This window comes from Kitasatospora albolonga (assembly GCF_039535905.1).
Taxonomy (GTDB): domain Bacteria; phylum Actinomycetota; class Actinomycetes; order Streptomycetales; family Streptomycetaceae; genus Kitasatospora; species Kitasatospora albolonga.
In genome coordinates this window covers 1-57671 of sequence record NZ_BAAAYB010000052.1, presented here as the reverse complement: position 1 = coordinate 57671, position 57671 = coordinate 1, and the positions used below count along the sequence as shown (strand labels likewise).

The 57671-nt window shown below is 72.8% G+C and carries 47 protein-coding genes and 5 pseudogenes (1 of these 52 running past the window's edge); 19 read left to right on the top strand and 33 right to left on the bottom strand.

Annotated elements, in window-relative coordinates; all coding sequences use genetic code 11:
* Both ABD946_RS12900 and ABD946_RS12895 read right to left on the bottom strand, forming a co-directional pair.
* On the bottom strand, positions 1 to 340 hold the 5' portion of the coding sequence (locus tag ABD946_RS12900; RefSeq protein WP_345283125.1) for a hypothetical protein. 179 nt of this gene lie to the left of the window's left edge; only the first 340 of its 519 coding nucleotides appear in the window; it begins with the start codon at positions 338 to 340; its stop codon lies off the left edge, out of view.
* Positions 334 to 747 (bottom strand): arsenate reductase ArsC, encoded by a 414-nt coding sequence (locus tag ABD946_RS12895; RefSeq protein WP_345283123.1) that lies wholly within the window; start codon positions 745 to 747, stop codon positions 334 to 336. The genes ABD946_RS12900 and ABD946_RS12895 overlap by 7 nt, the downstream gene beginning before the upstream one ends.
* A gap of 51 nt (positions 748 to 798) precedes the next feature.
* Between ABD946_RS12895 and ABD946_RS12890 the strand changes: the two genes are divergently transcribed.
* From ABD946_RS12890 to ABD946_RS12880, 3 genes are read left to right on the top strand one after another with little or no spacing between them, the layout of a single operon-like run.
* Positions 799 to 1110: an ArsR/SmtB family transcription factor gene (locus ABD946_RS12890; RefSeq protein ID WP_345283121.1), complete on the top strand. Its 312-nt coding sequence runs from the start codon at positions 799 to 801 to the stop codon at positions 1108 to 1110.
* Between the two features lie 26 nt (positions 1111 to 1136).
* Positions 1137 to 1898, top strand: coding sequence for an aquaporin (locus tag ABD946_RS12885; protein WP_345283120.1), 762 nt, complete (start codon positions 1137 to 1139; stop codon positions 1896 to 1898).
* Entirely contained in the window at positions 1895 to 2926 is a 1032-nt protein-coding gene (locus tag ABD946_RS12880) for an ArsO family NAD(P)H-dependent flavin-containing monooxygenase (protein ID WP_345283118.1), read from the top strand. The genes ABD946_RS12885 and ABD946_RS12880 overlap by 4 nt, the downstream gene beginning before the upstream one ends.
* An 85-nt stretch (positions 2927 to 3011) precedes the next feature.
* Here the strand turns inward: ABD946_RS12880 and ABD946_RS12875 are convergent, their stop codons facing one another.
* Positions 3012 to 3500 (bottom strand): GNAT family N-acetyltransferase, encoded by a 489-nt coding sequence (locus tag ABD946_RS12875; protein ID WP_345283117.1) that lies wholly within the window; start codon positions 3498 to 3500, stop codon positions 3012 to 3014.
* A 26-nt stretch (positions 3501 to 3526) separates the two neighbouring features.
* Positions 3527 to 3880, bottom strand: a complete 354-nt coding sequence (locus ABD946_RS12870; protein ID WP_345283115.1) for an ArsR/SmtB family transcription factor — start codon at positions 3878 to 3880, stop codon at positions 3527 to 3529.
* Between the two features lie 108 nt (positions 3881 to 3988).
* Between ABD946_RS12870 and ABD946_RS12865 the strand changes: the two genes are divergently transcribed.
* From ABD946_RS12865 to ABD946_RS12850, 4 genes are all read left to right on the top strand, one after another.
* Positions 3989 to 5344 carry an FAD-dependent oxidoreductase gene (locus ABD946_RS12865; RefSeq protein ID WP_345283113.1) on the top strand — a complete coding sequence of 452 codons (1356 nt, stop codon included), beginning with the start codon at positions 3989 to 3991 and terminating at the stop codon, positions 5342 to 5344.
* 181 nt (positions 5345 to 5525) lie between these two features.
* A complete protein-coding gene (locus ABD946_RS12860; RefSeq protein WP_345283110.1) occupies positions 5526 to 6200 on the top strand; it encodes a pyridoxine/pyridoxamine 5'-phosphate oxidase in 675 nt (224 codons plus the stop codon).
* Complete coding sequence (locus ABD946_RS12855; protein ID WP_345283108.1) at positions 6197 to 6943, top strand: methyltransferase domain-containing protein; 747 nt, start codon at positions 6197 to 6199, stop codon at positions 6941 to 6943. Before ABD946_RS12860 ends, ABD946_RS12855 begins: the two co-directional genes overlap by 4 nt.
* A gap of 38 nt (positions 6944 to 6981) precedes the next feature.
* Positions 6982 to 7668 carry a M24 family metallopeptidase gene (locus tag ABD946_RS12850; RefSeq protein ID WP_345283106.1) on the top strand — a complete coding sequence of 229 codons (687 nt, stop codon included), beginning with the start codon at positions 6982 to 6984 and terminating at the stop codon, positions 7666 to 7668.
* A gap of 94 nt (positions 7669 to 7762) precedes the next feature.
* Here ABD946_RS12850 and ABD946_RS12845 read toward each other — a convergent pair whose 3' ends face one another.
* Positions 7763 to 8179 (bottom strand): TOBE domain-containing protein, encoded by a 417-nt coding sequence (locus ABD946_RS12845; RefSeq protein ID WP_345283104.1) that lies wholly within the window; start codon positions 8177 to 8179, stop codon positions 7763 to 7765.
* Positions 8180 to 8449: 270 nt separating this feature from the next.
* On the opposite strand from ABD946_RS12845, the pseudogene ABD946_RS42655 reads away from it, so the two are divergent.
* Both ABD946_RS42655 and ABD946_RS42650 read left to right on the top strand, forming a co-directional pair.
* Positions 8450 to 8524, top strand: a pseudogene (locus ABD946_RS42655) (MerR family transcriptional regulator); the annotation flags it as partial.
* A gap of 68 nt (positions 8525 to 8592) precedes the next feature.
* Positions 8593 to 8789: pseudogene (locus ABD946_RS42650) on the top strand (TOBE domain-containing protein); the annotation flags it as partial.
* A gap of 122 nt (positions 8790 to 8911) precedes the next feature.
* Here ABD946_RS42650 and ABD946_RS12835 read toward each other — a convergent pair.
* From ABD946_RS12835 to ABD946_RS12820, 4 genes are all read right to left on the bottom strand, one after another.
* Positions 8912 to 10258: an MFS transporter gene (locus tag ABD946_RS12835; protein WP_345283102.1), complete on the bottom strand. Its 1347-nt coding sequence runs from the start codon at positions 10256 to 10258 to the stop codon at positions 8912 to 8914.
* A 106-nt stretch (positions 10259 to 10364) separates the two neighbouring features.
* A complete protein-coding gene (locus tag ABD946_RS12830; protein WP_345283100.1) occupies positions 10365 to 10721 on the bottom strand; it encodes an ArsR/SmtB family transcription factor in 357 nt (118 codons plus the stop codon).
* 75 nt (positions 10722 to 10796) lie between these two features.
* Positions 10797 to 12032: an FAD-dependent oxidoreductase gene (locus tag ABD946_RS12825; protein ID WP_345283098.1), complete on the bottom strand. Its 1236-nt coding sequence runs from the start codon at positions 12030 to 12032 to the stop codon at positions 10797 to 10799.
* Between the two features lie 418 nt (positions 12033 to 12450).
* Entirely contained in the window at positions 12451 to 13578 is a 1128-nt protein-coding gene (locus ABD946_RS12820; protein ID WP_345283096.1) for a DUF6236 family protein, read from the bottom strand.
* On the opposite strand from ABD946_RS12820, the gene ABD946_RS12815 reads away from it, so the two are divergent.
* Positions 13570 to 14208 (top strand): IS3 family transposase, encoded by a 639-nt coding sequence (locus ABD946_RS12815; RefSeq protein WP_345283094.1) that lies wholly within the window; start codon positions 13570 to 13572, stop codon positions 14206 to 14208. The genes ABD946_RS12820 and ABD946_RS12815 overlap by 9 nt on opposite strands.
* An 87-nt stretch (positions 14209 to 14295) precedes the next feature.
* Here ABD946_RS12815 and ABD946_RS12810 read toward each other — a convergent pair whose 3' ends face one another.
* Both ABD946_RS12810 and ABD946_RS12805 read right to left on the bottom strand, forming a co-directional pair.
* The gene (locus ABD946_RS12810; RefSeq protein ID WP_345283092.1) at positions 14296 to 14859 is read right to left on the bottom strand and encodes a peptide deformylase; all 564 of its coding nucleotides are present in this window, start codon (positions 14857 to 14859) and stop codon (positions 14296 to 14298) included.
* Positions 14856 to 15821, bottom strand: a complete 966-nt coding sequence (locus tag ABD946_RS12805) for a helix-turn-helix domain-containing protein (protein WP_345283090.1) — start codon at positions 15819 to 15821, stop codon at positions 14856 to 14858. The genes ABD946_RS12810 and ABD946_RS12805 overlap by 4 nt, the downstream gene beginning before the upstream one ends.
* A 452-nt stretch (positions 15822 to 16273) precedes the next feature.
* Here ABD946_RS12805 and murC point away from each other — a divergent pair, with 452 nt between their 5' ends.
* On the top strand, positions 16274 to 17698 hold the full coding sequence (gene murC / locus ABD946_RS12800) for a UDP-N-acetylmuramate--L-alanine ligase (RefSeq protein WP_345283088.1): 1425 nt from the start codon (positions 16274 to 16276) through the stop codon (positions 17696 to 17698).
* A gap of 1 nt (position 17699) precedes the next feature.
* Here murC and ABD946_RS12795 read toward each other — a convergent pair whose 3' ends face one another.
* A complete protein-coding gene (locus ABD946_RS12795) occupies positions 17700 to 19097 on the bottom strand; it encodes a UDP-N-acetylmuramoyl-tripeptide--D-alanyl-D-alanine ligase (RefSeq protein WP_345283086.1) in 1398 nt (465 codons plus the stop codon).
* A 123-nt stretch (positions 19098 to 19220) separates the two neighbouring features.
* Between ABD946_RS12795 and ABD946_RS12790 the strand changes: the two genes are divergently transcribed.
* Genes ABD946_RS12790 through ABD946_RS12780 form a run of 3 tightly spaced genes read left to right on the top strand, consistent with a single transcriptional unit; the run spans position 19221 to position 21770 of the window.
* Complete coding sequence (locus ABD946_RS12790) at positions 19221 to 20165, top strand: D-alanine--D-alanine ligase family protein (protein ID WP_345283084.1); 945 nt, start codon at positions 19221 to 19223, stop codon at positions 20163 to 20165.
* Complete coding sequence (locus ABD946_RS12785) at positions 20162 to 21157, top strand: threonine ammonia-lyase (protein ID WP_345283082.1); 996 nt, start codon at positions 20162 to 20164, stop codon at positions 21155 to 21157. The genes ABD946_RS12790 and ABD946_RS12785 overlap by 4 nt, the downstream gene beginning before the upstream one ends.
* On the top strand, positions 21150 to 21770 hold the full coding sequence (locus ABD946_RS12780) for a C39 family peptidase (protein WP_345283080.1): 621 nt from the start codon (positions 21150 to 21152) through the stop codon (positions 21768 to 21770). The genes ABD946_RS12785 and ABD946_RS12780 overlap by 8 nt, the downstream gene beginning before the upstream one ends.
* A gap of 225 nt (positions 21771 to 21995) precedes the next feature.
* On the opposite strand, the gene ABD946_RS12775 is transcribed toward ABD946_RS12780, so the two are convergent.
* From ABD946_RS12775 to ABD946_RS12750, 6 genes are all read right to left on the bottom strand, one after another.
* Positions 21996 to 22643, bottom strand: coding sequence for a DedA family protein (locus ABD946_RS12775; protein WP_345283078.1), 648 nt, complete (start codon positions 22641 to 22643; stop codon positions 21996 to 21998).
* 128 nt (positions 22644 to 22771) lie between these two features.
* Positions 22772 to 23617 carry an undecaprenyl-diphosphate phosphatase gene (locus ABD946_RS12770; protein ID WP_345283076.1) on the bottom strand — a complete coding sequence of 282 codons (846 nt, stop codon included), beginning with the start codon at positions 23615 to 23617 and terminating at the stop codon, positions 22772 to 22774.
* 262 nt (positions 23618 to 23879) lie between these two features.
* The gene (locus ABD946_RS12765) at positions 23880 to 24683 is read right to left on the bottom strand and encodes a COG4705 family protein (RefSeq protein ID WP_345283074.1); all 804 of its coding nucleotides are present in this window, start codon (positions 24681 to 24683) and stop codon (positions 23880 to 23882) included.
* 56 nt (positions 24684 to 24739) lie between these two features.
* Positions 24740 to 25219 (bottom strand): hypothetical protein, encoded by a 480-nt coding sequence (locus ABD946_RS12760; RefSeq protein WP_345283072.1) that lies wholly within the window; start codon positions 25217 to 25219, stop codon positions 24740 to 24742.
* 297 nt (positions 25220 to 25516) lie between these two features.
* Positions 25517 to 26005 carry a GNAT family N-acetyltransferase gene (locus tag ABD946_RS12755; RefSeq protein ID WP_345283070.1) on the bottom strand — a complete coding sequence of 163 codons (489 nt, stop codon included), beginning with the start codon at positions 26003 to 26005 and terminating at the stop codon, positions 25517 to 25519.
* A 25-nt stretch (positions 26006 to 26030) separates the two neighbouring features.
* Positions 26031 to 26384 carry an ArsR/SmtB family transcription factor gene (locus ABD946_RS12750; protein WP_345283068.1) on the bottom strand — a complete coding sequence of 118 codons (354 nt, stop codon included), beginning with the start codon at positions 26382 to 26384 and terminating at the stop codon, positions 26031 to 26033.
* Positions 26385 to 26494: 110 nt separating this feature from the next.
* Between ABD946_RS12750 and ABD946_RS12745 the strand changes: the two genes are divergently transcribed.
* Positions 26495 to 27790, top strand: coding sequence for an NAD(P)-binding domain-containing protein (locus tag ABD946_RS12745; protein ID WP_345283066.1), 1296 nt, complete (start codon positions 26495 to 26497; stop codon positions 27788 to 27790).
* Positions 27791 to 27878: 88 nt separating this feature from the next.
* Here ABD946_RS12745 and ABD946_RS12740 read toward each other — a convergent pair whose 3' ends face one another.
* Together ABD946_RS12740 and ABD946_RS12735 are read right to left on the bottom strand one after the other, a co-directional pair.
* Positions 27879 to 28259, bottom strand: a complete 381-nt coding sequence (locus ABD946_RS12740; RefSeq protein WP_345283161.1) for a helix-turn-helix domain-containing protein — start codon at positions 28257 to 28259, stop codon at positions 27879 to 27881.
* Positions 28260 to 28386: 127 nt separating this feature from the next.
* Positions 28387 to 28848, bottom strand: a pseudogene (locus tag ABD946_RS12735) (AraC family transcriptional regulator); the annotation flags it as partial.
* A gap of 123 nt (positions 28849 to 28971) precedes the next feature.
* Here ABD946_RS12735 and ABD946_RS12730 point away from each other — a divergent pair.
* Positions 28972 to 29571 (top strand): HD domain-containing protein, encoded by a 600-nt coding sequence (locus tag ABD946_RS12730; RefSeq protein ID WP_345283064.1) that lies wholly within the window; start codon positions 28972 to 28974, stop codon positions 29569 to 29571.
* Positions 29572 to 29583: 12 nt separating this feature from the next.
* Here ABD946_RS12730 and ABD946_RS12725 read toward each other — a convergent pair whose 3' ends face one another.
* From ABD946_RS12725 to ABD946_RS12685, 10 genes and pseudogenes are all read right to left on the bottom strand, one after another.
* Positions 29584 to 32484, bottom strand: a complete 2901-nt coding sequence (locus tag ABD946_RS12725; RefSeq protein WP_345283062.1) for an ATP-binding protein — start codon at positions 32482 to 32484, stop codon at positions 29584 to 29586.
* A gap of 215 nt (positions 32485 to 32699) precedes the next feature.
* Positions 32700 to 33116 (bottom strand): annotated as a pseudogene (locus tag ABD946_RS42645) (NPCBM/NEW2 domain-containing protein); the annotation flags it as partial.
* 39 nt (positions 33117 to 33155) lie between these two features.
* Positions 33156 to 34811 (bottom strand): annotated as a pseudogene (locus ABD946_RS12720) (NPCBM/NEW2 domain-containing protein); the annotation flags it as partial.
* A 271-nt stretch (positions 34812 to 35082) separates the two neighbouring features.
* A complete protein-coding gene (locus ABD946_RS12715; RefSeq protein ID WP_345283058.1) occupies positions 35083 to 39213 on the bottom strand; it encodes a beta-galactosidase in 4131 nt (1376 codons plus the stop codon).
* A gap of 93 nt (positions 39214 to 39306) precedes the next feature.
* Positions 39307 to 42273: a helix-turn-helix transcriptional regulator gene (locus ABD946_RS12710; RefSeq protein WP_345283159.1), complete on the bottom strand. Its 2967-nt coding sequence runs from the start codon at positions 42271 to 42273 to the stop codon at positions 39307 to 39309.
* Positions 42274 to 42352: 79 nt separating this feature from the next.
* Positions 42353 to 43384 carry an ABC transporter permease gene (locus ABD946_RS12705; protein ID WP_345283057.1) on the bottom strand — a complete coding sequence of 344 codons (1032 nt, stop codon included), beginning with the start codon at positions 43382 to 43384 and terminating at the stop codon, positions 42353 to 42355.
* Positions 43381 to 44958, bottom strand: a complete 1578-nt coding sequence (locus ABD946_RS12700; protein ID WP_345283055.1) for a sugar ABC transporter ATP-binding protein — start codon at positions 44956 to 44958, stop codon at positions 43381 to 43383. Before ABD946_RS12700 ends, ABD946_RS12705 begins: the two co-directional genes overlap by 4 nt.
* Before the next feature lie 77 nt (positions 44959 to 45035).
* A complete protein-coding gene (locus ABD946_RS12695; RefSeq protein WP_345283053.1) occupies positions 45036 to 46085 on the bottom strand; it encodes a substrate-binding domain-containing protein in 1050 nt (349 codons plus the stop codon).
* Between the two features lie 284 nt (positions 46086 to 46369).
* The gene (locus ABD946_RS12690) at positions 46370 to 47521 is read right to left on the bottom strand and encodes an ROK family transcriptional regulator (protein ID WP_345283051.1); all 1152 of its coding nucleotides are present in this window, start codon (positions 47519 to 47521) and stop codon (positions 46370 to 46372) included.
* Positions 47518 to 48030, bottom strand: a complete 513-nt coding sequence (locus ABD946_RS12685) for an ATP-binding protein (RefSeq protein ID WP_345283049.1) — start codon at positions 48028 to 48030, stop codon at positions 47518 to 47520. Before ABD946_RS12685 ends, ABD946_RS12690 begins: the two co-directional genes overlap by 4 nt.
* Before the next feature lie 439 nt (positions 48031 to 48469).
* Between ABD946_RS12685 and ABD946_RS12680 the strand changes: the two genes are divergently transcribed.
* From ABD946_RS12680 to ABD946_RS12670, 3 genes are all read left to right on the top strand, one after another.
* Complete coding sequence (locus tag ABD946_RS12680; protein WP_345283047.1) at positions 48470 to 50971, top strand: ricin-type beta-trefoil lectin domain protein; 2502 nt, start codon at positions 48470 to 48472, stop codon at positions 50969 to 50971.
* Between the two features lie 273 nt (positions 50972 to 51244).
* Complete coding sequence (locus ABD946_RS12675) at positions 51245 to 53080, top strand: alpha-galactosidase (protein ID WP_345283045.1); 1836 nt, start codon at positions 51245 to 51247, stop codon at positions 53078 to 53080.
* A 144-nt stretch (positions 53081 to 53224) separates the two neighbouring features.
* Entirely contained in the window at positions 53225 to 54841 is a 1617-nt protein-coding gene (locus ABD946_RS12670) for a peptide ABC transporter substrate-binding protein (protein WP_345283043.1), read from the top strand.
* A 21-nt stretch (positions 54842 to 54862) separates the two neighbouring features.
* Here ABD946_RS12670 and ABD946_RS12665 read toward each other — a convergent pair whose 3' ends face one another.
* From ABD946_RS12665 to ABD946_RS12655, 3 genes are all read right to left on the bottom strand, one after another.
* A complete protein-coding gene (locus ABD946_RS12665; protein WP_345283041.1) occupies positions 54863 to 55255 on the bottom strand; it encodes a response regulator transcription factor in 393 nt (130 codons plus the stop codon).
* A gap of 487 nt (positions 55256 to 55742) precedes the next feature.
* Positions 55743 to 56135 (bottom strand): hypothetical protein, encoded by a 393-nt coding sequence (locus tag ABD946_RS12660; RefSeq protein WP_345283039.1) that lies wholly within the window; start codon positions 56133 to 56135, stop codon positions 55743 to 55745.
* The gene (locus ABD946_RS12655; RefSeq protein ID WP_345283037.1) at positions 56125 to 57462 is read right to left on the bottom strand and encodes an ATP-binding protein; all 1338 of its coding nucleotides are present in this window, start codon (positions 57460 to 57462) and stop codon (positions 56125 to 56127) included. Before ABD946_RS12655 ends, ABD946_RS12660 begins: the two co-directional genes overlap by 11 nt.
* Positions 57463 to 57671: the final 209 nt, after the last annotated feature.

Below are 57671 nucleotides of genomic sequence, written 5' to 3'. Positions count from 1 at the left end.
GGAACGCGAACGCCGTCACCTGGTCGGTGCACTCGCCCCACTCCAGGAACCCGCACCTCGCGAGCACGGCCCCGCCGTCATCCGCGCCGTCCTGCCCGTCCATCCGGCGCTCGGCCGCCAGGAACGCCTCGACCGGCTCGGTGAACCCCTCCGGCAGCTCCGCCGGCTCGCGGAAGCGCCGCAGCTCGTCCCCCAACTTCTTGACCAGCAACGGCGGGTAGAACGCGTTGTCCCAGGCGTTCACGTGCGCCCCGCCCACGAACACGTCCACGCACAGCAGTTGTGCGTCCCGCTCCACGTGGAACTCCAGCGCGAAGCCGTCCCGCGCGCCGATCAGCACGCGGCGTCGATCTCGGCGACCAGGCCCTCGATCAGGGCCTTGATCTCGTCGCGGATCGGGCGGACGGCCTCGACGCCCTGGCCGGCCGGGTCCTCCAACTGCCAGTCCAGGTAGGTCTTTCCGGGGAAGTACGGGCAGGCGTCGCCGCAGCCCATGGTGATCACGTAGTCGGAGGCCTGGACGGCCTCGGTGGTCAGCACCTTCGGCCGCTGGTCGGAGATGTCGATGCCGAGCTCGGCCATCGCCGCGACCGCGGCGGGGTTGACCTGGTCTCCGGGGACCGATCCGGCGGAGCGGACCTCGACGCGGTCACCGGCGAGGTGGCGCAGGAACCCGGCGGCCATCTGGGAGCGGCCCGCGTTGTGGATGCAGACGAACAGCACGGAGGCGGCGGGGGCGGTGGTCATGGCGGTCCTTGGGCTTGGGTTCCTCCCGGGCGTCGGCTAACGTATCAGCCCATGGTGACGTCAGTCGACAGTGATGTGTTGAAGGCCCTGGCCGACCCGCTGCGGATGCGGATCGTCGAGCTGCTGGCCAGAGAGGCGCTGTGCACCACCCACCTCGTCGAGGAGACGGGTGCCAAGCAGACCAATCTGTCGAACCATCTGAAGATCCTGCGTGAGGCGGGGCTGGTGGACACCGAGCCCTGCGGTCGCTTCACGTACTACTCGCTCCGCCCCGCCGCCCTCACGGCCCTGGTGGCCGAGTTCGCCGCACTGGCCTCCACCGCACGACTCACCGCCGAAGCCGGATTCAAGCGGTCCTGCTGAGCCACCCGCACGAGGAGCACCATCCGTTGAACGCCATAGACGAGGCCAGACCGGAGACCACCGAGGCCGAGCCGCTCACCGCCGAGCCTCCGGCCGTCCCGCTGCTGAACCGGGTGGCGGCCGAACTGGTCGGCACCGCCGCCCTGGTGGCCGTCGTGGTCGGCTCCGGCATCCAGGCCACCGAGCTCACCCATGACGTCGGCCTCCAGTTGCTCGCCAACTCGCTGGCCACCGTCTTCGGCCTCGGCGTGCTGATCCTGCTCCTCGGCCCGGTCTCCGGCGCCCACTTCAACCCGGTGGTCACCCTCGCCGAGTGGTGGACCGGCCGCCGCGACCCCGAGGCCCTGCGCCCGGCGGAGGTCGCCGCGTACTGCGCCGCCCAGACGGTCGGCGCGATCGCCGGAGCGGTCCTCGCGGACGCGATGTTCGGCCGGGCCCTGGTGACGTGGTCGACCCACGACCGCTCGGCCGGGCACCTGCTGCTCGGCGAGGTCGTCGCCACCGCCGGCCTGGTCCTGCTGATCTTCGGCCTCGGCAGGACCGGCAACCTGCGCTTCGCCCCCGCCGCCGTCGCCTCCTACATCGGCGCCGCCTACTGGTTCACCTCCTCCACCTCCTTCGCCAACCCCGCCGTCACCCTCGGCCGCGCCTTCACCGACACCTTCGCCGGCATCGCCCCGTCGTCCGTCCCCGGCTTCATCGGCATGCAGTTGATCGGCGGTGCGCTGGGCCTGGCCCTGGTCGCGCTGGTCTTCGACCACCGACGCCGCACGGCCGGGCAGAAGTGACCGCCGCCCGGCACGCCCAGGTCCTGGTGGTCGGCGCGGGCCAGGCCGGCCTCGCCGCGGGGTACCACCTGCGGCGCGCCGGGCTGGACTTCGCGATCCTCGACGCCAACCCGGCGCCCGGCGGCGCGTGGCAGCACTACTGGGACACCCTGCGGCTGTTCTCGCCCGCCGGATACTCCTCCCTCCCCGGCCGCCCCATGCCGCAGCAGCCCGGCCAGGAGTACCCCGACGCCGCCCACGTCGTCGCCTACCTCACCGACTACGAGAAGCGCTACGACCTCCCGATCCACCGCCCCGTCCGGGTCGAGGCCGTCACCCGTGACGCCGACGGCATCACCGTGACCACCGACGACGGCACCTGGCGCGGCGGGGCCCTGGTCCTGGCCACCGGGAACTGGGAGCGTCCCTTCATCCCGGCCGTACCCGGCCGAGCCGACTTCACGGGCCGTCAGCTCCACACCCACGCGTACCGCAGCGCCGCCGACTTCACCGGACAGCGCGTCGTCGTGGTCGGCGGCGCCAACTCCGGTGCCCAGATCGCCGCCGACCTGCACGCCACCGCCGAGGTCCACTGGGTCACCCGGCGCCCGGCCCGCCACCTCCCGGACGAGATCGACGGCCGCGCCCTCTTCGACCTCGCCACCCGCCGCGTCCAGTCCGGCGGGCCCCGCATCTCCGACCTCGGCGACATCGTCGCCGTGCCGCCCGTCCGCGCCGCCCGCGCCGCCGGACTGACGGACCGTCCGATGTTCGACCGCCTCACCCCCACCGGCGTGGCCTGGGCCGACGGCACCACCTGGGACTGCGACACCGTCATCTGGTGCACCGGCTTCCGCCCCGACCTCCCCCCGATCGACCTCCCCCGCACCGACGGCCGCATCACCACAGACGGCACCCGCTCCACCGAGGACCCGCGCATCCACCTCCTCGGCTACGGCGACTGGGCCGGCCCCGCCTCCGCCACCCTCATCGGTGTCGGCCGCACCGCCCGCACCGCGGTCGAGCAGCTGCGCGCCCAGCTCGGCTGACCGGCGCCCCGGGCGCCGCCACGGAGGACCACCGGCCTGCCGAAGGGCCGCACCACGCACGGGGGTCCGCCGTTCGGGCCCTTGTTCAGCCGACCACCGGACTACGGCGCTCGACCAACAGGACGTCCCGCCAGACGCCGTTGAGCCGGCCGATCCGTTCGCGGGTGCCGATGACCCGGAAGCCGGCCTTGGCGTGGACCGCGAGACTGGCGGCGTTCTCCGGGAAGATGCCGGACTGGACGGTCCAGATCCCGGCGGCCTCGGTGGACTCGGCCAACGCCCGCAGCAGCACCCCGCCCACGCCCCGGCCGCGCGCCTCGGGGTGGACGTAGACGGAGTGCTCGACCACGCCGGCGTACGCGCAGCGGTCGGACACCCGGCTCACCGCCACCCAGCCGAGGACCCTGCCGTCCTCGTCGAGGGCGACGAAGCGGTGCTCGGGGAGCTTGGCGGCGTCGAAGCGGGCCCAGTCGGGAGCGGTGGTCTCGAAGGAGGAGTTCCCCTCGTCGAGACCGGCCTGGTAGACGGCGAGGACCTGCTCGGCGTGCTCGGCACGCAGCGGGGCGACGTGCAAGGCGGCTCCTTCGGGGTGACGGCGGATCAGCTGTGCCGGTCGAGCATGGCCGACATGGCGGCCAGCACGGAAGGCTCGACGCGGTAGTAGACCCAGGTGCCGCGCCGCTCGCTGCTGAGCAGTCCGGCCTCGCGCAGCTTCTTGAGGTGGTGCGAGACGGTCGGCTGGGAGACTCCGACGTCCTGGATGTCGCAGACGCACGCCTCACCGCCCTCGTGGGAGGCGATCTTCGAGAACAGTCGCAGTCGCACCGGGTCGGACAGGGCCTTGAACATGGCGGCCATCCGCTCGGAGTCCGCCACCGACAGCTCCCCCGAGGTGATCGGCGGGCAGCAGGCACCGCTCTCGGGCTCCAGTACGGTCAGCTCCAGATTCGACATGTGTCTATGTTGACATCCGTCGATACCCGGTGCCAAGGTCGAGGACGTCACACATCGACGTTTGTCGAATCAACGAGCGGCAGCTGCCGCCCCATCAGGGAGACCGTCATGTCGTCCGAGAACACCGGCCTGCCCGTCCTCGTCATCGGCGCGGGCCCCGCCGGCCTGGCCGCCGCCGCCCACCTCACCGAGCGCGGCCTGGACGTGGTCGTCGCCGAGGCCGGCCCCACCGCGGCCACCGCGGTCCGCGCCTGGGGCCACGTCCGCCTCTTCTCCACCTGGTCCGAGCTCGTCGACCGGGCCGCGGCGCGGCTCCTCGCCCCGACCGGCTGGACCACTCCCGATCCCGCCGCCTACCCCACCGGCGCGGACTGGGCCGAGCGCTACCTCCAGCCCCTCGCCGACGCCCTCGGCGACCGCGTCCGCTACGGCACCACCGTCACCGGGGTCGCCCGCGCCGGGCGTGACCGCGTCGTCGACTCCGGTCGCGCCGAACAGCCGTTCACCGTCCACCTCCAGCTCGCCGACGGCCGCCAGGAACGCCTCACCGCCCGGGCCGTCGTCGACGCCTCCGGCACCTGGTCCACCCCGAGCCCGGCCGGCGCCGACGGCCTGCCCGCCCTCGGCGAGCACGCCCACACCGCCCGGATCTCCTACCGCGTCCCCGACCTCGACGACCCGGCCCAGCAAGCCCGTTACGCCGGCAAGCGCACCGCCGTCATCGGCTCCGGCGCCTCCGCCTTCACCGCCCTCGCCCTGCTCGCCGACCTGGCCGTGGAAGCCCCCGGCACCCACGCGACCTGGATCCTGCGCCGCGGCATCGGCGCCGACACCTACGGCGGCGGCGAGGCCGACGGGCTGCCCGCCCGCGGCGCGCTCGGCCTGCGCGCCAAGGCCGCCGTCGACCACGGCCACGCCACCGCCCTCACCGGCTTCCGCACCGCCGCGATCGAACCGGACGGCGACCGACTGACGCTGGTCTCCGAGGACGGCCGCCGCAGCGAGCCCGTCGACGAGGTCGTCGTCCTCACCGGCCTGCGCCCCGACCTCTCCTTCCTCTCCGAGCTCCGCCTCGGACTGGACGACCGCCTCCAGGCCCCGACCGCCCTGGCCCCTCTCATCGACCCCAACCAGCACTCCTGCGGCACCGTCTACCCGCACGGCGCGGCCGAGCTCACCCACCCCGAGGAGGGCGTCTTCCTGGTCGGCCAGAAGTCCTACGGCCGCGCTCCCACCTTCCTCGCCCTCACCGGCTACGAGCAGGTCCGCTCCGTCGCCGCCCACCTCGCCGGCGACCACGAGGCCGCCGCCCGCGTCGAGTTGACCCTCCCCGAGACCGGAGTCTGCGGCGGCGCCGGCGTCTTCGACCAGCCCGAAGCGGAACAGGCCGCCACCGGGGGCTGCTGCTCCGCCCCGGCCGCACCCCGGCTCGTCACCTTCGGCACCGCCCCCACCCACCCCTGACCGGACATCCGCCCGCAGGGTCGCGGCGCACCGGGCCGCCTTGGAGGCACCCACAAGCCCTCGACATCGCACCTTCCAGACGATCAGCGGAAATGACAAGCATTTGCCAGGTGTTTTACGAACCAGCCCTCGCGGCTGCAAGACGTCTGGAACATGCTCGCCGAGATCTGAGGAGCCGGAGATGGCAGCGGGTTCGGAGGAGGCGCAGAGGACCCGGGAGTGGCTGCGCCGCCTGGAGGTCTTCGCGGGGCCGCTGCCGGCGTTCGACCCGGCGCTCGCGCCGGCCGATCCGGTGCGGCTGTTCCTGGCCTGGCTGGAGGAGGCGGTGGCGGAGGGCGTGCGCGAGCCGCACGCGATGACGGTGTCCACCGTCGACGGGGCGGGTACCCCGGACGCGCGGGTGCTGATCCTGAAGGGCGTGGACGCGGGCGGCTGGCAGTTCGCCGGGCACGCCTTCAGCCCGAAGGGCGAGCAGCTGGACTGGCATCCGCGCGCGGCCCTGACCTTCTACTGGCCCGAGCAGGGCCGCCAGGTCCGGATCCGCGGCACCGTGACGCCCGGCACCGCGGCGGAGAACTCGGCCGACTTCCTGCGGCGTTCGCCCTCCGCCCGCGCGGAGGTCCTGATCGGCCGTCAGAGCCAGTACCTGCGCGACCCCGCCGAACGTGACGTGGAGGCGGAGAAGGCGGCCGCCCTGATCGCCCGGGATCCCTCCCTGGTCGATCCGGCCTGGACGCTCTACACCCTGGCCGCCGACCGGGTGGAGTTCTGGCAGGCCGCGCAGGACCGCGCGCACACCCGATTGCGCTACGAGCGGGGCGGCGAGGGCTGGGACCGGCTGCGGATCTGGTCGTGACGGGAGTCGACCGCGCCGCCACGTCCGTGCTCCCCGGCCCGGCCGCCCCGAACCGCTCCGCAGGCGCCGCCCACCGGCCGGACCCCCGGCCGGCGCGGTTCGTCGCCGAGGCGCTCGGCACCGCTCGGACAGTGCTCAACGTCGGTGCGGCCGCACGCGGCACCGGCCCGTCGGCTCCCGCCGCCCCCTCGCGACCGTCCCGAACAGTACCGTCCGTCGATACCGTGGCCGGAGAACTCCCCTTCCACGACGGCGAGTTCGACGCCGCCATGACGCTGCTCAACATCCACCTGTGGGACGACGTCCGGCTCGGCCTGCGCGAGATGCGCCGGGTCACCCGCGGCCCGATCCTCGTCCTGACCCGTGACCCCGCCCGGGTCGGGGACTTCTGGCTGCACGAGTACGCGCCCGAGGTGGTCGCAGCCGAAGCCCGGCGGTACCCGCCGCTCGACGAGCTGACGGCCGCCCTGGGCGGCCGGTCCACAGTGCGGCCGGTGCCGATCCCGTTCGACTGCACGGACGGTCTGGACGAGGCCTGCTACGGCCGCCCGGATCTCCTGCTGGACCCCAACGCCCGCCGGGTCGACTGGACTTGGAGTTCCGTCGGCGACTCGGTCCGCGAGCGGTTCAACCGGACCCTCCGCGCCGACCTGGCCTCCGGGGCCTGGGACCGACGCTTCGGCCATCTGCGCACCCGACCCCAGTACGAAGGGGCGCTCGTCCTCGTGCGCGCGACCCCGTGACCAGAACGGAAGACGGCACCGTGGGAACACCCGACCGGATGGACGAACAACTGCGGGCCCTCGGGCTCGTCGAGGCCCAGGCCAAGGCGGAACGGCTCTTCGCCGAGGTCGAGGCCCGCGGCCTGGTGACCCCCGGCCGGGGCGAGCGCGAAGTCAGCGACCTGATCCGGGACTTGGCGAACGAGATGTTCGGCACCACCAAGCACTGGCACAAGCGGATCGTCCGCTCCGGCCCGCACACCGTGTTCCCCTACCGGGAGAACCCGCCGGACCGGGTCATCGGCGAGGACGACATCGCCTTCGCCGACTTCGGCCCGGTCTTCGAGGAGTACGAGGCCGACTTCGGCCGCACCTTCGTCTTCGGCGACGACCCCGACAAGCACCGCCTGCGCGACGACCTCTCCATCGTCTTCGCCGCCGGGCGGGCCGCCTTCCACGCCGACCCCGACATCACCGGCGCGCAACTCCACGCCAGGGTGAGCCGGTTGGCCGCCGATCGCGGCTGGCTCCTCGGCGGCTGGCACGCCGGGCACCTGGTGGGCGAGTTCCCGCACGAGACCATCGACGGCGCCAAGGCCGAGTCCTACGTCACCCCCGACAACGACACCCCGCTCCGCCGCACCGACCGGTCCGGCTGGCGCTGCCACTGGATCCTGGAGGTCCACCTCGTCGACCCGTCCCACGGCTTCGGCGGCTTCCACGAGCAACTCCTCGACCTCGCCTGACACCGGCGCCCCGACGGCACGCCGAGGGCCCCGCTCCTGCTCGGGAGCGGGGCCCTCGGCCGCACGGGCGCGTACGTGTGCCGTACGGGTTTGGTCAGAGCGAGAGCGAGATCTCGGTCGACTTGATCAGCGCGACCACGGAGGTCCCGGCCGCCAGCCCGAGCGCCTCGACGGCGTCCTTGGTGATGGCAGCGGTCAGCGCGCCGCCCTGCACGTCCACCTTCACCGAGCCCATGGCGCCACCGGTGGCCACGTCGGTGACGGTGCCCGCGATCTGGTTGCGGATCGAGATGCCCGCGACCGGGGCGGTGGCCAGCGAGACCTCGGTGGACTTCACCAGGGCCTTCACGGCGGTGCCCTCGGCGATGCCGAGGTCCTTCACGGCGTCGGTGGTGATCGCCGCGGTGATGTCCTGACCGCCCGTCAGCCGGACCTTCACCGTGGACATGGCCTCGCCGGCCGTGACGGAGGTGACGGTGCCGGGGATCTGGTTGCGGATGCTCAGGCTCATGGAAGTACGCCTCACTCGGGTCGGATGCGGATTCCGCGGCTTTCGGGCCGCCACCGGCCACGCTAATCGCGCCGCCCGGCGGCCGCAGCGAGCCCCTCGCATCCGCCAGGCAGGACAGCGGTTGTGCATCGCAAGTTCACCTGGGCGGAACATCACAACAATTCGGATCGATCCCCACACCATTTCGGAGATTCGGACAGCCACCTCGTTTCGGGCGTCTGGTAAGCCGACGGGCCACACAATTGCACATTCCCGGTTTTTCTCCCCTATGTGTCGCACCCGCAGCACTACACCGTGGGCCGGGCCGCACGCCTGCTCGGCGTCAGCCCCGAAACGGCCCACCGCTGAGCCGACGGCGGCCGGCTCGCCACCCGGCGCACCGCGTACCGGCGGGCGACGCACAGGTCCGCAGTTCGGTCCGCAACTCGTTCCCGGGCATCATCACCGCCGTCAAACTCGGCGACGTGACGGCCAGGTGGAATTCCATGCCGGCCCCACCGGCTGGTTCGCGCAGCCGACCCGCGAAGCGGTGGAGGAAATGGGGCTGGACGTGGGAATGCGGGCGACCGGCCGGGTGAAGTCCACCAGCGCCCACGTCGACCTCCCCTGAACACCGCGCCCACCGTCACGTCCCGTTCCGCTGCACCACCCCCGAGGTGCTGACCTCCGCTCAGACGCCTGACCTGATCGACGAGATCACCCTGGTCGAACTCCGAGCTTCCACCGGGCCGGTCACGCGGCGCGGCGCAGGTGGCGGTGCCGGTGGTCCAGGACGTACGGGTGACTGTGGCCGAGGCCGCCCGCTGTGACGCGGGCGTCGGCGAGGTGCGGGTGGTCTGCGGGGAGTTCGGGGTGGAGGTGCTCGACCACGGCCAGGTCGCGGGCGGGCCAGAGGCGCGCGGCGGTGCTGGCCGCCGCCAGAGCGATCACCGCGAGGGTGGCGGCGGTGACCGGGAGCCCGGCCGCCGCGGCCAGCCAGCCCGCGAGGGGGTAGGTGAGGAGCCAGCAGCCGTGCGAGAGGGAGAACTGGGCGGCGAAGGCGGCGGGCAGGTCCTCGTCGCTGACGGAGCGTCGGATGATCCGCCCGCCCGGCGTGAGGACGGCGGAGGTGGCCGCCCCGATGGCGGCCCAGACGAGGAGGAGTCCGAGCCAGCTCGGCGTGCCCGCCGGGGCGGCCGTGACCACGACTACGCCCACCAGCACCGGGGCCAGAGCCAAGGCGGCGGGCAGCATCACGGCGCGGTCGGGGACGCGGCGGAGCAGGGCGGGCAGCGCGAGGGCGGTGAGGATGGAGCCGACACCGAAGGCGGCCAGGGCGACCGAGACGGCTGCGGCCGGGCGTTGGAAGTGGTCGCGGACGATGACCACGGTGTTGACGTAGACGACGGCACCGGCGGCGGCGACCGCCAGGTCGAGCGCGATCAGGGCCCGCAGGCGCGGGGTGCGCCAGAACAGGCGGGTGCCGTGGGTGGCCTTGGCGTAGACGCCGCCCTCGCGCTCGACGGGCACCGCCTTCGGCAGCACGGCCGAGACGACCAGCGCGGCGGAGGCGGCGAAGCCCAGGGCGGTGCCGGTGAACAGCCAGTTGTACGAGACGACGGTCAGTAGGAGCGCGGCGAGGGCGGGGCTGGCCAGGGACTCCAGGTCGTAGGCAAGGCGGGACATCGACAGGGCCTGGGTGTAGTCGCGTTCCTCCGGCAGCACCTGCGGGATGGTGGCCTGGAAGGTGGGGGTGAAGGCGGCGGAGGCGGTCTGCAGCACGAAGACCATCAGGTAGACCTGCCAGACCTGGGTGACGAACGGCAGGGTCAGTGCGACGCCGGCCCGGACGAGGTCCGTCGCCACCATCAGGGTCCGCCGGGGAATCCGGTCCGCGAGCGCGCCGATCAGGGGGGCGACGGAGACGTAGGCGACCATCTTGATCGCCAGCGCCGTGCCCAGCACGGCCGACGCGTTGGAGCCCGCCAGGTCGTAGGCGAGCAGGCTCAGAGCGACGGTCGCCAGCCCCGTCCCCGCCAGAGCGACGACCTGGGCGGTGAACAGGCGGCGGTAGGTGCGGTTGCGCAGGACGGCGAGCATGCGGGCGGGCCCCTTCTGACGGCGGCACACCCTCAGAGTAGTGCACATGTGCGCATCCAGGCACGTATCAGATGGAGGGCACCCCCTCCGACCCCCGGCCCGGCCGTCAGTCGTGCGAGGGCAGGGCGCCGATCTGGTGGTCGGCCGCGCTCAGCGCTTCGTCCACCAGGCGGCGCAGGTGGCCGTGGCGCAGCGAGTAGACCACCCGGCGGCCGTCCTTGCGGGTGGTGACCAGACCGGCCAGACGCAGCTTGGCCAGGTGCTGGCTGACGGCGGGTCTGGCCGCGCCGCAGGCCTCGGTGAGGGTGGTGACGTCGGCCTCGCCGAGGCCGAGCTGACGGAGCAGGGCAAGGCGGGTGCGGTCGGCGAGCAGGGAGAGGATCGTCGCGGCGACGTCGAGGCGCTCGCCGTCGTCCCGCTGGTGCGACTCGTGCGCAGCTGCTGCTGAGGTGCCCGTGCTCATGCCGCTCATAGTAGGGCCGGGCACTCTCCCGGCGGTCCGGCCGACCGGGGCGGGCCCACGCCTCCCGGCCACGCTTCAGACCCGCGCCCGCAGGGCCCTCGCGGTGCGCCGGGCGGCGAAGCCGGTGCCGGCGACGAACCGCATCAGCGGGCCGAAGGTGCCGGCCGCGGCCAGGCCGGAGAAGTGGAGCCCGTCGACCGAGGACCCGAAGTCCGGGCCGAGCCGGGGCGAACCGGTGGGCAGCCGCTCGATGTCGCCGCGCAACGCCGGTTCCAGGAAGTCCAGGCGGCTCAGGTCCACCCGGTACCCGGTGGCGACCAGTACGTGGTCCGCCTCCAGCCGGGACTCGCAGGCGGTGAAGCCGAGCACCGCCTTCCCGTCGACGGCGCGGGCCTCGCTGACGGTGTGTCCGGTGACGACCGGGAACGCGTCCAGGACGCGTTCGAGCAGCCACCAGGCGCCGGCCGGGCCGAGCACGGTGCGGACCTTGGCGGCCCGCACCGCGTCCGGCAGCAGCCGGAACGGGCCCGGGTTGGCGCAGTACGCCCGGAGGCGCCAGCCGGGCCCCAGCGCGGAGGCGGGCCTGAGCAGCCGCACGCCGACCGCGCGCGAGCCGGGCCGGTTCGCCTCGGGCATCGTGCCGAAGACCAGTTCTCGGGTACGGGCGACCAGCACCGGGCGGGCTCCGCACTCGTGCAGCAGTGCCGCGCTCTCCAACGCCGACTGGCCGGCGCCGATCACGGCGACCGTCCGGCCCGCGAACACCCGCAGGTCACGGTGGTGGGCCGGATGGGAGGCGAGCCCCTGCTCGACCAGCGGCCGGAAGAGGTCCGGGGTGTTGGCGAAGCACTGGACCCCGTTGGCCAGGACGACCTGACGGGCGGTCAACTCCGTCCCGCCGGACAGCACGAGGCGGAAGGCGCCGCCCTCGCGGTGGACCGCGATCACGTCCTCGGGCTCGACGCCGGCCACCAACTCCCGTTGGAACCACTCCCCGTACGCGACGAACTCCTCCAGCGGGATCGGATACAGGTCACCGACCGCCGCGCGTCCGTGCCGCATCCGGAAGTCGTTGAAGCCGTAGCCGCGGACCGACCCGATGTCCGAGGCCCGCGGGGTGGACTTCAGCCGCATCCCGGCCGGCATGTGCGAGCGCCAGCCGTCCATCGGCCGGCCGAACACCCGTGGTTCGATCCCCAGCAGGCGCAGGTGCGCCGCGAGGGCCAGACCGTACGGCCCAGCACCGATCACCACGATCGGCTCCGCCCTGCGGACCGTCACGGGACGTCGGGTGGCAAGAGCGCGGGACATCGCCGCACCTCCTCGGTGGAGACCCCCACATCGGCCCCGCCACAGCGACCGGCACCCGGCTGAGCCTCGACCCCCTGCTACCCCCGCTTCCCCGCACGCGCGTGCCGCACCCGGCCCGTCGGCAGCGCCGCATCCCCTCGAACATCCCCCAGAGGCAAGCTTTGCACCATTTGCCCGATCCGTAAATCTCGGCCGCCCCGCACCCTTCCTCCGGTCAGTCCACGCACGGGGGCGGTGCACCGCAGCGCCGGTGGCGTTCGGGACGCTCCGGCACGACGGTACGACCACGGGTGCCCCCGTCCCCACCGGGAATCGGCGGGGACGAGGGCACCGGCACGGGTTGACGACCGGTCAGCCGAGGCGGAGCTGAAGGAGCTGACGTGGCGGGTGACGCCCTTGGCGTTCGGGTCGCCGCGCATCAGATGCCGGTCCCGAACGCCCGGTGCGCCGTACGACCGATGCGACGTACCAGAGTGGCCGGCTTGAGGTGACGCTCAGCGCGGAGGAGGAAGCCGGTTGCAGATCCGGCCATCCGCTCCGAGCGGAGTTCGGATGCCGCCTGGCGAACGGTGACGCCGAGTACCGCCATGCCGGTGACCGCGACGGGAGTGACACCGCCCCAAAGTCCGCCCACCACACTGGTGAGGGCGGGGGCCTGGAACCCGAGCGCGCTGGTGAAGACCTTCAGGTCGAGACCTACCATCGCGGCGCGCAGCGCCGCCAGCGGCTGGGCAATGTTCTTGTCGAAGGCCAGCTGGAGGTGCCGTTCGAAGGCACTGCGGTCAGTGACGGAAGCCGTGGCCTCCCCCAGGTCGCTGACGGTCCGGTCGACAGCTTCGGCGAAGGCGGTGAACTCCGCCTCGTAGCGGATCCGCAGGTCGATGATCTTTTGGATGGGGACGTGGCGCAGTCCGGCAGGCAGGATGATCTGGACGGCCATCTGCCCGACCTTCACCGCGATATCCGTCTCCTGGGTGGCGACGGGATGACCAAGCAGCGCAGCGGCAATGTTCTCCGTCGTCCAGTCGCCCGCCGCAGTGTGCGCACTGACCTGGTCGGTGGTGGGAATGTAGCCCGTCTGACGGGCCAACTCCTCGGTGAGGGCGCACTTGTAGACCCAGGCCAGAGCCGGATCGACTCCCAGCCACTCCTGGGTCCGGTCCCCTGCCAGGTCCCTGGCTGCGACCTGGGCCAGGTCGGCGTCCTCCAGTATCTGGGTCAACGCCGGGTCGACCTCGGCTCGGTAGAGACCGGCCAGCGGTTGGTCCCGCAGCGGTTCTCCGGGCGCGGTGGGCTGGGTGTTGATCCGCAGACGGGTGAACGGCCGGCCCGCTGCTGCTCGGTAGTGGTGGGGAAGGACATGCTGGTAGTCACGGATGGCCTGGATGAAAGCCGGAGCGATGGCGGCTGCGGCCCGGTGTGGCTTCTGGTCGACGATGAAGTCGAGCTCGCTGCGCAGGGCCTTGACACTGTCGGGGTCAGCGATCGGGAAATCCTCCGGAACGACCCGGGCCAGCTTCGGCGTGTGGGATGCGTGGTGAACCACAAGCGAGTGGAACGCCTGATGCGCGAACGCGGCATCGCCGGGATCACCCGCCGCCGGCGCCGCTCGCTGACCCGCCCCGACCACCAGGCCCGCCCCGCACCCGACCTGATCGGTCGTGACTTCGCCGCCACCCGGCCCGGAACCCGCCTGGTCGGCGACATCACCTACCTGCCCACCGGCCAGGGCTGGCTCTACCTCGCCTGCTGGCTCGACCTCGCCACCCGCGAGGTCGTCGGCTACGCGATGGCCGAGCACCACCGCGCCGACCTGGTCGTCGACGCCCTGCACATGGCCCACGCACGAGGCCGCCTGGAGTCCGGCCGCGTGGCGCACAACGACCGCGGCAGCGAATACACTTCCACCCAATTCCGCACGGCAGTAACCCAGTTGGGCATTCTGGCAAGCACAGGGCGCACCGGCTCGTGCTACGACAACGCCCCCGCCGAGAGCTTCTGGGCACTCCTGGAAGCCGAGATCGGCACCCACGAATGGCCCGATCGGGCCACCGCACGCGCCGACGTCTTCGCCTACATCGAGACCTTCTACAACCGCCGACGACTACGCAGACACCCCGCCTGGGGATACCTCACCCCACACGAGACCCGACAACGACACACCCTCGCAGCATAAGAACGAGTGTCCAGGATCACGGGGGAACTTCACTCGCCCGCCCAGTACCGCCATCAGCTCTGATCGCACCCTCGGCAGCAACTGGGTTCAGTAGTTCCAGGTGGAGCCGGTGCCGCGATACTCCTCGACCGGGATCGGATGGATCCCGTCGTGCATCCGGTCGGTGTAGAGCAGGCCGTCCAAGTGGTCGATCTCGTGGGCGATGAGACGTGCGAGGCCGAACTCGTACTGCGTCGTGGTGACCGCACCGTCGAGGTCAGTCGCAACGACGTGCATCCGCAGCGGGCGGGGCACCATGCCGCGAACGTCGAAGAAGCTGAGACATCCCTCGTACTGCTCGTCCGCCTCCGCCGACACGGTGGTGACCTTCGGGTTGAGCAGGATGATCGGCTCGGAACCGCCCGACGGCGGCAGAACGATGGCAGCGGCCCGGGGGATGCCGATCTGCGGAGCGGCGATGCCCATGCCCTTGGCGAAGGAGTGGACACGGCCGATCCGTTCGACAGCGGCGAACAGTTCCTCGATCACCCCCTCTGCGGTGGCGCGCTCAGCGGGCAGGTCGAACGGTTCGGCCGGCCGGTGGAGGATGGGGGTGCCCTGCTGGACGACGCCGAGGGACTGCATCTGCTGGCTGGGCCGCACCTCGATCACCTGGTCTCCTTGGTCTGCTGCTCGTTGGGGTCGGCGCGAAAGCGCCACTCGAGGCGGAAGCGTGCGTGCAGGGGCGGGTCATCGGTCGCCCACGCGAAGCGCCGCCGATCATCAACATTCTTCCGCCCCACCGCGGTTCGAAGCGGAACGGCCTCGGCGGTCATCGACGTTTCTGTACCCCACACCACCGGATCCAGGGCAGCTGGGAAGTCGAGCCGGACGGCGAGGTGCTCGGTAGGCAGTCGGACTGCCCGCTGGAACCAGTGGCCCCACTTGTCGGCGCCCACCGAGTAGGCGTACTCGATCCAGGTCGCTTCGCCCGGGTAGAGCGGGAAGCGGCCGTGCTCGTTGTCGAACAACAGCCAGACCTCCTTGAAGGCGTCGCGGTCGTGCTTCGCCTGCCAGCGCATTTCTTCTCCCTGGCATTCGGCGGTCAGTGCCAACTCATCCCAGGTCAAAGGGTGTTCGCGGTAGTGCGCATTGGAGCGCTCGGGCTCACCAGGGTACCGGTCGACGGCGATGCGGATCAGGTAGCGGGTGATCGGATCGCTTCCGGTGTTCCGTAGCAGCCGACGCATCGTCAGCCGGTAGGTGGAGCCGTCGAATTCGAGAACGGCCTCGTCGTGCTCGACCAGGATCGCCGATCCGGAGGCGTACGGCTGCTCGGGGCGCCGCGGGGCCGGCGGCCCCGCCTGCGAACGACTACGAGCCCGGGCTCCGTCGTACTCGCTCCACCTCCGCCAGATCGCCTTGCCCGCGTTCAGCACCTCGTCGGCCCTGCGCGCGAAGTCCTCGGTCGGCTTGTGACGGCCGGATTCGACGTGGCTGACGTACGACGGGTCGAAGCCCATCTCCCTGGCCAGAGCGCGCTTGGACAAGCCCCGCACCTCCCGCCAGTGGGCGACCTCGGCACAGAACGCCTCTGCCGTCGGGTCAGCCACGTCGTCGGCCTGCGTCTCCATCCGCTCCGCCCCCGGGTGAGTGATGAGTGAACCGTGAGTGACCTTAGCTCACCATCGCGTCACGGTCGCCTTCGCAGCTGTCATTGACCCACTGGGCGGGGATCACCAGCGACCCCCGACGAGCGACCTTCCACCAGCCCTCCCGCTACGAGGAGTTCACCGTGCGCCAGCCCCCAAGTCGCCATCGGGGCAAACACCACGACCCCGTCGGGGCAGCCCTCAACACCGTATGGGCACTCGGCCACGCGGTCGTGATCGCCCTGATGGGCGGCATCGTCCACAACCAGCTCGACCCGGGCCACCTCGGCACGGAGCGGGCCACCCATTCAACACCTGACCACGAGCCGCTCGTCTAGCGCGGCGCTGTACTCGCGTGGGCCGCGCCGAGCAGGCGCGTGACCGATGCTGACCACCACTCAGGCAGGCCCTTACCTCTGATCGGAGCACACAGCATGGAAACCAGGAGCGTGATCGTTCCCGCCTTCGGTGGCCACCTCGACCTGGACCGCCCGCATTTCGTGGGCATCGGGGGCACCGGCATGTCGGCCCTCGCCCGGCTGCTGCTCGAGCGCGGCAGCCGCGTCTCGGGCTCGGACACCAGCGACACCGACCGCCTCCGCTCGTTGGAGGACTCGGGCACCCGGGTCTTCGTCGGCCACACCGCCGGCAACCTGCCCGCGGACACCACCGTCCTCGTGTGGTCCAGCGCGGTCTCCCCCGGCAACCCCGAGGTCGCCGCGGCCCGCCGCGCCGGCATCCCCGTCGTCCACCGCTCGGATGTCCTGGCCCACCTGATCGACGACGCCGAGCAGTCCGTCACCGTCACCGGCACCCACGGCAAGACCCTGACCACCGCCGCCCTCAGTGCGGCCATGACCCACCTCGCCCCCTCCTACGCCGTCGGCGGCGACCCCCTCGGCTTCCCCAGCGCCCGCCACGGGACCAGCCGCCTCATGATCGCCGAGGCCGACGAGAGCGACCGGACCGTCGGCCGCTACCACCCCACGGTCGCCGTCGTCCTCAACGTCGACGACGACCACCCCGAGCAGTACACGGACCTCGACGATGTCCTCGACACCTTCGAACTGCTGGCCCGCAACAGCTCCGTGCTGGTCATCTCCGCCGACGACCACGGCGCCCGGTTGCTGACCGAGTGCCTGCGGCGCGCTCCCGGCCCGCGCGTGGTGACCGTGGGCGAGAACCGGGACGCGGACGTGCGGGTGATGCGCGTGCTGTGGAACGGCCAGGCCAGCCTCGTCACCGTCCAGGACACCGACGGCTCCTGGCACCATTTCACCCTGTCCGTCCCCGGCCACCACAACGCCCTCAACGCCGCCGCCGCCTTCACCGCCGGGCGTGTCCTCGGAGCCGAGCCCGCCGACCTGGTGAACGGCATCAACTCCTTCCGCGGTGTGCGGCGGCGTCTGACCATCACCGGCAGCTCGGGAGGAGTGACGGTGCTGGACTCCTTCGCTCACCACCCCAGCGCGATCACCGCGGACCTGGCGGCCGCCCGCATGCTCACCGACGGCCGGGTGATCGCCGTGTTCGAACCCGTCGGCCGGACCCGCACCGCCACTCTCGGCGAGGAGATCGGCCGCCGCCTCGCCGCAGCCGACGACGTGGTCCTGCTCAACGTGCAGGGCTCCCTCGAAGCCCCTCTCGCAGCGGTCAACACCGCGCCGATCGCCGTACAGATCACCGAGTTGGGCGGCCGGGTCCACAGCGCGAACTCCCGGCAACTCGAGGACCTGGTCGCCGAGCTGGCCGAACCCGGCGACCTCGTCGTGACCATGGGAACCGAGACGGTCGGCCACCTCGGTCAGTCGCTCCTGATGCGGCTGGCGGAAGCTGCGCTGTCGGCCCCGGCCGCGTAGGTCAGGCCGCCCTGCCCACTACATCGGACTTGGCCAACCGCACTGCGGTGTCCTCCAACCCGACGCTGTGGGAGCCCTTGACCAGTACCACGTCCCCAGGCTCCAGGTAGCTCTCCAGCAGGTCGAGGGCAGCGTCCCGGTCCGCAACCAGCGTGGAGCGCACACCACCCTCGACTGCTGCGGCATACACCAGCGCGGCTTCCGCGCCGCCGACCGCGATCAGGTCAGTGACGCCGGCCAGTGCCACCGCCCGTCCCAGCTCCGCGTGGTGGGCGTTCGACGCCTCGCCCAACTCCCGCATCTCGCCCAGTACTGCCACCGTCCTCCGCCCGCCACCGGCCATCGCGGTCAGTGCGGCCAGGGCCACCGCCATCGAATCGGGGTTCGCGTTGAACGCGTCGTTGATCACGGTCACCCCGTCCGGCCGCTCGGTGACGTCCATCCGACCCGGCGTCAACTGCCTTGCTCCGCTCAGCGCCTCGGCCACCTGCGGCACGCTCGCGCCGAGGCCGATCGCCACCGCCGCAGCGGCAGCGGCGTTCGCGACGTGGTGTGCACCGTGCAGCCCAAGCGTGACCTCGGCTCGCTCCCCTCTGTGGGTCAGGGTGAACGACGGTCGACCGGCCGCGTCCAACACGACGTCAACGGCCCGCACGTCCCCGGCTTCCAGGCCGAACGTCAGCACCTGCGCGCTCGTACGCGGGGCCATCGACATGACGTACGGGTCGTCAGCGTTCAGCACCGCCAGGCCATCGGCGGGGAGGGCCTCGACGAGCTCGCCCTTCGCCTCGGCGATCGACGCCTTCCCGCCCCCGAACTCGCCTACGTGGGCGGTCCCGACGTTGATCACCAGGCCGATCTTCGGCGGGACGATCCCCGTCAGGTACTTGATGTGCCCCTTCCCCCGCGAGCCCATCTCCAGCACCAGCAGCCGGGTCTTCTCGTCGGCCTGGAAGACCGTGATCGGCATGCCGATCTCCCCGTTGAACGACAACGGAGTCGCCACCGTCGTGTCCATGGTCTGCAGCACCTGGGCCAGCAGGTCCTTGGTACTGGTCTTCCCGGCCGAACCGGTCAGCCCGATCACCGTCGGAGCGTCCAACCGGGCCAGCACCGCGCGGGCCAGTGCTCCCATCGCGTCCTGCACATCGACCACCACGATCGCCGGCACCCCGACCGGTCGCGCGGCCAGCACGGCCACCGCGCCCGCGGCCACCGCGGCCTCGGCGAATCGGTGCCCGTCGGTGTGCTCGCCGGGCAGCGCGATGAATAGCGCCCCGGGCTCCACCAGCCGTGAGTCGATGACACCGGCCCGGTCCACCACCGCCCCCGGGTCGGGGACGTCGTGCAGAGCACCCCCGACAGCCTCGGCGATCTCTTGCAAGGACATGGGGACCATGGCGGCTCCACTTCGACATCCGCCCCACCTCGGGGCGTCCTGCCGCCGACGCTAGCGGCTCCGCAGCCTCCGACCCGAAGCCCCACGCATTCCGAACCAGACTGTGACAAAAGGAAGATGGACATGTCTGCTGACCGTCGTATTGCACTCGTCACCGGCGGGCGCTCCGGCGAGCGCGACCGCTCGCTGATCTCCGGCGAGGCCGTCCGAACCTCGCTGGTCCGCCGGCAACTGGCGCACGTCGTGCTCGACCCCACCGACAAGGACTTCGCCGACCGCGTCCGCGAGGCGGACCTCGCCTTCCTCGCCATCGCCGGCCAGTGGGCCGAGGACGGGAAGCTCCAAGGCCTGCTGGACAGCCTCGACGTCCCGTACACCGGCTCCGGCGTGCTGGCCAGCGCCATGGCGATGCACAAGCCGACCGCGAAGACCGTCGTCCGCACCGCTGGTGTCACCGTCCTGCCACACATTCCGCTCCGGAGCGGTCAGGACCCGGAGGACGCCGCCAAGGCCTGCACGGAGGAGCTCGACCTGCCGGTCATCCTCAAGCTCGCCTCGGAGGGCGGCTCGATCGGCGTGCGCGTCTTCCGGGACCTGAACTCGCTCACCACCACGCTCACCCACGACACCCACGGTGGCGAGTGGTTCGTCGAGCCCTTCAAGGAGGGGACTGCAGTCACCTGCGGCGTGCTGGAGCAGGACGGCGCCCTCCTGGCACTCCCGCCGCTGGAGACCGTCCCCACCACCGCCGACTTCTACGACTACAAGGCCAAGCGCAACCCGGCCGGCCACCGCTACCGCTGCCCCGCCCAGCTTCCGGACACCGCCCTGGCCACCATCTCCCGCGCGGCCGTCCGAGCCCACCGGGTCCTCAACTGCTCGGGCTACTCGCGCTCGGACTTCCTCGTCACCGAGACCGGTGACGTGTACTGGCTGGAGCTCAACACGCTCCCGGGCCTGTCCCCGCACGGCAACCTCGCCACCATGGCCAAGGCCGCCGGGATCAGCTACGACGACCTGATCCAGACCATCCTCGCCAGCGCCCACACCAAGGGGTACCGGCCGTGAGGGCAGCCCTGCCGCTGGCCGCGGCTGACGTCTACGACGCCCAACACCGACTGCGCGGTGTCGCGGTCTCCACCCCCGTACTCTCCCACCCCGTGTTGGACGGGCTCACCGGGCGGAACGTGGTGGTCAAGGTCGAAGCCCTCCAGCGGAGCGGCTCGTTCAAGTTCCGCGGCGCCTACAACGCGCTGGCCGCACTCAGCGCGAGCGATCGGCAGTACGGGGTGATCGGCGCCTCCTCCGGCAACCACGCCCAGGCCCTCGCCCTGGCAGGCCGCCTGCTCGGGACACCGGTCCGCGTGGTCGTACCTCACGATGCCCCCACCACCAAGGTGGACGGCGTGCGCGCTCTCGGTGCCGACATCGTCGTTTACGACCGCCGACTTGAGGACCGCGACGCGATCGTCGAGCGCCTGGCCGCCGACCACGGCTACACCATCGTGCCGTCCGCCGACTCCCCGACGGTGATGGCGGGAGCGGGTACCGTCGCGTTGGAACTGCTCTGGCAGGCCCCGGCGTTGACCGCGATCCTCGTTCCGATCGGCGGAGGCGGCCTGGCGGCCGGCACCGCCGTCGCGGCCAAGCACATCAACCCGAGCATCAAAGTGATCGGTGTGGAGCCCGAGACGGCTGCCGATACGGCGACGTCGCTGCGAGCCGGTCGACGCACAGAGCTTGCGACCGTGCCGGACACCGTCGCGGACGGTCTGCGGCACACCGTCCCCGCTCCTCTCCCGTGGGAAGTCAGCCGCCAACTGCTCGACGGCGTGGCAACCGTGACGGACCTACAGATCGGGCAGGCTATGCGCTGGGCGTTCCAGCACCTGAAGGTCGTGGCCGAGCCGTCGGGAGCGGTCGCGCTCGCGGCCGTCACCGGTCTTGACCTGCCCCCCGGGCCGGTCGGCGTGATCATCTCCGGCGGCTCGGTGGACCTGAACACCTTTCACCACCTCGTTGCCACCCCACCCTCCGGGAAGGAACCAGCCGTTGCCTGAGCAGTCCGTACGCCACCCGATCCCGCTGATCACCCAGTACGCCACCCCCGGCCTGATCAACGCCATCGCCTACCAAGGCCACCCTCCGGGCGACGACGACAACTGGCAGGCCAGCGGCGCCCCCGACAAGGCCGCGTACGGCTACTGGTGCACCCGCATGTGCGGCATGGCCTGCCTGCGGATGGCCCTGTTCGCGCGTGACGGCCGTGCCCCCTCACTGTTCGACCTCCTGACCGGCTGCCTCGACCACGGCGGCTACGTCCCGCGGGAGGACGGTGGCGTCGGCGGGCTCTACTACCTACCGTTCACCGAGTACGCCGCCGCCGAGCACGGACTCAAGTCGGAGATCATCACTGCCCTGGACACGGACCGACTCGTCGCCGAACTCGAACAAGGCCACCTCGTGATCGCCTCCGTGCACAAGGAGATCCGCCGCCCCGACCTCGCCGCACCCGCTCGCGGCGGGCACTTGGTGCTCGTCACCGGCCACCGCGCAGGCACGGTCGCGTTTCGTAACCCCTCCGGTCACACCCCGGAGGCCGTCGATGCCGTTCTGCCGCTCGATCGCTTCGACGACTTCGCAGCGCACCGGGGGATTTCCCTTCATCTCTGAGTCGCTCCTGTCGGTGTCGCCAGCTCGCACCGCCAAGCGCCCCAGCGCATCAGGGTCGGCGGACGCGCCAGCAGGCGAGGAGCATCAAGACGGCCCAGGGCCAGGCCGTACGCGGAGAACGTGGAGACGGGGGTGCGGGCAGGTGCTGGACCCCTTGGTCGATCCGCTGGTACAGGCCGCCGTCGATTCCGCGGCCGCAGCGGGCGAGTCTGCTCGCGGGCCCGTTCATCGGGTTCTGGCCTGACGGCGGGAGCGGAGCACCTCCAGTACCAGCGGCGCCAGCGACACCGCGACGACGGCGGCGACGATCGGCAGCAGGTAGCGGTCGACGTTCGGGATCGAGGAGCCGAGCGCGTACCCGGCCATGACCAGGCCGACCGTCCACACGAGGCCGCCGACGACCTGCCACACGGTGAAGGTCCGGGCGCTCACGCCGAGCGCGCCCGCCAGCGGGTTGAGGACGGTGCGCACGACGGGGACGAAGCGGGCGAGGACGACGGCCTTGCCGTGGCCGTAGCGGGTGAGGATCTCCTCGGCCCGGACGGCGCCTTCGTGCAGGTGCCTGCTGCGGGATCGGGCGAGCAGGGCGGGTCCGCCACGGCGTCCGATCAGGTAGCCCACCTGCGCGCCGGTGAGGGCGCCGACCGCGGCGGCGGCGAGGACCTGGCCGAGCTGGAGGTGGGGGCCGCTGTGGGCCCCGGTGGTGCACAGCAGGCCTGCGGTGAACAGCAGCGAGTCCCCGGGCAGGAAGAACCCGACCAGCAGGCCGGTCTCCGCGAACATGATCACGGCGATGCCCAGGGCGCCGAACGCGGCCAGCAGGGAGCCGGCGTCCAGCGGGTTGACGGCCAGCAGGGCCGAGGAGGTGAGCATCGTTCGATGCCTTTCCCGGAGGGGCTGCCGGCCGGCGCCGCCGGGCCGGGCGCGGGGCGGGTGTCCCCCGCTGCGGTCGGCGTCGTGTCCAACAGTCGGTTGGCGAGTCGGCTGTTACGGGTCGCCCGTTAGTGGGCGGCGCCTGCGGTCGGGGCGAGGACGCCGGCGGTGACCAGGCCGATGATCAGGATGCCGAGCAGGATCCGGTAGATCACGAACGGCAGGAAGCTGTGGTGGGAGATGTACTTCAGGAACCAGGCGATCGCGGCGTAGCCGACGGCGAAGGCGATCAGGGTGGCGAGGATGGTCGGTCCCCAGGCGGGGGCCGGGCCCTCGCCGATCTTGAAGAGTTCCAGCAGGCCGGAGGCGAGCACCGCCGGGATGGCGAGCAGGAACGAGTACCGCGCCGCGGCCTCCCGGCTGTAGCCGAGCAGCAGGCCGGCGCTGATGGTGCCGCCCGAGCGGGAGACGCCCGGGATCAGCGCGAGGGACTGGGCCGCGCCGTAGATCAGCGCGTGCGGGAAGGTCAGCTGGTCGGCGGTACGGGCGTCGCGGACGGCGCGGGTGCGGTCGGCGACCGCGAGGATCAGGCCGAAGACGATCAGGGTGGTGCCGATGATCCGCAGGTCGCGCAGCTGGGTCTCGATCGTGGTCTGGAACAGCTTGCCGAGGATCGCGATCGGGAGGGTGCCGACGATGACGAACCAGCCCATCCGGGCGTGCGGGTCACTGCGCAGGGCGGGCTTGAGGAGCGAGCGCACCCAGGTGGAGACGATCGCGGCGATGTCCTTGCGGAAGTAGATCAGGACGGCGGTCTCGGTGCCGAGTTGGGTGACCGCGGTGAAGGCCGCGCCGGGGTCGTCCCAGCCGAGGAGGGCGGAGGAGACGCGCAGGTGGGCGCTGGAGGAGACGGGCAGGAACTCGGTGAGTCCCTGGATCAGGCCGAGGACGGCCGCGTGGAGCCGCTCGGTCACCGGGCACCCGCCGTGCTCGTCCGTCGCTGGCTTCGCATCGTGTCTTCCTGTTCGGGTTGGGGACGTGCGCTGGCGCCACCCGCCGTGCAGCGCTCGTGTGCCGACGCCGTTCCGGGTGGCGGCCCGGGGACGGGGGGCAGGATCCTGCACCTGCTCGGTGCGCGTTGTGCTGTGCGGGCGTGCGGCTCGGCCAGCATGGCCGAGGTGTGCTGAACGTTTCCTGAAGGCCCGGTCCCCGACCGGGTCGGGTGGGCGCGGTTGGTCAGACTTCGGCGCGGGCGGGTCGCCGGGCCTGGACACCGAGCGCGAGGACGGCCGCCGCGATGATCGCGGCCAGCACGAGGCTGACGGGGCCCGTGCCCAGGTCGAGGCCGCCGCGCTGGTGGCTGACGCCGGCCCAGTCGGCGAAGCACGCGCCGAGCGGGCGGGTGAGGACGTACGCCCACCAGAACGCCAGGACGGTCGGCAGCCGCAGCGCGCGACGACCGAGCGCGGGAATCGCGATCAGGGCGGCGAACAGCAGCCCGGACGGCAGGTATCCCCAGCCGAGGGTGGCGGCGGTCAGGTCACCGACCGCGGTGCCCAGCGCGAAGGTGGCCATCACCACCGCCCAGTACAGGACCTCGCGGCGCCCGCCGCGCACCGTGGCCACATCGAGGGTGCCCTCCAGGCGGCGCCACAGCCCGAAGGTCGCGGCGAGCGCGACCGCGAAGACGATGGTGGACACGGCGTACGGGATGCCGAGCGCGACGTGCGCGACGTCGGCGGCCATGGTGCCGAAGACACTGACCATGACCACCGCCGCCCAGTACACGGCCGGCCGGTAGCGGTCGCTGCGGGCCTGGGCGTACAGCGCGGCCGTGAGCAGCACCGCGGCGCCGGCAACGGCCGGGACCGGGCCGAGCGCGCGGGCCAGGTAGTCGGAGGTCGTCTCGCCCATGCCGGTGGTGAGGACCTTGACCGCCCAGAACCCGGCGGTCACGGCGGGCACCTTGCTCCGGGCCGCGCCGGGCGGGACCTCGCCCTGACGGTGCGCGGGTGCGTCGGTCGTCGTGGTGGCGCTCACAGCGGCGCACTCCTTTCACGGCACGGGCCTTGCCCGTGCCGCCAGCTGAGGGGGCGTCAGCCGCCGACGACGGTGTTGGAGGTGATGGCGAAGGTGGTGCCGTCGACGGTGACCGCGTGCCGGACGCCGTCCGGGCCGAGGACCACCGCCTGCCAGGCGCGGCCGCCGCCGCTGACGGACACCGGGTGCAGCGATTCGACCTTGCCGCCGGGCACGGCGGAGGACGCCTTGACCACGGCGTCGGCGGCGTCCAGCGACGGCAGCGGCGCGGGCGCCCGAGCCGGGCCGGCCGCATCCGTGCCGTCGTCCCGGCCCTCGCGCTCCGCACCCTGCTCGCCGTCGCGCCCGTCCGCACGGTCCGTCCGGACGCGGTCGCGGTCGTGGCCGTGGCCGTGGCCGTGGCCCTCCGCGCGGACGGAGGCCCGGCCTTCCTCCTCGAAGCCGTCGTGCGCGGCAACGGCGACCGCGCGCCGCCGGCCAGGACGACCACCGCGGCCGCCGCGCCAGCCCAGCGCGCCCGGCAGCCCGGGCGCCACCGCCGAAGCCCTCCGGCGGGCCCCTGCTTCCCCTGCGGCTCCTGGAACTCCTGCTCGCCCGCGGACTCGTCCACCCTGCTCACCCCGGCCTCCCGACCTTGCCCGGCACCACGCCCGGCTGATGGGCTCAGCATGACGAGCGCGCGCTGAAGGGTTGCTGAAGACCTGAAGAGGCCTTCAGCTGCCGGGTCTGCTCCCGGCTACGGGCTGCCGGCAGTGACGCCGGGATCCTGAGCGGACGGCGAAGGACGGCAAGTGGCACTTCTGATGCTCCGCCAGCCTCATCGGCGGAGCCGGTCAGTTGACGGCGGAACTGCGGCGCTCCACCAACAGGACGTCACGCCAGACGCCGTTCAGCCGTCCGATCCGTTCACGGGTACCGATGACCCGGAAGCCGGCCCTGGCGTGGACGGCCAGGCTGGCGGTGTTCTCCGGGAAGATGCCGGACTGGATGGTCCAGATCCCGGCGGCCTCGGTGGACTCCGCGAGCGCGCGCAGCAGTTGACCACCGACGCCCCGGCCACGTGCCCCGGGGCCGACGTACACCGAGTGCTCCACCACCCCGGCGTACGCGCTGCGCTCGGAGACCCGGCTCACCGCGACCCAGCCGAGGACCCGGCCGTCCCCGTCCAGGGCCACGAAGCGGTGCTCGGGGAGTTTGGCGGCGTCGAAGCGGGCCCAGTCGGGAGCGGTGGTCTCGAAGGAGGAGTTCCCCTCGTCGAGCCCGGCCTGGTAGACGGCGAGGACCTGCTCGGCGTGCTCGGCACGCAGCGGGGCGACGTGCAAGACGGGTGCTCCTTCGGACGGTGCGTCAGTGGTGCCGGTCGAGCATGGCCGACATGGCGGCCAGCACGGAAGGCTCGATCCGGTAGTAGACCCAGGTGCCGCGCCGTTCGCTGCTGAGCAGCCCGGCCTCGCGCAGCTTCTTCAGGTGGTGGGAGACGGTCGGTTGGGAGACCCCCACGTCCTGGATGTCACAGACGCACGCCTCCCCGCCCGCGTGCGAGGCGACCTTGGAGAACAGGCGCAGTCGCACCGGGTCGGACAGGGCCTTGAACATGGCGGCCATCCTCTCGGAGTCCGCCACGGACAGCTCGGCCGAGGTGATCGGCGGGCAGCACGCCCCGCCCTCGGGCTCCAGCACCGTCAACTCCTGATTCGACATGCATCTATGTTGACACCTGTCGATCCCCACTGGCAAGGTCGAAGACGTCATACATCGACGTTTGTCGAATCAGCGAGGCGGCTGGTGCCGCCACGATCAGGGAGACCGTCATGTCCGAAAGCACCGGCCTGCCCGTCCTCGTCATCGGCGCAGGACCCGTCGGCCTGGCAGCAGCCGCCCGCCTGGTCGAACGCGGCTTGGATGTGGTCGTCGCCGAGTCCGGAGCCGCAGCTGGTGCGGCGGTCCGTGAGTGGGGACACGTCCGGCTCTTCTCCACCTGGTCCGAACTGGTCGACCCCGCCGCCGCCAAGCTGCTTACGCCGACCGGCTGGACCAGCCCCGACCCGGACGCCTACCCCACCGGCGCCGACTGGGCCGAGCGCTACCTCCAGCCCCTCGCCGACGCCCTCGGCGACCGCGTCCGCTACCGCACCACCGTCACCGGCATCGCCCGCACCGGCCGCGACCGGGTCGTCGACTCCGGCCGCGCCGAACAGCCCTTCACCGTCCACCTCACCACCGCCGACGGCACCGAACACCGCCTGGCCGCCTCCGCCGTCATCGACGCCTCCGGCACCTGGACCACCCCGAGCCCGGCCGGTGCCGACGGCCTGCCCGCCCTCGGCGAGAAGACCCACGCCGCCCGGATCGCCTACCGCATACCCGACCTCAACGACCCCGCCCAGCAAGCCCGTTACGCCGGCAAGCGCACCGCCGTCGTCGGCTCCGGCGCCTCCGCCTTCACTGCCCTGGCCACCCTCGCCGACCTGGCGAAGGCCGAGCCCGGCACCCACACCGTCTGGGCCCTGCGTCGAGGGATCAGCGGCTCCACCTTCGGCGGCGGCACCGCCGACCAGCTCCCCGCCCGCGGGGCACTGGGCCTCGCCGCCAAGGCTGCCGTCGCAGGCGGCCACGCCACCGCCCTCACGGGCTTCCGCGCCACCGCCGTCGAACGGACCGCCGACGGCAGGCTCGCCCTCGTCGCCGACAACGGCGTGCGCGCCGACGCCCTCGACGAGATCATCGTCCTCACCGGCCTGCGCCCCGACCACTCCTTCCTCAGCGAGCTCCGCCTCCACCTCGACGAGCGCCTCCAGGCCCCGGCCGCCCTCGCCCCGCTGATCGACCCCAACCAGCACTCCTGCGGCAGCGTCGAACCCCACGGCGCCGCCCAGCTCACCCACCCCGAGGAGGGCGTCTTCCTGGTCGGCCAGAAGTCCTACGGCCGCGCCCCCACCTTCCTCGCCCTCACCGGCTACGAGCAGGTCCGCTCCGTCGCCGCCCACCTCGCCGGCGACCACGAGGCCGCCGCCCGCGTCGAGTTGACCCTCCCCGAGACCGGCGTCTGCGGCGGCGCCGGCCTCTTCGACCAGCCCGCACCGACCGCGGGCGGTGGCTGCTGCTGAACCCTCGCCCGGGCAGGTCGGAGGCAGGCCGGTGCCGTCGATGGCCGACGAGGAGGGCGGGACCGCGGGCCCGGGTGTGCGGGGTGGGTCAACGGCCGTTCGTGGTGTCGGAGTTGAAGGTCTCACGGTAGGTGCGCGGCGGCACCCCGACGTGCGCCTTGAAGAGGGTTCGGAAGTTGGCGGGGGTGCCCAGGCCGCAGCGGCGTGCGACGGCTTCGACCGTGAGGTCGCCGGAGGTGAGGAGTTCGCGGGCGCGGGCCAGCCGGGCGTCGAGCAGCCAGCGCATCGGCGGTTGGCCGGTGTCCGCGTGGAAGCGGCGGATCAGTGTCCGCCGGGACAGACCGGCCCGGTGCGCTAACTCGTCGACGGTGAGAGGCCGGTGGAGGTTGCGCAGCGCCCAGTCGTAGAGGGTCGGGGTCGGCCGAGGACCGGGGCCGCACCGGCAGGTCGATGAACTGGGCCTGGCCACCGGTGCGGTGCGGGGCCGCCACCAGCATGCGGGCCTGACGGTTCGCCAGGAGCGGGCCGTGGTCGCGGCGGATGAGGTGGAGGCACAGGTCCAGGCCGGCGGAGACGCCGCCGGAGGTGAGGACCTGGCCCTCGTCGACGTACAGCTCCCCGGGCACGACCGTCACCCGTGGGTACCGCCTGGCCAGCTCGCGCGCGTACAGCCAGTGCGTGGTGGCCCGGCGGCCGTCGAGCAGGCCGGCGGCGGCGAGGGCGAACACACCGGTGCAGATGGACGCGACGCGGGTGCCACGGGCCGCCGCCTCCGCGAGGGCGTCGGTCACCGCGGTGCTCGGTGCGGCCGACTCCTCGTAGCCCGGGACGATCACCGTGTCGGCGGACGCCAGGCGGTCCAGACCGTGCGCGACGTGCAGGGCGGGGCCGCCGTGCACCTGGACGGGGCCGGGCCTCTCCGAGCAGACCGAGAGCGTGTAGGGCCCGTCCGGCCAGCTCCCGAAGGTCTGCCAGGGGATCCCGAGGTCCAGGGCGAGGACGTTCTCGAGGGCGAGCACGACCACGTGGTGCGTCCCGCCCGAGCTCTGACCGGTCATGGCACGATGCTATCGCTGCATGGCACGCGTGCCACTGACGGAGGGGCTCACCGCGCTCCTAGGGTCGCCTCATGGACACCGAAGACCGCATCCTGCCGATGCTTCCGGATACCCCCGTCACCCGTGCCGCCCGTCGAACTCGTCCGGTCGTGCGAGAGCGCGCCCGTCGCGAACCACAGCATCCGCAGCTACCTGTTCGCCGCGCTGGCGGCCGAACACGAGGGGCTGAAGGCCGGTGCCGACTTCGACGCCGAACTCCTCTTCCACGCCTGCGTCCTGCACGACCTCGGCGCCTCGCCCTCGGCGCCGGGGCTGGCGCGCTTCGAGGTCGAAGGCGCCGACATGGCCGCCCGCTTCCTCACCGAGCACGGCTACGGGGCCGACCGGACCGACCTGGTCTGGGAGGCGATCGCCCTGCACAGCTCGGGCGGCATCGCCGAACGCCGGGGCGCACTGGCGTACCTGACCCGGCGGGGCGTCGGCCTGGACTTCGGCGTCGGCAGCGAGTTCGTCACCGACGCCCAGGGCGAGGCCCTCCACGGCCGGTACCCGCGACTGGACATGGCCACCGCGCTGGTGGACGACATCGTCCGGCAGGCCGCCCGGTCGCCGGAGGCCGGCGCCCGCTACACCCTTCCCGGCGAGTTCCTCCGCGAGCGCGGCGAGCCGGGCGGCGTCACCGCCGTCGAACGCGCGGCGCGGGCCTCGCGCTGGGGCTCCTGACGGCACGTCCGGTCATCCGGTCAGAGGGCGTCGCGGACCTCGGCGCGGGTGACCCCGAGCTTGCGCAGCACGGCGGCGGCGTGGTGCTCGGCGGTGCGGGGGGGAGAGCGAGAGGGCCCGGGCGATGTCCTGGTTGGTGGCACCGGTGGCGAGCAGCTCGGCCACCTGACGCTCCCTCGGGGACAGGTCGTCGCCGTAGCTGCGCCGGCCGGCCGGCTCGGGGCGGAGGCGGCCGGTCCGGCGCAGGGCCTGTCGGCAGCGTTCGACGTCGGCGGTGGCGTCGAGGCGGGCGAAGACGGCCAGCGCGTCCTCCAGCCGGTGGACGGCCTCCCCCGGGTGGTCGGGGTCGGCCACCAGCCCGAGCCGGCCCGCCTGTTCCGCCACCCGGGCCGCGGTGTGGACGCGGCCGATGGCCTCGTACCCGGCCCGGGCGCGGTCCAGGTGGGCGAGGGCGGTGACCGGCTCCCGCTCGGCGGCCAGCAGGCCCCGGCTCCAGGACAGGTCCGCCTCGACCCCGGGGGCGACCAGCCCGGCGACGCCCGACTCGGCCTCGGCCACCAGGCGGCGCGCCTGCTCCGCCCGGCCGGAGTCGAGTCCGGCCCGGACGGCCGTCGGCAGCAGGTCCACCGGCCGGGCCCACAGGCCCTTGGCGCGGGTGAAGTCGACGACCGGCTCCACCCGCCGCCAGGCCTGCGCGGGCTCGCCCCTGAGCAGGTCGATCCGGGCGAGCAGGACCAGCACGGCGGGGAACACGTCCCAGTCGTGGATCTCCTCGCGCTTGGCCTCGACCGGGAGCAGGTGCTCGGCCGCCCGGGCCCACCGGCCCCGGGCGGTGTCCAGGGTGGCCCGGGCCACCAGCAGGCCGACCCGGACGGTGTCGTCCTCGCCGACCTCCCGCAGCTGCGCCTCGATGCGCTCGTCCAGCCCGTCCCAGTGCCCGGAGTACAGGTCGAGCTGAACCCGCGTCACCCCGCAGAACGAGGCGAGCAGTTGGTAGCCGACCCGCTCGGCGAGCTGCTCGGCCTCGTCCAGCAGGGTGCGGGCCCGGCCGTCGCAGCCCCGGACCAGTTCGTCGTACGCCGCGTTGCTCAGCGCCCGGGCGACCTGGCGCAGCACCTGCCGGTCAGTGGAGCGCCGGGGCAGCTCCGCCAGCAGCTGCGCGCCGCGCGGGTCCCCCGCGAACTCCAGCACCGTGATCCGGTTGGCGGCCACGTCCGCCCGGGCGACCGGGTCCTCGCTCCCGGCGGCCAGCCGCACCGCCCGCTCGGTCATCGCCAGGCACTCGTCGATGTGGCCGCCGTGCGCGTTCACGCTGGAGCTGACGGCCAGCGAGGCGAGCGCGGCGGCCGCCGCTCCCGGCCGGTCCGCCAACTCCGTGATGACCAGCTCCAGTTCGGCCCTGCTGTCGATGTTCGGGTTGGAGGCGCCCAGGGCGCGGACCAGGTTGAAGCGGATCTCGCCGCGGACGTGGGCGGCCAGGTCCGGGTCGGCGAGGATCCGGCGCAGGGTCAGCTCGCTGGTGACGGGGTCGGCCCGGTAGACGGCGATGGAGCTGAGGGCCAGGGCGCTGCGGGTGCGCTGCTCGGCGGGCAGGGTCGGCTCGGCCAGGACCTGCCGCAGCAGGTCGGCGGCGACGCCGTCGTCGCCGACCTCGGTGGCCTGCTCGACGGCGGCCAGTGCCCGGGGCAGCCAGGCCGCGACGTCGCCCAACTGCCGGGTGTGGTGGGCGATCCGGACCAGCGCGGATTCGGGGTGCTCGGCGAGGGCGTCGATGGCGCGGGTGTGCAGGCGTCTGCGCCGGGGGCCGGGGATCCGCTCGTACACCGCGCGCCGGGCCAGCACGTGCCGGAAGCCGTAGCTGCCGGGGGCCCGTTCGGCCAGCGCGTCCGCCGCCAGGGCGGTGGTGAGGGCGGCCTCGGCCCGTTCCTCGTCCAGGCCGGCCACCCGGGCGAGCAGCGCCTCGTCGGCCGGGACGGCCACCACGGCGGCGGCCTGCACCACGGCCCGGGCGTCCTCGCCGAGCAGCGCGATCCTGCTGTTCACCGCCTCCTGGAATCCCCTCGGCACACCGGCGCCCGCCAGCATCGAGGTCGCCCCGGCCGGGGTGGGCAGGGTCTCCCGGTCGGTCAGGACCAGCAGGTCCTCCTCGACCACCAGCGGGAGTCCGCCGCTGCGTTCGTACAGCTCCCGGCCGAGCGGCCCGGCGGCCGCGAAGCCGATCGCGGAGGCGGCCAGCTCCCGCACCTGCGGCTCGGTGAGCAGGTCGAGGGCGATCTCGGTGCCGAGCACCCCGACCGGGCGGCGGTACGGCGGGCCCAGGACGTTGCCGCTGCCGGGCAGGTCGCGGGCCCGGTAGCTGAGCACCAGGCGCAGCTGCCGGGGTGGGTTGCGGGCGAGCAGCAGCATCAGGTCGCGGGTGGCGTCGTCGGCCCAGTGCAGGTCCTCGACGATCAGCACCGCCGGGCCGAGGGCGCCCAGCACCTCGTGGACCGCGCGCATCAGCTGGTGGGCCTGCACCACCTCGGCGCCGGCCGGGTCGGCGGCGGGCAGCCGGTCCGCCAACTCGGGTACGTAGGGGGCCAGTACGGCCGTGGCGGGCCCGAGGGCCGCGTCGGGCCCGAAGTGCGGGGCGCCCGCCCGGAGGGCGTCCACCACCGGCCCGAGCGGCAGCGGCTCGCGCAGCGGGTGGCAGGCGCCGTGCAGGACGGGGGTACCCCGGGCGGTCAGCCGCAGGCCCGCCTCGCGCAGCAGTCTGGACTTGCCGATGCCGGCCTCGCCCTCGACCAGGACCACCGACGGCCCCTCGGCCAGGGCGGCCAGCAGCGCGGCCAGCTCCCGGTCCCGGCCGACGAAGGCGAAGCCGTTGCGGTCGACGGGGCGACGGCCGGTGGTGGCAGCCCGTGGGTCTTGCATGGTGCCTCCGAACGCACGGCCGACGGCCGCGGTCCTGATTGTCCCACCTCGCCACCGGCGCCGACCAGGACCGCCACGGCGGGCCACATCGAAACACCCGGTCGGCGGCGGGGTCAACGGAGCACCGGCCGTTCCGGCGCAATGCCGCCGTTGCGCCGGGGCCGGCCCGTCGCACTCCCTGCGGAGGGGGTGCGACGGGCCGGTCCGGGGACGGGTCAGGAGCAGAGGAGCTCGGGCGATCCCCAGTCGGCGTGGTCGTACTGGGTGTCGTCACCGCCGTCGGTCACCTCGAGGGAGAGGGCGAAGACCCCGTCGAGCGGGACGGTCAGCCGGACGGGTCCGTCCGCACCGGTGAGCCGGCCGCTGTCGGCGGCCGTCCGGCCGTCCGTGAGGATCCGGAACACCGCCGAGCCCTTGGCCTGCACCTCGTCGTCGATGCCGACCTCGACGGTCAGCGAGCTGCACGCGCCGCCCAGGTAATAGGTCACCGCCGAGAGGGAGTTGACGCCCAGTCCCTTCGGGTAGAGCTTGCCGTTGACCTTCAGCGGGGCGCCGTCGCCGGCCTTCTTCTCGCCGTTGCTGCGGTCGTGCTCGACCGGGCCCCAGCCGCTGCTCGCGGAGGTCACGGTCCGGTCGCCGAGGGCCTGGACGCCGGGGGCTGCGGGGGTGCCGCAGCGCAGCCGCGGGTTGCCCCAGTCGGCGTGGGCGGCGCCCGCCCCACCCGGGGAGGTGGTGATCAGGCGCAGGTCCTCACCACCCGTCAGGTCCGCGGTCAGCCGCACCGGGGGCTGACCGGCCGTGCGCCAGCCGCTGTCGGCGACCACGGTGCTGTCGCGGTAGATCCGGAAGACGGCCGAGCCTGTGGCGTCCTCGTCGTCGATGCCGACGTCGACGGTGAGGCCGTGGCAGGTCCCGCCGAGGTGGAAGCGGACGTCGGACTCGGCCGCCGTCCCCAGGCCGCGCTGGAAGGCGGTGCCGCCGACGGTCAGCGGCTGCCCGTCCCCGGCGGCCGGGCCGCCGTTGCTGTGGTCGCGCTCGACCGGCCCGTTCGCGTTGTACGCCACCGTCCAGGCCAGGTCGCCCAGTTGGTGGTCGCCGGTGGCCATGTCGGCGGGCTGCTCGGGGGTGACCCGGTACATCACGGTGCCGTGGGCGGGGACGGTGGCGCTGATCGCGCCGCCCGACGTGGTGGTCTCCTTGGACCAGAGGTCCTTCAGCCGGTACGAGGAGGCCCCGCCGATCCCGGCCGCCTCGGCGGTGGTGGCGACGGTACGGGCGGTGTCGGTCTCGTTGGTGAGCGTCACCGAGCGGCCGCCGTCCGCCAGCGGCTTGCTCATCACCACCAGACCGCCGTCCTTGGCGATGACCGTGCCCTGCCGGCCGAGCGGGTCCTGGTCGACGGCTATCACGTCCGCGTTCTTGAGGATCTCGTACGTCGCCGGGGTCGCGGTCCGCAGGTCGGCCCCGATCAGCAGGGGCGCGGCCATCTGCGCCCACAGGCTGAAGTGGGTGCGGTACTCGGTGTCGGTCATGCCGCCGTTGCCGACCTCCAGCATGTCGGGGTCGTTCCAGGAGCCCGGGCTCGCGTAGGGGGCGAGGCTCTGGTTGAGGTGGGCGATGTTGAGCATGCTGCCCCAGCTGTCGCCGATGTCGTAGGTGGTGCGCCAGGAGTTCCCGACGCCCCGGGCCCAGGTCCAGGGCTGGCTCGTCCCCCACTCGCAGATGCTGTAGAGGATCGGGCGGCCGGTGTTCCGGAGGGCGTTGCCCATGTCCTCGTAGCGCTTCCGCGCGTCGACCTTCTGGTTGTTGCAGTTGTCGTACTTCAGGTAGTCCACGCCCCAGGAGGCCCACAGGTCGGCGTCCTGCTGCTCGTGGCCGAGCCCGCCGGGGAAGCCCTTGCCGTCGCAGGTCTTGGTCCCGGCGCTGGAGTAGATGCCGAACTTGAGGCCCTTGGCGTGCACGTAGTCGGCCACCGCCTTGATGCCGTTCGGGAAGCGCACCGGGTCGGCGACCAGGTCTCCGGCCGCGTTGCGGCTGGGCAGCGCCCAGCAGTCGTCCAGGTTGACGTAGGTGTAGCCCGCCTCGCGCAGGCCCTGCGAGACGAACAGGTCGGCGATGCCGCGCACCATCGACTCGTTGAACTCCGCACGGCAGTGCGTGGAGTTCCAGTTGTTGAAGCCCATCTGCGGCGTCGGGGTGAGGCCGTTCTGGCTCGCCGCGGCCGGGGCCGCGGTCACCAGATCGAAGCCGACCGCGCCGACGGCGGCGAGCGAGCCGCCCATCAGGGCGAGGGTGACGGCCAGGCCGGTGCCTCTGTGTCGGAGCATGCGCAAGGAAGCCCTCCCAGGGCGTTCGGAACACGATCGGACCGAATCCAACAGAACCGAGCAGGGATGAGCGTCGGGTCGATCCGGCTGCCACGTCAAGGAACTCGACCGCCGCTCCGCCCAATCGCCGCACTGGGCCGGATTTCGCCAAATGCCTTGCTCGGCGAGCGATCTGATGCATCGTCAGATCGACGGCCCGGGTCCGGACGTGCCGGAGCAGGCCGGGTGGTCGCGCCACCCGGCCTGCCCGGTGTTCAGTGCTGGTCAGGTGTCAGGAGCACCGCACCTTGGCGTCGGCCCAGTCGGCGTGGTCCCCGCTGCTGCTGCCGTCAGCGTTCTCCACCCGGAGCCGGAGCAGGTCCGCACCGGTGGTGTTCACGTCCACGGTGGCCGCCCGGCCGCTGCCGAGCAGCGTCGGGGAGTCGGTCCGCCAGGTGTTGTCCGCCCAGACCTTGAAGACCACCGAGCCGCTGCTGCCCACCTCGTCGTCGACCCCGACGGTCGCGGTGAAGCGGCTGCACCGCCCGCCGAGGTAGAGCACCACCTCGCTGGTGGCGTGGACGCCGAGGCCGCCGGCGTAGCCGACGCCGTCCACCTTGAGCGGCCTGCCGTCCCCCGCCTTGTCGTCGCCGTTGCTCCGGTCCCGTTCGACCGGTCCGTAGCCGTTCTGCTCGGCCAGGAACGGCAGGGTGCTGACGGAGGTCTCCCCGGTCGGGGCGCGCAGACCGGCGGCCGGGTTCGCCACCGTCCTGGCGTCGGTCAGCTGCCGGGGCGAACTCCCCTGCCGGAAGGCCGCGGTGACGTCGATCCGGGTGAAGGCGGGGAGCGTCCCGGCGGGGGCGGTGACGTTCCAGGAGGCGGTCAGCGAACCGCCCGCCGCGATGCTCGCGCCGGTGGCGCCGACGGGCTGCGTCGTCCAGCCGGACGGCACGCCCAGCGTGAGCGCCAGCTCGGAGGCGGTCGGCTGCCCGGCCGGCACCGAGAAGGTCGCCGACACCGGGAAGGTGGCCGAGGCGGCCACGGCGTCCGGGGCGGCGAGCACCAGCCCGGCGGTCGCGGGCGCCGGATCGGCCTGGGCGGCGTCGTAGCCGGGCCCGGTCACCGGGGCCGGGGCCAGCGGGGAGACGGTGCTGCCCAGGTTCTCCAGACTGACCGCGCCCAGGCCCCCGTTGGTCTTCTCCTCGTTCCACAGGGCGATCGCGATGGTGTTCGCGCCGTGCGGGTCCAGGATGCCGTTGGGGAGCGCGAAGACGTGCTGCGGTCCCTTGTGGTTGATGTAGGTGCCGAGCAGCCACCCGTTGAGGTAGATCAGCGCCCGGTACTTGCGGGCCGGGTCGTCGGTGATCTTCAGCCCGACCGACGTGTCCTGCCCCGTCGGCAGGTTCAGGGTGGCCGTGGTCCGGTACCAGGAGACACCGGGCGTGGTGTCGCGGGTGGTGAGGGCGGTGTCCGCCCAGGCGGCGTCCGGGAACCCGGGCAGGGTCCAGCCGGCCCGCTCACCGTGCAGGCCGCCGGTGTTCATCGGGCCGCGCGCGGTGTCGGTCAGCTCCTCGCCGCCCTTGGCGCCCTGGATCCGCCAAGTGATCGACGGGCCGGAGGAGTTGCCGACGAAGGCGCCGGTGAGGCCGCGCGCCTCCTTGTTGTTGTCGTTCATGCCGGGGTTCTGGTTGTGGCCGTTGTTAGCGGCCAGCACCGACAGCACGTTGTCCCCGGTGGCCTTCAGCAGCCCGGCCGGGAAGGTCCACTTGCGGATGGCGTCGCCGGAGCTGCCGAGGAAGGTGCCGTTCAGCCAGAGCGAGTACACCCCGCCGCTGCCGGGCTGGGCGAAGAGGGTGACGGAGTCCGTCCCGGCACCGGCCTTGAACCGGCCCCGGTACCAGACCTCGCCGTAGTGGTAGCCGTAGTCGTCGGAGAACAGCACCGGCAGCGTGGCGGGCTTGGTGACGCTCTGGGAGGACGCCTTGTCCGCGACCTTCCAGGAGGAGTCGTCGAACTCGGGCTGCGCCTCCGGGGATCCGGCCGCGTGCTTCCACCCGGTGAGCGCGGGAAGCACGACCTGGGCGGGGCCGGGCAGTTCGCCCCCGGCCCGGGCGCCGGGGCCCGGCTGTCCGGTCAGCGCGGCACCGTTGAAGGTGACCGGGCCGGAGCCGTCGGCGAAGACCTCCACCGGCTGGGCCGAGCCGCTGTCGCCGGTCAGGTCGAGGCGGCCGGACTGCACGGCGGCGGTGCGCAGCAGGTCGCTGCCGTACACCAGCACGGGGCCGTTCGCGGTGTCGGCCCGCCAGAACTTCCCGGCGGCCCGGTCGTCGCCCAGCAGCAGCAACAACGGCCGGGGGCCGCCGGTGACCAGCACGCGGGCCAGGCCGTCGTGGACGTAGTTCAGCCGGAGGTCTCCGGTGGCGGCGTCCCAGGTCTGCTCGACCGCACCGGCCAGCACCTGGACGGTGGGGCGCTGCGGATAGTTCAGGACGGTCTCGCCGGCCTGCCCGGGGCGGCCGTACAGCACCGCGACGTCCCGGCCGCCGATCGCCGCGTGGGTCATGATCTCCGAGGTGGAGTACTGGAGTTGGGCCTCGCCGAGGCGGTAGTCGGCGACCAGGGTCCGGGAGTCGCGGCCGGCCAGGGTGATGGCGGTGCCGGGCTTCTGCGGGACGGTGGGGTAGACCCGGGCGGTGGTGGTGTCGACGGCGTCGACCGAGAGGGCGGTGCCGATCGCAGCGGGGTTCTTGCCGCCGCTCACCACGAGCTTCAACTCGTGCGCGCCGTCGGTGAGTCCGTCCTTGGCGAAGAGCACCTGCCCCTTGACCTCGGGGCTGCCGTAGGCGTCCACCGAGGCGGCCTTCGCACCGTCCACGTACACGTCGGCGATGCCGTGGTTGGCGGCCAGGGAGCCGATCCAGCGCACGGAGCTGCCGGTGAACGGCACGGTGAGGCTGTCGCCGGCCTTGAACGAGAAGGACTCGGTGTGCTGGTACTCCCCCGCCGTGTAGGGGACTTCGGCCCCGACGTGCTGCCAGGCCCCGGTGTACCGGATCCGGCTGTCGGCGTCGTCGAAGGCGTAGCCGAGGTGGTTGCCGCTGAGCTTGAGCGACAGGCCGGTGGAGTCGGTGGCGGCCGAGGTGGAGTCGGTGTGCCGCAGCACGTGGAACTGGGTGCGGGTGTCGGGGTTGAGCCGGACGGTGCCGGTGACCGCCGGGTTGCTGAGCACGCTCGGGGGTGCGGGGTCGGTCTTGGTGATCGGCTCGACGCTCTGCAGGAAGGAGCCGATCAGCTTGTCCTCCCGGTACCGGTCGGTGAGCTGCCGGGACTCGGTGATCGCAGCGCCGTAGTCGTAGGAGGTGTAGGTGCCGGAGACCGCCTGGCGGCCCCAGTTGGTGCCGCCGTAGAGCATGTAGAGGCTCTGCAGGGTGGCGCCGGCCGCGATGTTGTTCTTGTAGAAGACCGAGGCGAAGTCCGCCCCCATCTTCTCCCGGCACTTGTCGCCGTCGGCCCCGCCCCAGTAGTTGATCGAGCCGCCCTGGAACTCGGGGATGTAGAGCGGCTTCCCGGGGCGGCGGTAGCCCGCCAGGTCGGCCTGCACCGGCTTCCAGGCCGGGTCCTTGCAGTCGAAGCCGAGCGGGTACTTGTCGACGCCGTCGATGTCGAGCGCGCCGGTGCCCTCGTTGTAGGACTTGTAGTCGGCGGGATTGGCGTTGAAGTGGATGTGATTGCCCGTCAGCGGGACGGTGATGCCGTCGGCGCGGGCCTTGTCCCGCAGGTGGGCCACGTAGCCGCGGTCCGCCTCGGTGTACTGGTAGAACTCGTTCTCCACCTGGTAGGCGATCACCGTGCCGGTGCCGTCCTCCAGCTGGTGGCGGGCCAGGATCGGGTTGATGTGGTCGAACCACTCGTCCACGTCCGCCAGGTGGGCGGGGTCGGTGGTCTTCTCCCGCCCGGGCCTGACGTCCAGCCAGGCGGGGTAGCCGCCGCCGTCCACCTCGGCCTGGATGTAGGGGCCGGGGCGGGCGATGACGTAGATGCCGACCTCCTCGGCGATGTCGAGCAACTTGTCGACGTCGCGCACGCCGGTGAAGTCGTAGACGCCCTTCTTCGGCGAGTGGTACGCCCAGTCGAAGTAGAGCGAGACGGCGTTGAAACCGCCGGACTTCATCTTCTGCAGGACGTCGCGCCACAGGTCCGGGCTGGGGAGCCGGAAGTAGTGGAACTCCCCCGACCAGACGTAGGTGCGCTTGCCGTCGATGGTGAGCGAGTAGCCGTCGTAGGCGACGTCGTGCGGGGTGCCGGCGGTCGGCGGGGTGGGTGCGGGCGCGTCCGCGACGGCCGTCACGGTGCCGGTGACGCCGCCGACTGCCAGGGCGAGGCTGACCAACAGGGCGAGTGCCCTGGGGCCGGTTCTGCTCATCGGGTCTCCTGGGGGAGGAGGGGTGGGTGGGGGGAACGTCGAACCGACGGAATCGCACAGACTCCGACGGATTCGAACGAGCTGGATGCATGGTCAGGCGTGGGGCGGCAGGGCCGGAAGGGAATCCGCGGCTTTCCGTTCGATCTCGGGCAATTCCCCGGACCGCAGCTCCGCGCGGGTCACCCCGAGCTTTCCGAGCACCTTGGCGACGTGGTGCTCGGCGGTCCTCGGCGAGAGCGCGAGGGCACCGGCGATCTGCCGGTTGCCGGCGCCGTCGGCCACCAGCAGGGCCACCTCCCGCTCACGGGGCGAGAGGTGACCGCCCTCGCCGCGACGGGCGCGCGGCACCGCCGCCGGACGGCCGCTCGCCCGCAGCATCCGGCGGCACCGGGCGGCGTCGGCCGTGGCTCCGAGGCGGGTGAGGACCTCGAGCGCGCCGCGCACGGCGGTGTCGGCGTCCGCGGCCCGGCCCAGTCCGAGCAGGACGGCCGCCGTCTCCTCGGCGGCCAGCGCCCGCTGGTACTCCCGGCCGATCGCGCCGTAGCGGGCCCCGGCCTCGACCAGCAGGGTCACCGCGGCCCGGGGGTCGTCCGCGGCGCCGAGCAGCCCGCGGGCCAGCACGAGCTCCGCGTCCACCCCCGGCGTGTCCAGGCCCTCGACCCCGCGAGCGGCGTCGGCGACGATCCCCTCCGCCTGCTCGCGCAGGCCGCAGGCGAGCGCGGCCCGGACCGCGACCGGCAGCAGGCCGGTGGCCCAACTCCACTGACCGTTACGGCGACTGGCCTCGACCGTCGGCCGGACGGCGGCCCAGGCCGCGGTGTCGGCGCCCTCCAGCAGCTCCAGCCTGCCCAGCAGGGCCGCGGCGATGCGGCGCGGCACACCGTCGGGCGGCTCCGACCGGCCGCCCCGGGGCGGGAGGGCCCGACGGGCAGCGGCCCAGCGGCCCCGGGCGGTGTCCAGCGCCGCGCGGACCGCGAGGGCCTCCAGCCGCAGGCCGCCGTGCCCGTCGAGCCGCGGCAGCAGCGCCTCGATCCGGCCGTCCAGCCCGTCCCACCGGCCGGCCTCGAGGTCGAGCTGCAACTCCAGCGCCAGCCCGGCCAGTTGGACCAGCTGATGGCCGGAACGCCCGGCTGCCGCGGCCGCCTCCTGCTGACGTGCCCGGGCCCGGTCGTCACGCCCCCGGGCCCAGGCGCCCACCGCCGCGAGGTGCAGGCCCCGGGCCCGTTCGCGCTCGATCCTCCGGTCCGGGCTCCGCTCCGTGCCGCGCTCCGGCAGCCGCGGTCCGGTGCCTCGTATCCGTGCCAGGAGCTCCGGCCCGGCCGGGTCGCCGAACGCCTCCGTCACCGCGACCCGGCCCACCAGCACGACGGTGCGGGCGAGTTCGTCCTCGCACCGGGCCGCCGCAGCGGCGGCGCGCGCCAGGTCCGCGTCGGCCCGCCGGCGAGAGCCCGGGCCCCGGAGCACGCCGACGACGGCGAGCTCCGCCAGGGCGACGGCCGCCGGGCCGGGCCGGTCCACCAGGTCGGCGGCCGTCTGCTCCAACTCCGCGAGCAGGGCGGCGGGATCACCCGGGCCGAGGGCCCGGGCCCGGCAGAGGCCGAGCCGCAGCTCACCCCTGACTCCGGCGGGCCGGGCCCGGTCCGCCGCCATCCGGCGCAGCAGCTCGGGCCCCTCGGCGGTGCCGGTCCGGTACTGGGAGATCCGGGCGAGCGTCAGGGCGTGGGCGGTCCGGTCGGCCTTGGACAGGGTCGGCTCGGCGAGCAGGTCCCGCAGCAGGACGGCGGCGGCCCCGTCGTCCCCGGACTCCACGGCACGGTGGGCGGCCGCCCCGGCCGTGGTGATCCAGGCCGCGACGTCACCCGTCCGCCGGACGTGGTGGGCGGTGCGCAGCAGGGCGGGAGCCCCGTGGCCGGAGAGCACCTCGGCGGCCCGGGCGTGCAACCGCACCCGCTGCGGAGCCGGGATCGCCTCGTAGGCCGCCCGCCGGGCCAGCACGTGGCGGAAGCCGTAGCGGCCCGGGTCCGTCTCCATCAGGAGGCCGACCGCCAGGGCCGCGGTCAGGGCCGGATCGGTCTCGCCCTCCGGGAGCCGGGCGACCGCGCCGAGCAGGTCCTCGTCGGCGGGCAGGCCGAGCACGGCGGCGGCCCGGACGACCGCGGCGGCCGACGGGGCGAGCCGGGCGGTCCGTTCGGCGACGAGCTCCCGCACGGCGCGCGGCGCCCGGTCGGAGGCCCGCGGGCGGCCCGGCACCTGATGGACCGTCAGCTCCCCCAGCACCTCCTCGACGGCCAGCGGAAGACCGCCGCTGCACTCGTACAGCTGACGGACCAGCGCCCCGGTGGCGGCCGGGCCGAGGACGGACACCGCCAGGTCGCGGACCTGCGGCTCGGTCAACGCGGCGAGCGCGATCTCCGTCCCGCCGACCCCGACCGGGCGCCGGTAGGGGACGCCGAGCACGTTGCCGTGGCCGGGCAGCTCGCCGGCCCGGTAGCTGAGCACCAGGCGGAGCTGCGCCGGTGGGTTTCGGGCCAGCAGCACCAGGAGTTCGCGGGTGTCGTCGTCCGCCCACTGCAGGTCCTCCACCAGGAGGGCGACCGGGCCGAGCAGGCGCAGCAACTCGTGGACGGCGCGCATCAGTTGCTGACGGTGGGTGCCCACCCCGGCCGGCCGCTGACCGGCCGCCAGCTGACCGGCCGGATCACCGACCGCGCCGGGAAGGTACCCGGCGAGCGGAGCGGTGACCTGGCCGAACCGGGTGTCGGCCGGGAGGAGCTGCGGCGCGTCCCGCAGCGCCTCCAGGACGGCCCCGAAGGCGGGCGGCTCGCGCAGCGGATGGCACCCGCCCCGGAGCACCGCGAGGCCGACGGCCTCCAGCCCGGGCACGGCCTCGCGGAGCAGACGGGACTTCCCGCTGCCCGCCTCGCCCTCGACCAGGACGACGGCAGGCCCGTCCTGCGCGGCGGCCAGCAGCCGGGCGAGCTCCGCCTCCCGGCCCACGAAGGCGAATCCTCCGGTGGTGCGGCGGTCCGTCGGGGCCTCGGGTCGGTCGGGGCCTGGCATCGTCACGCACGCTTCCGTAGCTCGGTCGGCAGGCCCTGAGGACCGGTGGTTCGGGGGCACCACCGGGCCTCAGGGAGCATCAGGCGGGCAGGCCGACGGCGCGTTCGCCGCTGCGGCGCTGCTGGATGACGACGGCGATCACCAGGAGGGCGCCCTGGGCGACGTTCTGCCAGAAGGAGTTGATGCCCTGGACGGTGAGGCCGTTCTCCAGCGCGCCGAGCAGCGCGACGGCGAGCAGGGTGCCACCCACCGTGCCCTTGCCGCCCTTGAGAGCGGCCCCGCCGAGGGCGGCGGCGGTGATCGCCTTGAGCTCCAACCCCTCGCTGCCGGAGACGGGTTGGCCGGAGCCGGTGCGGGCGGTGAGCAGGATGCCGGCCACGGCCGCGACGGTGCCGATCAGGGCGTAGACGGCGATCAGGTACTTGTTGATGTTGATGCCGGCCAGCCGGGCGGCGGTGTCGTTGCCACCGACGGCGTAGAGGTTGCGGCCGATGTCGGTGTACTTGAGCAGCACGTGCACGGCGACGGCGGTGAGGATCAGGATCCACACCATCACCGGCAGTCCGGCGATCCGGCCGCGGCCGAGGAAGACGAACACGCCGTCGTTCAGCACGTAGCCCTGGGCCCGGCCGCCGGACAGGAGTTGGGCCAGGCCCTTGTACGCGGCCAGCCCGGCCAGGGTGGCGATGGTGGGGTTGACCCGGCCGTAGACGATGACGGCGCCGTTGAGCAGGCCGACCGTGATGCCGACGACGACGGCGACGGCCATGCCGAGGTAGGCGTTGCCGCCGGTGGTGGTGAAGGCCATCGCGGAGACCACCGAGGCGACGCCGGCCTGCGAGCCGACCGAGATGTCCAGGCCGCCGCAGATGATCACGACGGTCTGGACGATGGCGAGCAGGCCGGTGATGGTGGCGGCCTCGGCGATCACCTGCATGTTGGTGAGGCTGAGGTAGTTGTCGTTCAGCGTCCCGAACAGGGCGAGGACCACGACCAGGGCGCCGATCAGGCTGAGGTTCTGGCCGCCGACGGAGGCCAGGACGGCCAGCCGGCCCTCGGCGGGGCCAGCGTGCGCGCCCACGGCCGGCGGGGTCTTGGTGGTGGTGCTCATGCGGGTGCTCCAGGGGTGTGGGCGGGGGCGATGTCGTCGGCCATGGCGAGCTGGAGGATGGCCTCCTCGGTGGCTTCGGCGCGGTCGAGTTCGCCGGTGATCCGGCCGTTCTGCATGACCACGATCCGGTCGGCCAGGCCGAGCACCTCGGGGAGTTCGGAGGAGATCACCAGGACGGCGACGCCTTCGGCGGCCAGGTCGGCGATGATCCGGTAGATCTCCGCCTTGGCGCCGATGTCGATGCCGCGGGTGGGCTCGTCCAGGATCAGCAGCTTCGGTTTGCGGGCCAGCCAGCGGGCCAGCACCACCTTCTGCTGGTTGCCGCCGGACAGCTTGCGCACCTCGTGCTCGATCGAGGGGGTGCGCACCCGCAGCCGGTCGGTGAACTCCTGGGCCAGCGCCCGTTCCTGGCGCCGCCGGACGAAGCGGAAGCGGCACAGCCGCTCCAGCACCACCAGCGTGGTGTTGTCGCGGATGGTGCGGTGCAGGAACAGCGCCTGGGCCTTGCGCTCCTCGGGCGCGAGCCCGAGTCCGGCGGCGATGGCGTCGCCGGGGCGGCCGGGGCGCAGCCGCACGCCGTCGAGGGTGGCGGTGCCGGAGCGGACGGGGAGGTCACCGGCCAGCGCGAGGGCCAGCTCGGAGCGCCCCGCGCCGATCAGCCCGGCCAGGCCGACCACTTCGCCCGCGTGGACCTTGAGGTCGATGCCGCGCACGGCGTCGGTGGTCAGGCCGCGGACGTCCAGCACGAGGCGTTCGGTGGCGACCCGGGTGCGGGAGAACATCGAGGTCAGGTCGCGGCCGACCATCAGGCGCACCAGGTCGCCCTCGCTGGTGGTGGCGGCGTCCTGCACTCCGGCCAGCGCGCCGTCCCGCAACACGGCGATGCGGTCGGCGAGTTGGAAGATCTCCTGCATCCGGTGCGAGACGTAGACCACGGCCACGCCCTGGTCGCGCAGGCGGCGGATCAGGGCGAACAGCGCCTCCACCTCGTGCTCGGAGAGCGAGGAGGTGGGTTCGTCGAAGGCGATCACCTTCGCCTCGCCGGTCAGCGCCCGCAGGATCTCCACCAACTGGCGTTGTGCGGGGGTGAGTCGGGAGCCGAGCAGGTCCGGGTCGAGGACCTTCTCGAAGCCCAGGCGCTTCAGGTCGGCGGTGATCCGGCGGCGCAGCTCGGCCCGGTCCAGGCGGCGGCCGGCCTTGCGGGGCAGGGCGCCGGCGTAGACGTTCTCGGCGACCGAGACGTGCGGGATGATCTCCGGCTCCTGCGGGATGATCCTGATGCCCAGGCGGCGGGCGTCGGTCGGCGAGGCCAGCCGGACCGGCCGGCCGTCCAGGACCACGCCGCCTTCGGTGGGCTGGTGGTCGCCGGTGAGGATCTTCAGCAGGGTGGACTTGCCGGCCCCGTTCTCCCCCATGAGTGCCGTCACCTGACCGGCCGGGAAGTCCAGGGTGACCCCCTCCAGGGCCCGCACCGCACCGAAGCGCTTGGAGAGGAGCCGCACCCCGGCGCTGCCGGAGGTCTGCGGGGCGGTCGGCGGTCGGGGGTCCGGGTTGGTTTCGCGGGCTCTGCTCATCGTGGTCGCCTTCGGTCGTGCGGGAGGGTCCGAGGGCCCGCTCCCCGGGGAGGGGGAACGGGCCGACTGAGAGGGCGTCAGCTGCAGCTGACCCCGGCGGACTTCCAGGTCGTGGCGTCGACCATGGTGGTGGAGGCGAACGCCTCCTTCGGGAAGTCCTTGCCGTTCTTGAGGCGGTCGTACATGGTCTGCACCGCCAGGGCTCCGACCTCCTTGCCGTTGATGAACAGCGCGGCCTTCATCCCCGAGGGCTTGTCGCCGCCCCAGTTCTTGCAGGCCAGATAGGCGCCCAGGCCGACGCCGATGACGTTGTCGGCCTTGAAGCCGGCGTTCTCCAGCGCCGTCACCCCGCCCTGCACGTTCTCGTCGTTGCAGCCCCAGACCACCCAGTTCTTGACGCTGCGGTTGGCCGTCACGGTCGCGGCGATCTTGTCCTGGGCGCCGGTGGGGGTGTTGTCGGTCGCCACGTCGATGTTCTGCACGCCGGGGACGGCGGCGGTGAAGGCGGCCTTGGCGGCCTTCACCCGGTCACCGCAGACGGTGACGTCCTGCTTCCAGGCGGAGACCGTCCGGGTCTCGGCCGGGTTCCACCCCGCCTTCTTGAACTCCTCGGCGGCCCGCTTGCCGACCTCGCCGCCCATCTGCTGCCCGGAGAAGCCGATCCGGGCGACCAGGTCGTCCTTGGCGCAGGCCGCCGGGTCGGGGCCACTGGCGCAGATCTGGTCGTCGGAGGTGAGCAGCGCCACCTTGGCGTCCTTCGCGGCCTGCACCACCTGCGGGCCGACGGCCGGGTCCGGCACCACGATGATCAGGCCGTTGCTCTTCTGCGCGACGGCCGCCTGCACCTCGCTGACGGTCTTGTTGGCGTCGCTGCCCAGGTTCACGACCTTGAGGTCGACGCCGAGCTCGGCCGCCTTGGCCCGTGCTCCGGCGGCCTCACCGACGAAGTACTCCTGGTCGCCCTGCTTCTGCAGGTACGTCATCGAGATCTTGCCGCTGACCGGCGAGACCTGAGCCTCGCCCGAGCCGGCCTGCCCGCCGGTCGAACCGGTCGAACACGCGGTGGTCAGGCCGAGGCCGAGCAGCAGGACGGCTGCGGCGGCGGTGCGGCTGGGGGTTCTGGACATGAGGTGCTCCTTCAGGATGAATCCCACAGGACCAAACATTTCCCTACGGGATGCAACATATGACAGCGGCGTGAATCGCCGAGGTCAAGCAACTTCCGCAGTCGAGATCAGCTTGTGACCAATGGGCCGATGATGCGTCAACCACGGTGTGGGAATGGCAAGTTGGTGCGCGTCGACCAGCGCCCGATCACGTACGGAGGGGCCGTCGGAGCAGCGCTGATCGCGCGCCCGGCCCACCGGAATGCGTACGGAAAAACCATCAGATCCAAACAGCTGAAGAACCGTCAAGGCACGGAGGCGCAATCGGTTCCAATGGACGGTTTCTGACGGGAGAGCACCAGGTGCACCCCGCCCAGCCGGACGGCCCGGTCGCCCAGGGTGGAGCACCTCACCGGCACGGGCTGCGACTCCCCGCCCGGCAGTGCCCGCAACGCCGCCGCCAACGGTGCGGCGAGCCCGTCGTCGGGGTCCGCGAGCGCACCGCCGAGCACCACCACGGACGGGTCGTACAGCAGCGCCGCCGTGGTCACCGCCTCCACCACCAGCCGGGCGCCCTCCCCTCCCGGCGGGGGCGACTGCCCGCCCGGAGGCCGCAGGTACGCGTCCAGGCAGCCCCGGCGGCCGCAGCGGCAGAGCGCACCGTCCGGCCGGACCACCACGTGGCCCAGGCTCCCGGCCCGCCCGGTCGGCCCCCGGTGGAGCACCCCGCCGAGGACGACGCCCATCTCGACCCGGTCGGTCCAGGTGACGTGCAGCAGGCTGTGCGCACCCGCCGCCCCGCCCTCGGCGTGCTCCGCGAGCGCGGCGAGCGCCGCGCCGCCGACCACCTCGACCGGGACGCGCCAGCGCTGCCGCAGCAGGTGGACCAGGGTGGCCGGCCACTGCTCGGCCGACTGCCCCGCCGCCTCCGGGTACGTCCGCGGGCCGACGGTGAGGACGACTCCGTTCAGCAGCTCGGGACCTGACGAGGTGTCGGCCAGCACGCCCTCGGTGCAGTCCAGCACGGCCTGCGCCACCGCCTGCCGGGACAGCCCCGGCGGAAGGTCCACCCACCGCTGCGCCAGGGCGAGTTGGCTCCGGCTCCCGACCATGACGGCCAGGTGGCGCGGGCCCAGCTCGACGGCCAGCGCGGTGCCCGCCGCCGGATTGAAGGAGACCAGCGAGGGGCGGCGGCCGGCCCGGCCCAGGATCACCGGCCGCTGGACGACCAGCCCCCGCTCCTCCAGTTCGACCACCAGGCTGGACACCGTGGTCGGCGAGAGCTCGCTGCGCCGGGCGAGCATCTGACGGGTCGCCGGGCCGTACCGCCGCAGCAGGTGCAGCAGCAACGCCCGGTGGGTGGCCCGCCGGAACGCCTGGCCCCGTTCGGGCAGCCGCGCCCCACCGCCCGGCCCCGGGCCGGATCCCGGACCGGAGCCCGGGCCGACGGCCGTCATCGGACGGTCCCGCAACGAGCGAGGTCGGCCGGCTCCAGACGCACCAGGACCTCGACCACGGTGCCGTCCGGCCCGGTGGCCACCACGCAGCGGTCGACCAGGCCCCGGACCAGACCGAGGCCCCGTCCGCACCGGACGGCGTCGTCGGCCTGGCTGTGCCGCGGCTCGAACCGCTGCAGCCACCGCCCGCGGTCGCGCACCACCATCCGCAGACCGCCCGGGCCCAGGTCGACCAGCACCGCGACCGAACGGCTCCCGCTGTGCAGGACCGCGTTGGTCGCCAGCTCGCTGACGATCAGACAGGCGGTGTACCCGGTGCCCTCGGACAGCCCCTGCCAGCGGGCCCAGGTCCGGACGAAGCCGCGCAGCCGGGGCACCGAGGCCGGGCCCGCCCCGGCGGCGCAGACCGCCCGGCCGAGTGCGCGGTGCACGGTGGCCGGACCGGTGGCGGGCGCGACGGTGACGACCGGCCCGAGGGCGGCCGCGTCGGTGATGAGGATGGGGGGCATGGCGCTCTCCCGGGTCTGTGCTCCCCGGTCGCGGGCACGCCGGAGCCGCGCCGTGGAGGCGCACGAGGTTCCGATGTCCGGTGCCGCGGGGGGCGGTTCGGGCAGGTGATGTCCCTGCGGATGCGCCGGGAGGACCGATCCGGGAGGAGTGTTCCAAAGGGCCGGTTCCTCCGGTGCTCCTCCATGAAAGCCCCGCAGGTCCGCCCCGTTCCACTGCTTCCGGTGCCTTTTTCCGGTGTCGTTTCCGTCTCGGGTAGGGGTTCACCGGGTAGTGGGTAGCGCTCGGATGGGTAGTGCGGGCCCGGGCTCGCCGTTCCGTTGACTCCCGTGCGGCGAGCGATGTTTCATGTTCGAAACGGCGTTGACTTCTGTTTGATATTGAGCCGATCCGGCCGTCTCGCCGACCCCACCCATGCCGCCATCCTCCCGAGGATCCCCCATGCTCAGAACCGGTAGACCGCTGCTCTCCCGCCTCCCGCGCGCACCGCTCGGCCTGCTGGCGGCCTCGCTCGCCCTCGCGCCCGTGCTCGCGCCCGCACCCGCGACCGCGACCGCGGCGGCCCTCGCGCAGACCACCATCACCGTCGACGGCTCCAGCCCCGGCCGGACCTTCGACGGCATCGGGGCGATCAGCGGCGGGGGCGGCAACACCCGCCTGCTGACCGACTACCCCGCCGCGCAGCAACAGCAGATCCTCGACTACCTGTTCAAGCCCGGCTACGGCGCGAACCTGCAGATCCTCAAGGTCGAGATCGGCGGCGACACCAACTCCACGGACGGCTCCGAGTCCAGCCACATGCGGACCCCCACCGCGGTCAACTGCACCACCGGGTACGAGTGGTGGATGATGCGGCAGGCCAAGCAGCGCAACCCGGACATCAAGCTCGCCGCGCTCAGCTGGGGAGCACCGGGGTGGGTCGGCGGCGGCGACTTCTGGTCCACCGACACCATCCACTACCTGACCAGCTGGCTCGGCTGCGCCGCGCAGCAGGGCCTGACCGTCGACTACCTCGGCGGCTGGAACGAGAACGCCTACAACACCGGCTGGTTCAAGGAGTTGCGCGCCGCCCTGGACGCCTCCGGCAACGCCCACGTCCGGACCGTGGTCTCGGACGACTGGGGAGCCGGCGCCTGGAAGGTGGCGACCGACGTCCTCGCCGATCCCGGCTTCGCCGACGCCGTCTCGGTGATCAGCGCCCACTACCCCTGCGAGGGCGGCAACGGCGGGGGCGGCAACGGCGGCGGGGCGCGCTCCTGCCCGGTCGACGCGGCCGCGCTCGACTCCGGCAAGCCGCTCTGGGCCGGTGAGAACGGCTCGCAGGACCTCACCTCGGGGGCCGCACCGCTGATCCGCACCTTCACCCGCGGCTACATCGACGGCCGGCTGACCGCCCACCTCAACTGGCCCGCCGTCGCGGCGGTCTACCCGAACCAGCCCTACAACACCGTCGGCCTGGTGATGGCCCATCAGCCCGCCTCCGGCGCCTACACGGTGGGCAAGAACACCTGGGCCACCGCACAGGTCACCCAATTCACCGCGCCCGGCTGGAAGTTCCTCGACCAGGGCTCCGGCTACCTGCGCGGCACCACGGACAGCGGCAGCTACGTGACCCTGCGGTCACCCGGCGGCTCCGACTACTCCACCGTCATCGAGACCACCACCGCGACCACCCCGCAGACCGTCCGGCTCGACGTCTCCCACGGACTCTCCAGCGGCCCGGTGCACGTCTGGACCACCGACGTCAACGACCTCAACTCCCCCACCAACATGGTGCACTTGGCCGATCTCACCCCCGTCGACGGCTCCTACGCACTGACCGTCGAGCCCGGCCACGTCTACACCCTGACCACCACCACCGGGCAGGGCAGGGCCGTCACCACACCCCCGAGGCCCGCCACCATCCCGCTCCCGTACGCCGACGACTTCGACGGGACCGAGCTCGACCAGCAGCCCCGCTACCTCTCCCAGCAGCAGGGCGCCTACGAGGCCACCCCGTGCGCCGGCGGCCGCCCCGGACGCTGCCTCACCCAGCGGGCACCGGCCAAGCCGATCGTCTGGAACGAGAACCACGACGTCGACCACCCCTACACCATGGGCGGCGACCTGAGCTGGGCCGACTACACCGTCGCCGCCGACGCGCTGCTCCAGCAGGCCGGCTCCGTCCGGCTGATGGCCCGCACCGGCTACCATGGCTGGCACCCCGCCTACGTCGACTCCTACGCCCTGGAGCTGTCCGACACCGGGGACTGGTCGATCGTCCGCTCCACCAAGGAACGGGGCGAACGCACCGTCCTGGCGCACGGCACCGTCCCCGCCGTCGGCACGGACCGTTGGCACCGCCTGGCGCTGACCGCCTCCGGCTCGACGCTCACCGCCGCCGTCGACGGCAGCACGGTCGGATCGGCCACCGACACCGCCTTCACCACCGGCATGATCGGCCTGAGCGCCGACGGCTACCACGCCGACCAGTTCGACAACCTGACGGTCACTCCGCTCGGCTCGCCCACCGCCACCACCGGCCCGGTCGAGCTCACCCACTGGGACAACAACGTGGTCGGCTGCCTCGACGGCAACGGACCGACCGACCCGGACGGCACCGCCGTGCGGACCGAACCCTGCGACGGCAGCGGCCCGCAGCAGTGGACCGTGGGCACCGACCGGACGGTCCGCGTCGGCGGCAAATGCCTGGACGTCTACCGGGGCGGCCCGGCCCGGGGCTCCAAGGTGGTCCTCTGGGACTGCCACGGCGGCACCAACCAGGAGTGGATCCCCCAGATCGGCACCCTGTACAACCCGGCCTCCGGCCGGTGCCTTCACCTCCCCACCGCCGAGGAGCCCGGCAAGCCCGGCTACCGGATCGTCGCCGGCACCGGGCTGACCATTTCCGAGTGCAAGCAGGGCGACCCGCGCCAGCGGTTCGCCCCGCACCGGGCCCGGTGAATCCGGGGAATTCCATCCCGGAAAAACCCGGCCATTGGAACGGTCCCAGAACCCCCATTGTCGCAATGACGGGAATTCAACGGCCGCAATCCGCACCCTTTTCCTCATGGGCCTTGACGGAAATCCTTAACAGGGATTTCATGTGCTCCATTCCATTTGGACATGTTGATTCTTGACGGCTTCGGACCGTCCCCCCAGACACGCGTCCGAACCCCGAGGTCGACCCACGCCGCTCACAACCCCCACCCCCCACCCCCCACCCAGGGAGTCCCGATGAGCCGTCACCCCCACCCCGGCGCCACCAGACGCCGCCGAGCCACCACCACCCTCGCGGCCGCCGCCGCCCTGCTCGGCTCCGTCGCCAGCGTCCAGCTCGGCACCGCCCCCGGGGCCACGGCCGCCGCCAACGGGGCCGCCCTCACCCCGCCGATGGGCTGGAACACCTGGAACACCTTCGGCTGCAACATCAGCGAGAAGCTGATCAAGGAAACCGCCGATGCCATGGCCAAGCCGGGCGGGTTGAAGGACGCCCACTACGAGTACGTCATCATCGACGACTGCTGGTTCAACCCCGACCGCGACGCCAGCGGCAAGCTGCAGGGGGACCCGGTCCGGTTCCCCAGCGGCATGAAGGCCCTCGGCGACTACCTCCACGGCAAGGGGCTCAAGTTCGGCATCTACCAGGTGCCCACCGATCTGACCTGCGCCCAGCGCAGCGGCTACGGGAAGGGGACCGCCGGCACCGGCACCGGGAGTCAGGGGCACGAGAGGACGGACGCCGAGACCTTCGCGGAGTGGGGCGTCGACTACCTGAAGTACGACTGGTGCAAGGGGACCTCGGACGTCGAGGAGCAGAAGCAGAAGTTCGCCCTCATGCGCGACGAACTGGCCAGGGCCACCGCCAAGTTCGCCACCGACAACGGGAAGGCCGAGCGTCGGATCGTCTACAGCATCAACCCCAACTCGTACTTCAAGCAGGACGCCGGGGCGACCGTCGACTGGTCCTCCATCGCCAACCTCTGGCGGACGACGGAGGACATCAAGAACGCTTGGAGGAGCGGCCCGGACGACACGCGCTACGGCTTGGGCGCCCTGGACATCACCCACGTCACCGGCCCGCTCGGTGCGCAGACCGGCCCGGGCCACTGGAACGACCCCGACATGCTCGAAGTCGGCGTCACCAAGGACGGCCGGAGCCTGACCCCGGCCGAGGCGCGCAGCCACATGTCCCTGTGGGCCCAGATGGCCGCGCCCCTGATCGCCGGCAACGACATCAGGGCGATGATGGCCGACCCCCTGACGGTCAGCGCCGAGGTCGCGGCGGCCAACGAGGACGCCAGGAAGGTCCTCACCAACGAGAAGCTGATCAGCATCGACCAGGACAGCCTCGGCAAGGCGGCCCGGATCGTCACCGACTCCGCCACCCAGGTGCTGACGGTCCGTGAACTCGCGGGCGGCGACCGGTCGGTGACCCTCACCAACACCGCCGACACGACCGCCACCGTGACCACCTCGGCCGCCGAGCTCGGCATCGCCGGGGCGCCCACCTACACCGTCAGTGACGTGTGGGCCCCCGACGGCACCCCCTCCACCACCACGACCGGTGCGCTCTCCGCGACCCTGGCCCCGCACGCCACCGCCCTGTACCGCATCACCCCCAACGGCACGGTCAGCCCCGACCAGGCGGCCCCGACCACCGGCACCTACGACATCACCTCCGCGGCCAGCCCCTCGCAGGTCCTCGACAACAGCGGCTCGTCCAGCAACGGCAAGCAGCTGATCACCTGGGAGCGCAAGCGCAACGCCAACCAGGAGTGGATCCTCACCGCCAACGGCGACAGCAGCTACAGCGTCAAGCACAAGACCACCGGCAAGTGCCTCGACATCGACAACGCCTCCAAGACGGCCGGCGCGAAGGTCATCCAGTACACCTGCAACGGCCAGAACAACCAGAAGTTCACCCTCACCCCCGACGGCGCCGACAGGTACAAGCTGATCGCCAAGCACAGCGGCCTCGCCATCACCCCTTCCGGAACCACCAACGGCGCACTCCTCACCCAGCAGGCCCCCGCGGCCGCCCAGAGCTGGTCCTTCATCAAGACCGGCTGATCACCTGCACCTGCCCCCCGTCAACAGCCCGACCCGGCCCCGTTGCCGCGCCGCCCACCCCGGGCGGGCGGCAGCGGGGCCGCGCTCGGCCGACGGGGCCGTGCAGTGCTGCGCGTACAGTGGATCCCGAGGGATGTGACGGCCATGAGTGCAGCCCGTACGGCCAAGCTGGTCCTGGCCGCTGCGACGACCGTGGTCCTGCTGGCCACCGGCTGCGGTAACGGAGGCGGCGACAGCCCCAGCGACGCCGGCAAGACCTTCAGCTACCGGAGCAGCGAGCCGCAGAACCCCCTCCAGCCCGGGAACGCGAACGAGTCGGGTGGCAGCCGCATCCTGCAGACCCTCTTCAAAGGCCTGGTCGACTACTCCCCGTCCGACGCGAAGCTCCGGATGCAGGTGGCCGAGAAGATCGACACCAGTGACGCCCGGAGCTTCACCGTCACGCTGAAGACCGGCTGGACCTTCCACGACGGCACGCCCGTCCTGGCCAGGAACTTCGTCGACGCGTGGAACTGGGCCGCGACGACGACCAACAACCAGGTCAACAGCTCCTGGTTCTCCGACATCGAGGGCTACCGGGACGTCCACCCGGCGAGCGGCGCTCCGACCGCCTCCCGGATGTCCGGCCTGGCGGTCGTCGACGACACGCACTTCACCATCCAGCTGACCGACAAGGTGTCGTACTTCGAGTACAAGCTCGGCTACATCGCCTTCTCGCCGCTGCCGGACTCCTTCTACCGCGACCCGGCCGCCTTCGGTCAGCGGCCGGTCGGCAACGGGCCCTACCGGTTCGTCAGTTGGGACCACAACGCGCAGGTGGTCACCAAGGCGTACGCCGGCTACAAGGGCGCCGACCCGGCACGGAACGGCGGGGTGGTCTTCAAGATGTACAGCACCGCCGAGGCGGCGTACGCGGATCTGCAGTCCGACAACCTGGACGTGCTGGACCAGGTGCCGCCGTCGGCGCTGGCGAGCTACAAGAACGACCTCGGCGACCGGGCGGTCGACTCCCCGCAGGGCGCCATCCAGAACATCGGCTTCCCCCTCTACCGACCCGAGTGGTCCGGCGCCGAGAAGGCCGAGGTCCGCCAGGGCCTCTCCATGGCGATCGACCGCGACACCATCACCAAGACGGTGCTGCAGGGCTCCCGCAAGCCCGCCACCGCCTGGGTCGCGGAGGGCGTGGAGGGCTACGACGCAGCCGCCTGCGGCGAAGTCTGCACCTTCGACCCCATCAGGGCCCGGCAGTTGATCACCGAAGGCGGCGGCGTCCCCGGCAACAAGCTGACCATCACCTACAACGCCGACGGCGGCCACAAGGAGTGGGTCGACGCGGTCTGCAATTCGATCCGTCAGACCACCGGCGTGGACTGCGCGGGCGACCCGAAGACGGACTTCAAGACCGCCCGCGCCGCGATCACCGGACACACCGTCAGCGGCGCCTTCCGCACCGGCTGGGTGCAGGACTACCCGCTGAACGCCAACTTCCTCGCCGACGTCTACAAGACCGGCGCCGGGTCCAACGACACCGGCTACAGCAACCCGGAGTTCGACCGGTTGGCCACCCAGGCCGACCAGGCCGCCTCGGTCCAGAGCTCGGCCTCGGACTACCAGAAGGCCGAGCGGCTCCTCGCGCGGGACGTGCCCGCCATCCCGCTCTGGTACACCCGCACCACCTCGGGGTTCTCCACCCACGTCCAGAACGTGAAGTTCGACTCCTTCGGCAACCCGGTCTGGACCCAGGTCCAGGTCAAGGGCTGACGAACCGACCCCCGTACCGGATCAGGCCCCGTCGCGGTGCTCCTCCCGTACCTCGCCGACCTCGCCCCGCCGGACACCGAGCTTCTTGAGCGTGTGGGCGACGTGGTGCTCGGCGGTCCGGGGGGACAGCCCCAGCACGCGCGCGATGGCCTGGTTGCTGGCACCGGTGGCGAGCAGCGCGGCGACCTGCTCCTCCCGGGGGGACAGCTCCGAGCCGTAGCTCTGGCGACCGCGCGGATCGGGCGAACGCCGTCCCGCGTCGCGCAGGGCCTGTCGGCAGCGCGCCACGTCGGCGGTGGCGCCGAGCCGGGTGAAGACCTCCAGGGCCTGCTGGAGCACCGGCGCACCCCGGTCAGGGTCGTGGGCGAGCCGCAGACGTCCCTGCTGCTCGGCGACGAGGGCGCCGCTGTACACCCGACCGATGGCCTCGTACCGGATCCTGGCTGCTCCAGCAGCGCGTCGGCAGCTTCGGGAACGGTGTCGGCTTCGGGAGCGGTGTCGGCCTCGGGAGCGCTGTCGGCGGCCAGCAGTCCCCGGCACCAGGCGTCCTCGGCCTCGGCCCCGGGCGCGTCGTGGCCCGCGATCCCGGCGGCGGCCTCGGCCGTGAGCCGTTCGGCCTCCTCGTGCAGGCCGCAGGCCAGCGCCGCCTGCACGGCGACCGGCACCAGCTCGGTCGCCCAGAACCAGCCGCCCTTGTGACGTCTGACCGCGAGCGCCCCCTGCACCCGCTCCCACGCCCTGGAGGGCCGGCCCTCCAGCAGGTCGATGCGCCCCAGCAGGGCGACGCCCTGCTGCCCGAGCTGCCAGTAGGTGTGGTCCTCGTCGGCGTCCTCGAAGGTCGCGAGGTCCTCGCGGGCCCACGGCCACTGCCCGCGCGCCACGTTCAGCATCGCCCGGACCATCACCGTCTCGGTCTGAAGCCGCTGCCGTGGGAGGTCCGCGGGATCATCTCCGCGATCCGCTCGTCCAGGCCGTCCCAGCGTCCCGCCGCGAAGTCCAGCCTCACCCGGATCAGGTCGCAGCCGTACCCGAACAGCTTGTAGCCGGTGCGCCGGGCCAGTTCCTGAGCCTCGTTCAGCGGGCTGCCCGCCCGGTCGTCGTGGCCGAACACGAAGGCCGCGTCGGCCAGGTTGTGCAGCGCCCGGGTGACCTGACGCAGGACGTCGCGGTCCGTGCTCTGCCGGGGCAGTGCCCTCGCGAGCTCCCAGGCCTGCGGGTCACCGGAGACCGCCAGCAAGGTGATCGTCAGAGCGAGCACGGTCGCCCGGGCCACCAAGTCGTCGCTACGGGCCACGATCTCCCCCCGCCCGGTCCATCATCTCCCGGTCCTGCGCGAGCGTGGTGGCCGAACGGTGGCCCATGCCGAGCGCCGCCATGGCACTGGCGGCCAGACCCGGTCGGCTCTCCAACTCGGTGATCGCGCGCTCCAGTTCCGCCATCTGGCGGGCCCGGTCGGTGCTGGTGTTCATCAGGGTGCGGGCGAGGTTGAGCCGGATCTCGCCGCGGACGGGGGTGGGCAGCGCCGGGTCGGCGATGATCCGGCTCAGGATCGCCGTACTGGCCACCGAGTCCGCGCTCCAGAAGGCGACGTTGCTCAGCGTGAGAGCAGTACGGGCCCGGTCCACCGGGGAGAGGGCGGGTTCGGCGAGGAGTTGCTGCAGGAGTTCGGCGGCCACGCCCTCGTCGCCGACGGCCACCGCGTGGTCGGCCGCCGCCAGCGCCCTGGGCAGCCAGGCCGCGACGTCGCCCAACTGCCGGGCGTGGTGGGCGATCTGCACCAGCGCCGGCCTGCCCTGCCCGCTCAGCGACTCGATGGCGCGCAGGTGCAGCCGCCGGCGGCGCGGGCCGAGGATCCGCTCGTACACGGCCTGGCGGGCCAGGACGTGGCGGAACCCGTACCGGCCGGGGGCGCGTTCGACCAGGACGTCGGCCTCCAGCGCGGCCGTCAGCGCCTGCTCCGCCTGCTCGTCCGCGAGCCCGGCCAACGCCGCCAACTGCTCCTCGCCGGCCGGCACGGCGAGCACCGCGGCGGCCTGCACCACCGCGACGGCTCCCGGGTCGAGCACCGCCACCCGGCTGTTCACCGCCTCCTGCAAGGCCCGCGGCACCGCCGCGTCCGCCAGCAGCGAGGCCGGGCTCACCCCCTCGACCTGACGGTCCACCAGAACCAGCAGGTCCTCCTCGGCGACCAGTGGGAGCCCGCCGCTGCGCTCGAACAGCACCCGGCCGAGCCGCGCCGCGGCCGGCCCGCCGATCGCCGAGGCGGCCAGCTCGCGCACGTCCGCCTCGGCGAGCGAGCTCAGCGCGATCTCGGTGCCGCCGATTCCCACTGGCCGCCGGTACGGCACGCCGAGCACGTTCCGGGCGCCCGGCAGGTCGAACCGCCGGTAGGTCAGGACCATCCGCAGCTGCTGGGGCGGATTCCTGGCGAGCAGCAGGAGCAGGTCCCGGGTCGCCTCGTCCACCCAGTGCAGGTCCTCCACCATCAGCACGGCCGGGCCCAGCGCACCGAGCAGGTCGTGCACCCCCCGCATGAGCTGCTGCTTGCGCGGCTCGGTGCCGATCTCCGGACCCAACTCCGGCAGGCGGTCGGCGAGTTCCGGCAAATGGGGAGCCAGCACGGCCGTCGCCGCAGTGAAACGGGTCGCGGGGCCGAACAGCGCGTGCGCGTCCCCGCAACGCGTCGACGACCGGTCCGTAGGGCGCGGCTCGGCCCGAGCGGATGGCAACCACCCGCAGGACCGCCAGCCCCTCTCGTGCCCTCCCAGCAGCGGGAAGCGTCCTCCTTGCAGCAACCGGCCGGGCCACGCTCCTCCACCCGCCCTACACT

Coding starts and splice junctions, on each gene's coding strand:
- ABD946_RS12895 (WP_345283123.1), bottom strand. CDS start 747: ATGACCACCGCCCCCGCCGCCTCCGTGCTGTTCGTCTGCATCCACAAC.
- ABD946_RS12890 (WP_345283121.1), top strand. CDS start 799: ATGGTGACGTCAGTCGACAGTGATGTGTTGAAGGCCCTGGCCGACCCG.
- ABD946_RS12870 (WP_345283115.1), bottom strand. CDS start 3,880: ATGTCGAATCTGGAGCTGACCGTACTGGAGCCCGAGAGCGGTGCCTGC.
- ABD946_RS12865 (WP_345283113.1), top strand. CDS start 3,989: ATGTCGTCCGAGAACACCGGCCTGCCCGTCCTCGTCATCGGCGCGGGC.
- ABD946_RS12860 (WP_345283110.1), top strand. CDS start 5,526: ATGGCAGCGGGTTCGGAGGAGGCGCAGAGGACCCGGGAGTGGCTGCGC.
- ABD946_RS12850 (WP_345283106.1), top strand. CDS start 6,982: ATGGACGAACAACTGCGGGCCCTCGGGCTCGTCGAGGCCCAGGCCAAG.
- ABD946_RS12845 (WP_345283104.1), bottom strand. CDS start 8,179: ATGAGCCTGAGCATCCGCAACCAGATCCCCGGCACCGTCACCTCCGTC.
- ABD946_RS12835 (WP_345283102.1), bottom strand. CDS start 10,258: ATGCTCGCCGTCCTGCGCAACCGCACCTACCGCCGCCTGTTCACCGCC.
- ABD946_RS12830 (WP_345283100.1), bottom strand. CDS start 10,721: ATGAGCACGGGCACCTCAGCAGCAGCTGCGCACGAGTCGCACCAGCGG.
- ABD946_RS12825 (WP_345283098.1), bottom strand. CDS start 12,032: ATGTCCCGCGCTCTTGCCACCCGACGTCCCGTGACGGTCCGCAGGGCG.
- ABD946_RS12805 (WP_345283090.1), bottom strand. CDS start 15,821: ATGGAGACGCAGGCCGACGACGTGGCTGACCCGACGGCAGAGGCGTTC.
- murC (WP_345283088.1), top strand. CDS start 16,274: ATGGAAACCAGGAGCGTGATCGTTCCCGCCTTCGGTGGCCACCTCGAC.
- ABD946_RS12795 (WP_345283086.1), bottom strand. CDS start 19,097: ATGGTCCCCATGTCCTTGCAAGAGATCGCCGAGGCTGTCGGGGGTGCT.
- ABD946_RS12790 (WP_345283084.1), top strand. CDS start 19,221: ATGTCTGCTGACCGTCGTATTGCACTCGTCACCGGCGGGCGCTCCGGC.
- ABD946_RS12775 (WP_345283078.1), bottom strand. CDS start 22,643: ATGCTCACCTCCTCGGCCCTGCTGGCCGTCAACCCGCTGGACGCCGGC.
- ABD946_RS12750 (WP_345283068.1), bottom strand. CDS start 26,384: ATGTCGAATCAGGAGTTGACGGTGCTGGAGCCCGAGGGCGGGGCGTGC.
- ABD946_RS12745 (WP_345283066.1), top strand. CDS start 26,495: ATGTCCGAAAGCACCGGCCTGCCCGTCCTCGTCATCGGCGCAGGACCC.
- ABD946_RS12725 (WP_345283062.1), bottom strand. CDS start 32,484: ATGCAAGACCCACGGGCTGCCACCACCGGCCGTCGCCCCGTCGACCGC.
- ABD946_RS12715 (WP_345283058.1), bottom strand. CDS start 39,213: ATGAGCAGAACCGGCCCCAGGGCACTCGCCCTGTTGGTCAGCCTCGCC.
- ABD946_RS12710 (WP_345283159.1), bottom strand. CDS start 42,273: ATGCCAGGCCCCGACCGACCCGAGGCCCCGACGGACCGCCGCACCACC.
- ABD946_RS12705 (WP_345283057.1), bottom strand. CDS start 43,384: ATGAGCACCACCACCAAGACCCCGCCGGCCGTGGGCGCGCACGCTGGC.
- ABD946_RS12700 (WP_345283055.1), bottom strand. CDS start 44,958: ATGAGCAGAGCCCGCGAAACCAACCCGGACCCCCGACCGCCGACCGCC.
- ABD946_RS12695 (WP_345283053.1), bottom strand. CDS start 46,085: ATGTCCAGAACCCCCAGCCGCACCGCCGCCGCAGCCGTCCTGCTGCTC.
- ABD946_RS12690 (WP_345283051.1), bottom strand. CDS start 47,521: ATGACGGCCGTCGGCCCGGGCTCCGGTCCGGGATCCGGCCCGGGGCCG.
- ABD946_RS12685 (WP_345283049.1), bottom strand. CDS start 48,030: ATGCCCCCCATCCTCATCACCGACGCGGCCGCCCTCGGGCCGGTCGTC.
- ABD946_RS12680 (WP_345283047.1), top strand. CDS start 48,470: ATGCTCAGAACCGGTAGACCGCTGCTCTCCCGCCTCCCGCGCGCACCG.
- ABD946_RS12675 (WP_345283045.1), top strand. CDS start 51,245: ATGAGCCGTCACCCCCACCCCGGCGCCACCAGACGCCGCCGAGCCACC.
- ABD946_RS12670 (WP_345283043.1), top strand. CDS start 53,225: ATGAGTGCAGCCCGTACGGCCAAGCTGGTCCTGGCCGCTGCGACGACC.